We start from the raw sequence: 57671 nt of genomic DNA, 5'->3' as shown, positions 1-57671 counted from the left end.
CGACGCCTATGCACAGGTGGTTGTGATCGGGGATCGCAGGAATGTGAACAAGGGTCTGAAAACCGCCGGTCCGACCTACCTTGCCCAGAAATTGGGCAGGCCGCGAGAAGTGCTAAGCGACAAATGCGAGGCAATGACAAATCCGCGCCTGAAACCCAAGCTTAAGACTCAACGTGTCGGCCCCATCCGGGTGACGATGCTGCAACCTGCGCTGGATTCACTGGCCCGCGTGTTTGAAAACGTTCGTGTCACCGATCCCGATCTTTATGCACGGATCAACACCGCCGGCGCCCTTTGTGTGCGCCGCATTCGTGGCACGAAAAACCGCATTTCAACACATGCATTCGGGTTGGCCGTCGATCTGAACATCGACGGCAAGCTTGATACGCTGGGCGACGGCAAGACCCAGCTGGGTCTGACCATTCTGGCCGATTTTTTCCGCACCGAAGGCTGGGTTTGGGGGGCATCATGGCGTCGCGAGGACAGTATGCACTTTGAAATCAGTCGCAAACAGCTGGACCAGTGGTTGGCCGAAGGCAAGCTGTGATTCCGGTAATCCGAATTATGTAAAAATCGTTAAGGTCCCGTCAGAACCCCAGCAGCCCTGCATCCGTAATCGCCGCTTTGATAAAGGCATCCTTGCGCCCTTCGGGTGTCCAGCCAAGTTTCGCTTTGGGTTTGCTGTTGTCAAACGGCGAATAATGCGCGCGGCTTTTCCAATCCCGCAGGCTGGGTTTTGACAGACCACCACGGCGCAACACCTTAGTTTTCAGGAAGAACTTCACCGCATCCGTAGCATAGAGAAGCCCCAGAGGCCCCGAGGAAACCTTGATCCGCGCGCCCAGTGCCTGATGGATTGCATCAAAATACCCACGTGCAGACAGCATCGGTTCGCCGATCAGATTAAAGCTTTCGCCAAGCGCAGCCTCGTGCCTAGCCATCAGGATCAGGCCATCCGCAACATCATCAATCAGGACAAAAGGCAGTATATTTTCGCCGCTGCCCCAGATTTTGACGGCCCCCGCGCCATGCCAGCGCCCGATGCCCCAATGCTGCAACGGGCCGCCAGCGCCAACAACGATGCCGGGGCGCGCAATCGTCACCGGCAACCCCTTGTCACGGTGCATTGCCATCAAGCGCGCCTCGCATTCAGCCTTGGACCGGGCATAGATGTTGCGGCTTTCCATATCCTCGCCAAACCCCGAAGCTTCGGTGATGGTGACCTGTGGGTCAGACAGATCATAAGACGCAATTGTGCCGGTATAGATCAGTCGTTTCACGCCGGCATTCAGCGCCGCCTGCGCAATTCGTTCGGTCACGGCCACGTCATTTTCCAACGCTGCCGCCCATGTCTTATCTTCTGATTTGGCAAGGTGATACACATGTGTGATCCCCTGCATTGCCGCCTCAAGCCCCTGCGCATCCCGCAGGGAAACCGCAACGGTTTCGACCTTATCCGCGATATCATCAAACGGCCCAGTCTTGCCCCGCGACAATACCCGCACATGGGTTCCGCCCTGCGCCAGCCGCCGCGTCAACGCCCGACCGATAAATCCGGTGCCGCCAATTACAAGGGCGGTCGGTTGCGGTATGCCTTCCGGTTTGGTCGTCACCGGCTGTTCTGGCAGCAAGGCCAGAGTTTCATCAATCGCCCGCATCACTTTGATCGCGCTGGCGCCGCTGAACCGCGCGTCAACCGGGCGACCTTCCGCAAGCGCGGAATAAACCGCATCGCAAATGCCACGAAAGCTCAGCCCATAGGGGGATTTCTGGTTCAGTGATGTAAGCTGTCGTGCCGCATTCACCGCCCCCTCGCGCAGATGCCCGAGGCTTTGCCCCAAGGCATCACGCAACGGATTAAGCACCAGATCAGAGGTATTCACCCCCGACACAACCAAACTGTCCTTGGCATAATCCAGCCGCGCCATTGCCGAAGATCCCCGCACGACTACAGACCGATCATCAAAGGTTTCCACCAGCGCAAGGTTCAAGGTCACATCAACACCCCCTGCCCGCGCCAGAATCTGCCAGCCTTGCGGTCGGGTGCCGCCGCCCGGCAGCGCAATTTCATTGGATGTCTGAAGGTGCAGAACCTCGATGTCGCCAAACAGATCCTGCATAAACGCATAGAGATGCGGACCAAGTTCCTGCAAGAGATTCCCGGTTTTCCGCATCATCCAGATACCATACGGCCCCGAACGTAGCGGCCCCAATGGAAAGCACCAGCTGATCTCGGCAGTCGACACCCGCCCCAGTTTTCCGCTTTCTTTCAATGCTTTAAGCCGTTGATAAGACGGAAGTGCCAGAAAGTTATGCCCCGCGGCAAATTGTACGCCAGCCCCCTCTGCCGCTGAAACCATGGCGGTCACATCGGACGCAGAAAGGGCAACAGGTTTCTCTACCAACACATGAAGGCCGCCGGCCACGCATTCCTCGCACACCGCGCGGTGGTATTCTGGCGGGGTCAATACATGTACGGCATCCGCCGCGCCAGCCGCCAGCATCTCCTGCACCGAACCAAAGGCGGCAATTCCACGCCGTGCGGCAAATTCCTGCGCCGCTGCCGGATTACTATCCACCACACATGTCAGCTCCGCTCGATCCGTCGCCTTGATGGCATCCGCATGCCAATCGGAAATATACCCCGCCCCGATGATGCCAACACGTGTTTTCTTGCTCATTCCCGGCTCACTTATATTCGATAATCACCATATCTGCGCCCTTGCGTTTGCGCATGTGATAGGTCGCTGCGCCAACGATATTCGGGAACTTCGACAGAAATAAGTAGAAACCATGATGGGCGGCCCGCAATCTGGGCAGGCCCGACCGGATCAACCCCAGCACCGTCCGCATGTAGGAAACCGCAAACAGCAAAAGCACCAGCACAAGAAGCGGCCAAAAGAACAGCAGCCCGACCAACCCAAGCGCGGGAAGCACAGCGCCATAAATCCACATGCGTTTGCGTTCCCTCTGGAAATACTCGGGATGCAGATCGTTCACTTGTTCGAACCCATGCCCGGTGCGCACCGCTCTGCTCCACCATTGGCTGAAGTGCATCATATTTGCGTCGTGATGCGTCATCGCGAGGGGCAAACGGCATAACGACCATCCCGCCTTGCGCAGCCGGGTGCAAAACTCGTCGTCCTCGGCGGCAATCACCTGCGGATTGAACCCGCCAACCTGTTGAAATACTGCGGCTTTCACCATCATATCACCACCGCAAGCGGCAATGTCCCCCACCGGCCCGTGCCACTCATGATCGCACATTTGATTATAGACGCTGGCATCAGGATAAATTTCAGCCCGCCAACCGGTCACGACACCAAGGCTATCCTGCCCTTCCAGCTCTGCCACCGCTTGGGAAAGATATCCCGGCTCTAAACGGCAATCTCCATCGAGAAACTGAACCATGGCCGGTGGATCGCCGCGGTCCATGATCCGTTCGAACCCGGCATTTCGCGCGCGGGCCGCGGTGAACGGGACACTTTCATCCAACAACACGATTTCAGCGCCAAGTCGGGTAGCATTTTCAAGCGAAGCATCGGTCGATCCACTATCCACATAAACCACCAGATCAACCTCGTCTTGCAAAGACATCAGGCAGTTAACCAATCGGGTGCCCTCATTGCGACCGATGACCACCGCGCCGATTTTTACCTTGGAAGTCATGAAACGTCTCACTTGGATTGTGGCCAGGGTTTGCACAAGGCATCCGCAATCCGGTGTTTCGGGTCAAGCAAAAACCGTTGACCCGCGGTGTGTGTTTCATCGGTGTATGACTACGGTAATTTTGGATTATTGATTTTTCATCGTAGAGAGATACGTTTTGAATTGAAGTCTTTATTAGGTTTGGCGATGACCTACTCTCCCACGCCTTAAGACGCAGTACCATCGGCGCTAAGGCACTTAACGGCTGGGTTCGGGATGGAACCAGGTGTTTTGCTCTCGCTATGATCACCAAACCAAAAAAAGACTTCAACGTGTTTGTATACAAATACGTTGGGTGGGTATCAGCGCATGAAGTGCGCGTTCCCACTCCCTCGCTATTCCGGATGGAACGTTAGAGGTGTGTTTGCGATACAAACTGACATCCCCGGCTTTCCTACCGAGGACATCGAACTTGTCCAAGTCATGTACATCTAATGTACTGTGTATGCTTTTGATTTGAGTAGTGAAGTCTTGCTTCTACTGGATCAAATCAAGCCTATCGAGCAATTAGTACCAGTCAACTGAACGTATTACTACGCTTACATCTCTGGCCTATCGACGAGGTGGTCTACCTCGGCTCTCAGGGATACCTTGTTTTGAGGGGGGCTTCCCGCTTAGATGCCTTCAGCGGTTATCCTGTCCGATCATAGCTACCCAGCACTGCTATTGGCATAACAACTGGTCCACCAGTGGATCGTTCACCCCGGTCCTCTCGTACTAGGGGCAACTCCTCTCAAGTATCCTACACCCACGGAAGATAGGGACCGAACTGTCTCACGACGTTCTAAACCCAGCTCACGTACCTCTTTAAACGGCGAACAGCCGTACCCTTGGGACCTGCTCCAGCCCCAGGATGAGATGAGCCGACATCGAGGTGCCAAACACTGCCGTCGATATGGACTCTTGGGCAGTATCAGCCTGTTATCCCCGGCGTACCTTTTATCCGTTGAGCGATGGCCCTCCCACTTGGGACCACCGGATCACTATGGCCGTCTTTCGACTCTGCTCGACTTGTCAGTCTCGCAGTCAGGCTGGCTTCTGCCATTGCACTCAACGAGCGATTTCCGACCGCTCTGAGCCAACCTTCGCGCGCCTCCGTTACGATTTAGGAGGCGACCGCCCCAGTCAAACTACCCGCCACACAGGGTCCCGGATCCGGATAACGGACCGCGGTTAGACATCAAGCAGAACAAGGGTGGTATCTCAAGGGAGGCTCCACTCCGACTGGCGTCGAAGTTTCAAAGCCCACCACCTATCCTGCACATGTTCGGCCTAATGCCAGTGTGAAGCTGTAGTAAAGGTGCACGGGGTCTTTCCGTCTAACCGCGGGAAACCTGCATCTTGACAGGTAATTCAATTTCGCTGAGTCTATGTTGGAGACAGCGGGGAAGTCGTTACGCCATTCGTGCAGGTCGGAACTTACCCGACAAGGAATTTCGCTACCTTAGGACCGTTATAGTTACGGCCGCCGTTTACCTGGGCTTCAATTCAGAGCTCTCACTCCTCCTTTTAACCTTCAGGCACCGGGCAGGCGTCAGACCCTATACGTCGTCTTACGACTTCGCAGAGCCCTGTGTTTTTAATAAACAGTCGCCACCCCCTGGTTTGTGCCCCCAGCCCCTAGTTGCCTAGGAACCGGGCCTCCTTCTCGCGAACTTACGGAGGTATTTTGCCGAGTTCCTTCAACATAGTTCTCTCAAGCGCCTTGGTATTCTCTACCAGTCCACCTGTGTCGGTTTAGGGTACGATCTAGCGATGGAGCTATTTCCAGGGACCTCTAAGCAGCCCATTCAATCCGATAAGGATGAACTACCCTCGAGATCCGTCACTTCCATCTGGCCCAGGAATATTAACCTGGTTCCCATCGACTACGCCTTTCGGCCTCGCCTTAGGGGTCGGCTTACCCTGCTCAGATTAGCTTTAAGCAGGAACCCTTGGACTTTCGGCGAGAGTGTTTCTCACACTCTTTGTCGCTACTCATGTCATCATTCTCACTAGTGATCTCTCCACCGGATCGCTCACGCGCCGGCTTCACAGAAAGCTCCGCGTCTCCAATTCCACCGAAGTGGATAAGGAGACATGGAACTATGTCACACTACGCTCTGCTACCATGCAATAAATGCATCCTCAGCTTCGGCTCATGGCTTGAGCCCCGTTACATCTTCGCCGCAGGACAACTTATTTAGACCAGTGAGCTGTTACGCTATCTTTAAAGGATGGCTGCTTCTAAGCCAACCTCCTGGTTGTTTTGGTCGTCCCACCTGCTTTCCCACTTAGCCATGAATTAGGGGCCTTAGCTGGAGGTTAGGGTTGTTTCCCTCTTCACGACGGACGTTAGCATTCGCCGTGTGTCTGCCGACTAGTACTCCTCGGTATTCGGAGTTTGGTTAGGATCAGTAAGACGGTGAGTCCCCATTACCCATCCAGTGCTCTACCCCCGAGGGTATTCGGTCGACGCTCTACCTAAATAGATTTCGCAGAGAACCAGCTATCTCCGAGTTTGATTGGCCTTTCACCCCTAGGCACAGCTCATCCCGATCTTTTTCAACAGATGTGGGTTCGGTCCTCCAGTTAGTGTTACCTAACCTTCAACCTGGCCATGCCTAGATCACTCGGTTTCGGGTCTGATCCCACAAACTCAACGCCCTATTAAGACTCGCTTTCGCTACGCCTACACCTAACGGCTTAAGCTTGCTTGTGAGACCAAGTCGATGACCCATTATACAAAAGGTACGCTGTCAGGGCGTAAAGCCCCTCCAACTGATTGTAGGCGTTCGGTTTCAGGTACTGTTTCACTCCCCTCGTCGGGGTGCTTTTCACCTTTCCCTCACGGTACTGGTTCACTATCGGTCAGTAAGGAGTACTTAGCCTTCGAAGGTGGTCCTCCGATCTTCAGACAGAATTTCACGTGTTCCGCCCTACTTAATACGTCCAATCATGCTTCTTATACGGGACTATCACCCACTTTGGTTGCGCATTCCAACGCATTCTAACCACACTCATGGCTCGGCTGGTCCCCGTTCGCTCGCCGCTACTAGGGGAGTATCATATTGATTTCCTTTCCTCCGGGTACTTAGATGTTTCAGTTCCCCGGGTTTGCTTTTTTAAGCCTATATATTCAGCCTAAAAATACCTGGTTTACCAAGTTATTAGCTACACCGAAGTGTAGTAATAACAAAGTATCAGGTGGGTTGCCCCATTCAGAAATCCATGGATCAAAGCTTATTCTCAGCTCCCCATGGCTTATCGCAGAGTATCACGTCTTTCATCGCCTCTTACTGCCAAGGCATTCACCAAACGCCCTTTTCGCGCTTGATTTGATCCAGAAAAAGCAAGACTTGTTTTATGTCCTACCGCTTCGCTACTTGAGGACTATTTACATCCCTTCATAACGTCACCGCATAGAACAACAAACCTGCGCGACCGGCAGAAGCTGGTAAGAAACTGCCAATCCTTATTCTGGTCAAAAGCATACTTTTTCCCGCCTGGATTCTAAATCCAGACAACGAGGCATGCAGATAGGTGTCAGCCGTGCGGGCAAACACCGTCATACCTCTGGTTAGTGTACTTGACTTGGACAACACGTTCGTTTTCGTCGCGATATATCTAGAAGACCGAGGAAACAGTCCGCTAAATACCGGCCCCGAAGGGCAGCAACGAAGATCAACACCTTACTCGGTATGATCAAACAATGTTGTTTGTTACTTCAAGATTACTCTTAAAGTAACTGTATCTCTCTTTACGATGTCAGAGGACTTCCGAAGAAGTCCCCGTCGTCCGATTGGACGAGCAAACAGTCTGTTGACTGCTTGCTGATCTAATCAAGTTGATGGTGGGTCGAGGAGGACTTGAACCTCCGACCTCACGCTTATCAGGCGTGCGCTCTAACCACCTGAGCTACCGACCCATCTTGGTTGGACCAGTAACTGGCCGGGTTGCCCTTCTCATCGTTGCTGCGCAACGACTGCCAGGGCGACGTGCTTTACTGCGTAAAACACTTGGTGGAGCCTAGGAGGATCGAACTCCTGACCTCCTGAATGCAAATCAGGCGCTCTCCCAGCTGAGCTAAGGCCCCAAACTTTGGAACCCTACGCACAACTGCGCAGGACCTATTATTCTGAAGAGATATGAGGACGGCTCGGTTCGAAAGTCATCTTGCGATGCTTTCATATATGAACAGCTTTGTTTGCTGTTCTGCTAAGTGTTCCATGATGATTGCGAACAATCATGGCTAGGAACATCCTTAGAAAGGAGGTGATCCAGCCGCAGGTTCCCCTACGGCTACCTTGTTACGACTTCACCCCAGTCGCTGATCCTACCGTGGCCGCCTGCCCCCCGAAGGTTAGCGCAGCGTCGTCGGGTAGAACCAACTCCCATGGTGTGACGGGCGGTGTGTACAAGGCCCGGGAACGTATTCACCGCGTCATGCTGTTACGCGATTACTAGCGATTCCGACTTCATGGGGTCGAGTTGCAGACCCCAATCCGAACTGAGACAGCTTTTTGGGATTAACCCATTGTCACTGCCATTGTAGCACGTGTGTAGCCCAACCCGTAAGGGCCATGAGGACTTGACGTCATCCACACCTTCCTCCCGCTTATCACGGGCAGTTTCTTTAGAGTGCCCAGCCGAACTGCTGGCAACTAAAGATGTGGGTTGCGCTCGTTGCCGGACTTAACCGAACATCTCACGACACGAGCTGACGACAGCCATGCAGCACCTGTCACTGCGTCCCCGAAGGGAACGTACCATCTCTGGTAGTGGCACAGGATGTCAAGGGTTGGTAAGGTTCTGCGCGTTGCTTCGAATTAAACCACATGCTCCACCGCTTGTGCGGGCCCCCGTCAATTCCTTTGAGTTTTAATCTTGCGACCGTACTCCCCAGGCGGAATGCTTAATCCGTTAGGTGTGTCACCGAATAGCATGCTACCCGACGACTGGCATTCATCGTTTACGGTGTGGACTACCAGGGTATCTAATCCTGTTTGCTCCCCACACTTTCGTACCTCAGCGTCAGTATCGAGCCAGTGAGCCGCCTTCGCCACTGGTGTTCCTCCAAATATCTACGAATTTCACCTCTACACTTGGAATTCCACTCACCTCTCTCGAACTCAAGACCAGGAGTTTAGGAGGCAGTTCCGAGGTTGAGCCTCGGGATTTCACCCCCTACTTTCTGATCCGCCTACGTACGCTTTACGCCCAGTAATTCCGAACAACGCTAACCCCCTCCGTATTACCGCGGCTGCTGGCACGGAGTTAGCCGGGGTTTCTTTACCAGATACTGTCATTATCATCTCTGGCGAAAGTGCTTTACGACCCTAAGGCCTTCATCACACACGCGGCATGGCTAGATCAGGCTTGCGCCCATTGTCTAAGATTCCCCACTGCTGCCTCCCGTAGGAGTCTGGGCCGTGTCTCAGTCCCAGTGTTGCTGATCATCCTCTAAAACCAGCTAAAGATCGTAGACTTGGTAGGCCATTACCCCACCAACTATCTAATCTTACGCGGGCCAATCCTTTTCCGATAAATCTTTCCCCCGAAGGGCGTATACGGTATTACTCTCAGTTTCCCGAGGCTATTCCGTAGAAAAGGGTATGTTCCCACGCGTTACTAACCCGTCCGCCGCTCGCCCCGAAGGGTGCGCTCGACTTGCATGTGTTAGGCCTGCCGCCAGCGTTCGTTCTGAGCCAGGATCAAACTCTCAAGTTGAAATGATCTTACGATCATATCCTTGACGTCGAACCTCTGCACATCATCCAATAGGCCTTACTGAAACCTATTGAACATTTTCTCTGTTTGTGTGCTTCAAGTTACCAAAGTAACCAGAAACCCTACAAACAGTGAAGCTGACACTCCATAATCAGCCGAAGCCTAGGAGCGTGATATGTAGAGGTTGATCCATCGAATGAACCAAACCGCCCACATATCTCTTCAGATATTTAATTTTCAAACAGCGTAGAGACAAAAGTGACTGGATGCGCCCTAACTTACTGGCGCGCCCCGCCTCAAATACCTCAAAATTTCTTATCCGCCTCTTGGCCTCTGTCTGCGTCTCCGCTTCCGTCTGGCCCGTCCGGCGTCCCGTTGGAGCGTCGCTGCTCGTCCGGTAAGGGGGGTTCTAGTGTTACTGGCTCAGACCCGCAAGCGCTTTTTTCCAGAAATGCGAAGTTTTTGTAACGCAAAACGTTTTTCCCATGTTTTCAGCCCCTTGCATCCCAATTCTTGCGCAAACACCTAACAACAAGCAGCTTTATTGCCCTGACCAAAGGGCAGCACTCACACCAACAAACGCACATCTTGTGTTATCCACAGACTTACCAACAAGACAAACAAAGACGCACACCAAAATCCCCAACACAAACGCTCCGATTCACACCAAACACACTCCGATTCCGGTGAAGTGAATCGGTGAATCGGGCGATTCACCGGAAAGGTGGTCAAAATGACTCCGCAGAATGCCCAAGATTCGATCCGCAGCGCCTGATTCCGGACCGATCTTTCGCCAGAATTCCATGGAATCGCCCCAGCCTTCGCCCCAAACGCGAAAAGCCGCCCCTTGGGACGGCTTTTACAGCTTCACTATATATATTGTCCCTCTACGCGGGGGATCTGGCGCGCCGCTTGGGCCAATATCGCAGTGCCAACAATCCAAGGATCACCGCTAAATAGATCAACGGTTCGATCTGGATGCCCTTTACCAACCATATGTAATGCACCCCGCCCAGCAACACCGCGGGATAGGTCAGCTTGTGCAGTTTGCGCCATGTCGGCCCCAGCTTACGCACCGAATAGTTGTTTGATGTGATCGCCAGGGGCAGCAACAGGGCAAACCCCGCCATACCGATGGTGATATAGGGACGTTTAATCACATCCTCGATCACACGTCCCAGTGATTGGACATCCAACACCGCCCAGATCAACAGATGAAACGCAGCATAGGTAAAAGCCAGCACGCCCAAGCTCCGGCGGAACTTGATCAGGTTGATCCCAAGATGCTGGCGCAGCGGCGTGATGCATAATCCGGCAATCAACAGCTGCAAGGCCAGCTCGCCATATTTATGCTCAAGCGGTTTGACAGGATCGGGGCCAAGGCTGCCCGTCACCGCGAGATAGAAGAAGTAAGGCGCGGGCAGAAGACATAGAATATAGACGGCCCATGTCGGGACGCGCCGCGCATTTGCGTTGATCTGATCTTTGATCCTGTCCATCAGCCCTATCCGCGCCCCTGCGACCGTTCCCGCCTATACTATATATATGCGTTAAAAATTCGTCTTCAGGTCCATGCCGTCATAAAGGGCCGCAACCTCTTTCTCATAGCCGTTAAACATTAACGTCGGCTGACGGCGCGCAAACAATCCCCCGCCGACGGCCCGTTCACTTGCTTGAGACCAGCGTGGGTGGCTCACTTCGGGGTTCACATTACTATAGAACCCGTATTCGCGCGCATTCGCCTTGTTCCAGCTGGTCGGCGGCTCTTGGTCGGTCAGGGTGATCCGCACAATCGACTTGATGGATTTGAATCCGTATTTCCACGGCACCACCAACCGCATGGGTGCGCCGTTCTGGTTCGGGATCGGTTTGCCGAAAATCCCCGTTGCCATAATCGTCAGGGGGTGCATCGCCTCGTCCAGCCGCAATCCTTCGACATAGGGCCAGTCCAGCGCAGGGAAACGCACGCCGGGCATCTCGTCCGGACGGTTCGCGGTTTCGAAGGCAACGTATTTCGCATCCGACTGCACACCGGCCATCGTCAGCAGGTCGGCCAGTTCAAAACCATTCCACGGGATCACCATCGACCATGCCTCAACACAGCGGAACCGGTAAATCCGTTCCTCGATGGTCATCGCCTCCATGATGCTTTCCATGGAATAATCACCCGGCTTGTCGACCATCCCGTCAATCGTGACCTTCCAGGGCGAAGTGGTCAGCGTATGGGCATTGCGGGCCGGATCGGTCTTGCCGGTGCCGAACTCGTAAAAATTATTGTACTGGGTGATATCTTCATAGCTGTTGGGCTCAAGCGCGTCTGCGGCCTGCGCCGCTCTGCCAATGCCCGCCAATCCGACACCGGCCGCCAGTCCCGCCATCACCTGCCGCCGGTTCAGAAATGCCCGGTGCGGGGTGATATCGCTATGGGTAAGTGTATTGGTCCAACGGTGCGCCATGCGGAATGCTCCTTTTGCGTGTCCCCAAGAACCTAAGAGCTGCGCCGGCTTTGACCAAGGATTTCGCCGATCATTTCAATAACCACACCGGATTGTCAGATGTCACAGGCCAAGCAACCCTGGCAGCTGGTCCATATCGTCAAATAATGCCGTGCAATGGGGCGACAGATTTTCCGCATCCGTCTCGGCGCAAAACCCGAAACACCGCATTCCCGCAGCCGCCCCTGCCCGCGCACCTGTCGCACTGTCTTCAATGACCGCACAGTCTGCCGGATCAACCCCGGCAACATCCGCAGCCTTGAGATAAACATCAGGGGCCGGTTTTGCAGCAGCACAGTCATGCGCGCTAAAGATCCGACCTGCCAAACGGTTCTTCACCCCGCACCGGCCCAATGTCACGTCCATCTTTGCGATCGGCCCGTTTGAACATGTCGCATAGCCGATACCCGCCGCATCCAACCTGTCCAACAAGAGCACAACACCCGGAATGATCTCGCAGTCGGCAGCCAATCGCGCGAACAGTTTTTGGTTGAACTGCGCCACCCAATCCGACGGCAATTCCGCCCCCATCTGCCGCGCGGTCTGCATGACACCCGCCATGGTGCCGCCGACAAACATCCGCCCCACCTCCTGCGCGGGGATAGCCAGACCATACCGGCCCAGCTCTTGCGACAACAAGTTATGCGTCAACGTCTCGCTGTCGACCAGAACGCCATCACAATCGAATAATACATATTTTGCTTTCCACATAGGGACCTCAAACCACAACATGCCCCTTGGCACCACAAAAAAGGCCGACGTAATCCGCCGGCCTTTCTTTCCTATGTGTCGAGAGGATTAATGCACGGTGGCATCGTCAGGTTTGGGCCGGTTACTGGCCGCGATCCGGTCGCCAATGATCAACCCGTCCGCACCTGCACTGACCTCGATCCGGTCGCCATCGCGTACATCACCCGACAACAGCATCTCGGCAAGCGGGTTCTGTAGCGTCCGCTGAATGACCCGTTTCAAAGGCCGCGCACCGAATACCGGATCATAGCCTTCATCAGCCAACCACTGTCGCGCACCATCGTCCAAAGCCAGATCAATCTTGCGACCGGCAAGCCGTTTCAGCAAACGACCCAACTGGATATCGACGATCCCTGCCATGTCCTCGCGGGCCAGACGGTCAAAGATCACAGTCTCGTCCAGACGGTTCAGAAACTCGGGGCGGAAGTGCGCCCGCACCGCATCCATCACGTCGCGCTTTGCGGCCGCCATATCACCGCCATCGGGCAGTTGGCTCAGCGCTTGCGCCCCAAGGTTCGACGTCAGAATGATCAGCGTCTGCTTGAAATCAACCGTGCGGCCCTGACCATCGGTCAGCACCCCATCGTCCAAGACCTGCAACAGAACGTTGAACACATCCGGGTGGGCCTTTTCGACCTCATCAAACAGCACAACCTGATAGGGCCTGCGCCGCACCGCTTCGGTCAAAACACCGCCCTCGTCATACCCGACATAGCCGGGAGGCGCACCGATCAGCCGGGCCACCGCGTGTTTCTCCATGAACTCCGACATATCAATCCGCACCATCGCGTTGTCGTCATCAAACAGGAACTCGGCCACCGCCTTGGTCAGCTCGGTCTTACCCACGCCAGTTGGCCCAAGGAACAGGAAGCTGCCCAGCGGGCGGTTTTCATCGTTCAGACCAGCCCGCGCACGGCGCACCGCATTGGCCACCGCCGTCACCGCAGAATTCTGCCCGATCACACGACCATGCAACTGGTCTTCCATCCGCAAAAGCTTGTCCCGCTCACCTTCCAGCATCTTGCCCGCCGGAATACCTGTCCAGCGTTCAACAACACTGGCGATCTGGTCAGGGCGTACGGCCTCTTCGACCATCATTCCCTCTTCGCGGGACTCCGCCGCCTCAAGGTCTTTTTCAAGCTGCGGGATCACCCCGTAAGACAGCTCGCCCGCCTTCGCCAGATTGCTTTCACGTTTGGCAATTTCCAACTCGGCGCGGGCCTGATCCAGCTTTTCCTTGATGTCACGGGCACCGGCCAGCTTGTCGCGTTCAGCCTGCCAGCTTGCCGTCATCTCGGCGGATTTCTCCTGCAAATCGGCCAGATCCTTTTGCAAGGTCTCAAGCCGGTCTTTCGACGCCTGATCATCCTCCAGCTTCAGCGCCGCCTCTTCGATCTGCAATTGCATGATCTGGCGGTCCAGCGCGTCAAGCTCTTCGGGCTTGCTGTCCACTTCCATGCGCAACCGGCTGGCGGCCTCGTCCATCAGGTCGATCGCCTTGTCCGGCAGGAACCGGTCGGTGATGTAGCGATGCGAAAGCGTTGCCGCCGCAACCAAAGCACTGTCGGCAATGCGCACACCATGGTGCAGCTCGTATTTCTCTTTGATGCCGCGCAGGATGGAAATCGTGTCTTCCACCGTTGGCTCCTGCACAATCACTGGCTGGAAACGCCGCGCAAGGGCTGCGTCTTTTTCAACATGTTTGCGATATTCGTCCAGCGTGGTCGCACCGATACAGTGCAGCTCACCCCGCGCCAGCGCCGGCTTCAGCAGGTTGGACGCATCCATCGCGCCATCCGCTTTGCCTGCGCCCACCAGCGTATGCATCTCGTCGATGAACAAGACGATCTCGCCCGCCGCTTCGGTCACTTCGGTCAGCACCGCTTTCAGCCGTTCTTCGAACTCGCCGCGATATTTCGCCCCAGCAATCAATGCGCCCATATCGAGGCTCAGCAGCTTCTTGTTGCGCAAGGACTCTGGCACGTCACCGTTGACAATGCGCAGGGCCATACCCTCGGCAATCGCGGTCTTACCCACGCCCGGCTCCCCGATAAGCACCGGATTGTTCTTGGTACGACGGCTCAAGACCTGCATTGCGCGGCGGATTTCCTCGTCGCGCCCGATAATTGGATCAATCCGGCCCTCTTCGGCCCGCGCCGTCAAATCGGTGCTGTATTTCTTTAACGCCTCATAACCGTCTTCAGCACTTGCAGTATCTGCCGTGCGCCCTTTGCGAATGTCATTGATCGCAGTGTTCAACCCCTGCGCCGTGACCTTGCCCGCCTCAAGCGCCGCCTTGGCGCCGGATTTGATCATGCACAGCGCCATCAGGATGCGTTCGACCGGCACAAAGCTATCACCAGCCTTTTTCGCCAACGCCTCCGCCTCGGCCAGAACCTTGGTGGTTGCATTGTCCAGATAGACCTGCGCCGCATCACCCGTCACCTTGGGCAGTTTGCCCATCGACAGCTGTAGTGCCTCGCGTACCCGATTGGCATCCGCACCTGAGGCAGAAATAAGATTGCTGGCCAGCCCCTGATCATCATCCAGCAAAGCCTGTAGGATATGCTCGGGTGTCAGCCGTTGGTGGTTCTCGCGTGTTGCGATGGTTTGCGCCGCTTGGATGAACCCGCGCGACCGCTCCGTGAACTTGCTCAAGTCCATGGTATCTCTCCTTTTTACAAGCGCCCGGTTGTGTTGCGCCCGCTTGGCGGCACGCATATTTTTGGGCCTCATGATTAATTTGGGAAGCCCGCCCGCAGGTTCAAGTAGACCAACCTGTAAATCTGGTCATTTTCCGCCCGCGCCTCCCGCGCAAGCAGGGCCGAACGTCACCCCAAAGCGATAAGATCACCTTCGGGATATACCTTTATGATATGCGATGCCATATCACCCAAGTGCGAAACAACATCCGCCGTCACCACATCGTTAATCGCCGTGGTCTCGTTATCAATGAAGGTTAGGGGCATTTTCATTGGGTACAACATGCGCCCAAATTTCTGCTGGGTTAAACGAACGTAAAATCCTAACCACCCGATAAAATCAGGGCAATTTCGCGCCGGCCTCTCCAACCCTGAGTTCAGCCCTCCTTTATCCCGCGCCTCTGCTCAGGGGCACAAACCAGAGCTTTTTCCCCTTATCTCACCCCGGAGCCTTGGCGCAGAGTGACCCTAAGGCCCAACAAAAGGGTCAGGCACCGGAGGCGTAAAATGCAGATCACGAAAGTTACCCCTGAAATGATCAGGTACAATCCCGTCACCAATATGTTCGAGGCGAATGTCGAACTCAGGGCGGACAGCAGCGTATACCACTACCCCTGTGCGGTTGAGGGGGCGCTGATGATGCCCTTGGCCATGGCGGCATTCAAGCTGACACAGCAGGCCAAACACCGCCACGCGGACGGCGACAGCCTGCACACCTACAGAGAGGAACACACCGCGCAAGCCGAGCTGACAGCAGAAGGTCAACACCTGAAAACTGCCGCCTGAACCGCGTTCGCGCGCGGCCACAGCACGCATCTTCCTCACATCTACATTTGGCCGGTCATTATACGTGGCCGGCCACGGCTTTTCTGGGGCATGGCAATGGACAGTTCCGCCGCCGACACGTATGTCGGGGCCGTTTGCACATTTCCCAGCAGGAGCCTGCCCCATGTCTACCCCCGTATCCGATGACCGCCTGATCGTTGCCCTTGATGTTCCCAACGCTGTTGCCGGGCTTGATCTTGCCGCGCGGCTTGGCGATGCTGTTTCATTTTACAAAATCGGATTGGGCATGCTGACCGGTGGCGGGCTGGCGCTGGCCAATGAGTTGAAACAGGAACAGGGCAAACGTATTTTTCTGGATATGAAACTGTTCGACATCGGTGCAACTGTTGAGGCCGCAGTGCGGGGGCTTGCACAATTCGATCTGGATTTCCTGACCGTGCATGGTGACCCGCATGTGGTGCGCGCCGCCAAGGAAGGTGCCGCAGGCAGCAATCTGAAAATCCTCGGCGTAACCATCCTGACGTCGCTGGACCGCTCTGATCTGGACGCCTCTCTGATCCAGCATGGCGATCTGGCCGATCTGGTGCTGACCCGCGCCGCCCGTGCGCTGGATGCCGGTGCCGACGGTGTCATTGCCTCCCCTCAGGAAGCTGCCGCAATCCGCGCTCTGCCCGAGGCCCAGGGCAAGCTAATCGTCACACCCGGTGTGCGCCCGCAAGGGGCCGAGCTTGGCGATCAAAAGCGCGTTGCGACACCGGCACAGGCCATCGCAAACGGGGTTGATCACATCGTTGTGGGCCGCCCGATCTGGCAAGCAACCGATCCAGCCGCCGCCGCCAGCGCCATTATTGACGAGCTTTCGGCCTGAAAAAATTCAACCTCTGACTGTAGCAATAACAGCACAATGGTCGAATTGACCCCTTGGTCAGGAAATCCTGGCTATGTGATTGGCCGTGTTGGTGCTACGCTTTTAACAGGTGATACTCCCCGACGAACTCGATCTTCCTGATGTTCGTCACCTTTCCCCCGCTTAAGGCAGCGGGGGCTTTTCTTGGCAGGCAGTTCGCCCATCTGCTCAAAGTAAAGACGCAAGCGGTCTTGGAAGGCTGTTATCCCTTTGGGATGACGCAGAAACTCTGCAACCTCCATCATCCGCCATTCCTGCCCTTCATCGCCAAACACAATCCTTTCTGACGCATCAGAGCGCAGGCGGGCCACAAAGAACCACACCGGATCACCTGTGTTTTCTTGCAAAAATCGTCGCTTCCACAGGACATTTTCGGGCAACACGGTCAGGCCCAGCTCTTCGTGGCATTCACGTTGCACGCAATTAAACAGCGTTTCCTGCCCTTCGCGACCGCCCCCGGGCAGGTCCCACTGGCCTGCAAACGGCAATCCCGGCAGATCGTCACGCAGGATCACCACAAGCCGCTGCCCCAAAAACAAGGCCATTTTTGCGCCGGTAAATCCCGTTTCATCCTCTGTGTTCATTCCTCGCCGTCCCCGTTAACCTTGCGCGTGAACCTTCTTGTCTTATTCCGGTGTCCCGCCATGGCTGCCCTTTGCCGCGATTGCCTGTCCCAGATTGCCCCGGCACGACGCTGTCCCGCCTGTGGCAGCCCGCGTGTTCTGGTGCATGACGAACTCGACAGCCTGTGTATCGCGCATATGGATTGTGACGCCTTTTATGCCTCAGTTGAAAAACGTGACAACCCCGCGCTGAACGGCAAACCGGTGATCATCGGCGGCGGCCGGCGCGGCGTGGTCTCGACGGCCTGCTATGTTGCGCGAATTCGCGGGGTGCGCTCGGCCATGCCAATGTTTCAGGCGCTCAAGCTGTGCCCCGAGGCTGTAATCATCAAGCCCCGCATGGATGCCTATGTCGAGGCATCCCGTGCCATCCGCGCGATGATGGGGGAACTGACCCCCGCCATCGAACCCCTGTCACTGGACGAAGCCTTTCTGGACATGACCGGCACCGCCCGTTTGCATGGCGCGCCACCTGCGGTGATGCTGGCGCGGTTGGTGCGGCGGATGAAAGACGAACTGGGGCTGACCGGTTCGATTGGTCTGAGCCACAATAAATTCCTCGCCAAGGTCGCGTCGGACCTCGACAAGCCGCACGGGTTTTCCGTCATCGGCAAGGCAGAAACCGCCGATTTCCTGCGGGATCGTCCGGTAAAACTGATCTGGGGCGTCGGTGCCGTGTCACAGATGTCACTGGACAAGGCCGGCATCCGCACATTTTCCGATCTGCTGCGCTGGGACAAGGCTGATCTCGTCGCGCGGTTTGGCGGCATGGGCGAACGCCTTTGGCATCTGGCGCGCGGGCAGGATCACCGCCGGATATCGGCCAATGATCCGGTGAAATCTGTTTCCAAGGAAACCACCTTTAACCAAGACACCTCCGATCCCGATATCCTTGACGGGCACTTGTGGCGGCTGTCCGAACAGGTGGCTGACAGGGCCAAAGCCAAGGAGATTGCCGGGCGCATTGTCACGCTGAAACTGAAACGGGGAAACTTCACCGGTCTGACGCGGCGCGTCACCCTAAGCGACCCGACGCAGCTGGCTGACCGGATTTACCGCACCGCCCGCGCCCTGTTTGATCAATTGGACGAAACCGGCCCCTACCGGTTGATCGGAGTGGGTATCTCCGACTTATGCCCTGCCGAAGGGGCGGATATGGCTGGTGATTTGCTGGATCCGGACGCCGGCCAGCGCAGCAAAGCGGAACGAGCCACAGATGCCATCCGGTCCCGCTTCGGGGCTAAGGCCATCGTCAAGGGACGGGCTTTGCGCTAGCGCATAGGGCGGTAAACTGCGCCAAGGCGATCCGCGTGATTTCGGCGATTTCCACTTCGGTCGGAGGCGGCAAGGTGCCAATCACCCGCCGGATTTGACGATCCCCTACGAGCAAATGCATGAACACCCCGCCGATGTCCCCGTCTTGGGGCGGTTGCAGTTGCCCTTCGCGGATGGCCTGCGCCAATAGATCTTTGATGAGAGGCAAGACATCCTCGCGCCCGCCCTTTGCCAAAAGCTGCCCCAAGGCGCCTGTCGGGTCAGAAGCCGCCGCACGGTTCAACGCAATCGCCCGTGGCCCCAACAACATCCCCAGCAGCACCGGTGCAACCTGTGTCAGCCGCGTCATTGGGTCGGCGTGCCCCTCCGCCGCTTTTGTCAGCTGCTTGCGAACCAAATCGGCATTCGCTTGCACCATGCTTTCGAACAACCCGTGTTTGTCACCATACCAACGGTACAGGGTTTCATTCGATGCCTTGGCGCGTTTGGCCACCGCCAACATGGAAGTGCCATCGAATCCCAAAGTATCGAACAGCGCATAAGCCTCTTCCTCTATCTGGGCCTGCCGTGCCTGCCGTTTCTCTGTGCGCATTCCTATATCCCTGCATCGCTTGACAAACATCCGTACATAACGATACGGATATGTAAAGACGTACACATTAATACGGCTATTGGAGATGCCAGATGAAATCCCTCACGATGCCCCTTTGCCTGATCAGCCTTTTGTTAACGGCGGCGCTGTTCGGTTTCTTTTATGCTTGGGTCTGTTCAACCATGTGGGGGTTGGACGCGGCTGATCCACGTGTGGCAATCGCCGCGATGCAGGCGATGAATGGCTCGGTGCGCAACGCGGTCTTTGCGCCGGCGTTTTTCGGCACGCCGGTTGCCCTGCTGGTTACCACGGCCTTGCTGGCGGCCACCTCCCAACGTGGCGCATGGCCTTGGTTCGCGATGGCTACGGCCTTATCGGCCCTGCTTGGCGTGGCTCTTACAATGGCCATCAACGTGCCCATGAACGAAGAACTTGCGCGAATCACCATCCCTCAGGACATAGATACCGCGCGCGCACTGTGGTTGGCCTATTCGCCCGACTGGCAGTTCTGGAACCAGATGCGCACCGTTGCGACGGGCGTGGCGGTTTTGTGCATCGGTGTCGGGTTCACACGGCTGAACCGCAGCTGATCCGTTATTCAGCGGCCAGTGGCACCCGCCCGAGCCCGATTTGCGCCACCTTGGCCACGACCTCCCGCAGGGCACGCTGCACGGTTTCGAAATCCCCATTCGGGCGAATCAGCTTTTCGTTCATATAAAGCGAGCGATCAATTTCCACCTGCACCGCATGCTGGGCCTGCGCCGGACGCCCGTAGGCCTGGGTGATATAGGCCCCGGCAAAAGGCGTGTTGCGGGTGACAACAAAGCCCGCAGCACATAGAGCGGCCTCGACACGGTCGACAACCTCTCCTGCGGCTGCGGTGCCGAACCGGTCGCCCAGCACAATGTCAGGACGTTTCACCCCGGACCGTGCAACGCTGTCCATCGCCTCGTGCGGCATGGAATGGCAATCAATCAACACCGCCTGCCCATGTCGCTGATGGGCCGCATCCAACAGGGATTGCAGCTTTTGATGGTAGGGATGCCAATAAGATTCGATTCGCCGCTGCGCCTCTGCAAGGGTCAGCTTGCCGCGATAAATGGCACGCCCGTTGGCCACAACGCGGGGAATCACTCCCAACCCTGACGCAATACGCGGATTATGCCCGCGCCGGCGCACCCCTTCGATCAGGGCGGGATCCAGTTCGCCAGCCGACCGATTAAGATCGACAAAAGCCCGCGGTGCCCCTGCTTTGATAAAGGCTGCCCCGTATTCCGGGGCGCAATCGAACATCTGATCCACAAATGCGTCCTCGGAAGAGCGGATCACATGTTGATCCAGCATGGTTGAGCGCAAAAACGTCCAAGGATAGTCGCGCCCAGAGTGGGGCGAGGCGAAAACCACGCAAGAACGGTCTTTTACCGGTAAAACGACGTCATATGCTGACTTGGGCATAGTTTCCCCTCTGTGCCTTTGCTCAGGCTTGATCGGTCTTGCGCCGCCCGTTTATTGGGATTCGCCTGAAAACAGGACGCATCAATAATCGAATAATGCGGCTATTCTAAGCAGATGCAATGTAGATCATAAGGGGAATCGGATACGCTAAGGCGGTATTTTTACAAGTTACTGCAATTGCCCTGAAACCCTGCAAAACACGCGCTGATCCCTGTGGAGCTTGCCCTGGTGGCGTTGCGCAGTTTGACTGTGACGCTCACAAGATCAACCGGCCCTGTGCCGAAAGCCATCCAATTTCAGGGAATGCCAAAAGCCCTCTTGATCGTCGCGCCGCAACCTTTTATAGCGACCCAACCGGCGCGGTATTTCGCGCCCCGTTTTTTTTGGGGCCAGAGATTTGCGCAGGAAAGTGGGTGATTAGCTCAGCGGTAGAGCACTTCGTTGACATCGAAGGGGTCACTGGTTCGATCCCAGTATCGCCCACCACGAAATTCACTGGCCCCAACGCCTTCCTGGGAAGGTTGGCGGGGTCGCCCGTAACCCGGCGCTGGTCCTCGTCTTATGACGAAGGCGGGGCCAAAGATGGAAAGGTTGGAACATGAAAGTTCGCAATTCGCTCCGCTCGCTCAAGAACCGGCACCGTGATTGCCGCGTTGTGCGTCGCAAGGGCCGCGTTTACGTGATCAATAAAACGCAGCGCCGGTTCAAAGCCCGCCAGGGTTGATCCCGCGTTTATCTCGGGCTGATCCTTTCCGCCTGATAGGTTAACTTACAAAAGGCTGCTCCTGCTTGGGGCGGCCTTTTTGCTGTGGGGTTACTGACTGCGGACCGCAGTAGTACTGCCGACAGCGCCAACCTGCAATCTGGCCAAACACTGCGACTTTCCTCTGCCAATCTTGGCTTTTGTGGCTGTGATGCCGCCTATTTCTGCGGCTGGCCCGCAATCCTCTCGCGCCACTGGCCAAGCGCACGGTCGCCAGCCGTGTCATCCCCAAGCAGCTGGCGCTCCATATGCTGCGCCATGTACAATCCAAACGCGAGGCTGGCAGTGTTTTCCGGATCATGGCCAAGGGCTTGCGCCGTGTTCGCCTCCTCCACAGTCCGAATGATCACGCCGCGCCATATCGTCATCCAATGCTCAAGCCGGTCCCTCACCCGACCGTCCAAACCATCAAAATCAAAGGTGGCCGCGATAAACTGACATCCCCCGGGGCGGTCAGCATGTTGAGACCATGCAATCCAGCAGGCCATAATCGCCTCCAAACGCTTTTTACCGGCCTGATACGCCAAAGCAGGTTCCGCAACCTCAGATCGAAAGCGGCCTGCGACGGCGTCAATAACCGCGATCTGCAAGGCCTCTTTTGATCCGAAATGCGCGTTCAGCCCGCTCTTGGAAAGCCCGCAGGACTGGGCCAACCCACCAAGGGTAAGAGAATCTATACCAATCAGACTCGCCTCACGCTGGGCAATATCCAATATCCGCGCACGGGTCCGCTCGGCTTTCGTCGGCGATCCGGAACTTCCGTTTTCTTGCATCAACTGCTCCTTCCCCAGAGCTACCAGCCCCGCCTGCGCGCTGTGGCTTGCGTATTGTGACCGAACCATTAAAAAAGCACGACCGTTCTATTAATGTGAGTTTCTCTATGCAAATCGCTCTTGTTCTCTATCCCGGCTTTACCGCTCTCGACGTACTCGGCCCTTATGAGGTACTCAAGATGCTTCCCGGCGTCGATCTGCGCTTTGTCGCCCACGAGGTCGGCCCGGTGGTCACCGACCGCGGCATCCTCGTCGTTGCCGCAACCCATACTTTCGATGAAACCCCTGCACCTGATATGGTTCTGGTGCCCGGATCAGAAGCGCAAACCGCCATAGCCGCCGCTGACGGCACCCTTACCAAATGGCTGCGCCAAGCCCATGTTGGAACACGGTTTACCACCTCGGTCTGTTCCGGTGCTGTCGTCTTGGGCGCCGCCGGATTGCTGAAAGGTCTGCCCGCGACAACCCACTGGGCGGCCATGGACGTATTGAACCGTTTCGGTGCCATTCCACAGCCAGACAAGCGGGTCGTAACCTCTGGCAATATCTGGACCGCGGCAGGGGTTTCAGCGGGAATCGACCTTGCTTTCTCCTTGGTCGAGGTCATTGCAGGCCGCGAAACAGCCGAGCGCATTCAGCTCATTATCGAATACGACCCCCAACCGCCTCAAGACGCAGGCCATATGTCGAAAGCCACTGCAGATGTCGCGGAGACAGCGCGCGCCGAGATGGCAAAATTGTCACGCAATCCAATGAACGCTGTTGCCCTCAGCAAGCTGGTTTGGCGCAAGGCGATAAGCAAGGCGCGAAAGGCCCACGGGTGACACGACAAAGGCAATGGGGACGCAAGATAGGAATTCAAAACCTGTCAGGGGTAATCCTGCGGCATTACGGGCGGAACCACTCGGCCTGATACGAAAAACTTGAAACAGGCCGCTCTTTCCTGGGGTGGCCTCTGATCGCAAGGCAACGATCCAGTTGTATCGCCCATCTGTACAAGATATATCACCGCTGTCTGAAATGGAGATTTCATGTCCCGGTAAGGAAGGGAGGCAGCGCGCCTCCCGGTGTAAATCAAACGTTCAAAAATGACACCGTCACTCTGTTTTGACGGTGCCCGTTGATTTGCAATTCCCTCCTTACCAGCACGGCGCAAGCCCAACTTGTGACCGAGACATGAAAGTTGACCTACCATGACACGGGATTACTCCCATTTCCTTTTTGCGCGTCCACCGGGCGCTGAAACCAACACCGCGGCTGACCCCTTGCAATCCCTAGGCTGGCAGCCATTCTTTGCCCAACAGGTCAGCGTCGATGACCTGACCTCCACACCACCTGTCCGCGTTGTGGAAGTGCATCGCAACGCGGTGCATGTCCTTGGCGAAGATATTGACACATCCCTGCCCCCCAGATCCGATGTAACCGTCGGTGACTGGCTGATGCTGGACCCCGCGCGCCCGCGTTCCAGCAAGGTTCTTGAGCGCAAAAGCCTGATCAAACGCCGCGCACCGGGCACGGACCGTCAGGAACAGCTAATCGCGGCAAACATCGACACGGCTTTTATCGTTACGTCGTGCAATCTGGATTTCAACATTGCCCGGCTCGAACGCTATGTCGCCTTGGCGTTTGAGGCGCAAATCACACCGGTTATTGTTCTAACAAAGGCCGACCTCACCTCTGACTCGCAAGGGTATATCGAGGCGGCGCGCGGCGTGTCAGAGATGGTCGATGTGCTGGCCCTTGATGCCCGCGGGAGCGCACCGAAAAGCGATCTGGCCAATTGGTGCAGGCCGGCAAAAACCGTTGCATTTCTCGGCTCGTCCGGGGTCGGTAAATCCACGCTGGCCAATGCACTGCTTGACGGTCAATCCATCCAAACCCAAACGATCCGCGAGGACGATGCCAAAGGCCGCCATACGACAACGCGGCGCGAACTTCATGCGATGCAGAATGGCTGCCTGATCCTCGACACCCCCGGCATGAGAGAGCTACAGCTGACCGATGCGGCAGATGGCATTAATGACCTGTTCGCCGATATCCAAGAGCTGGCCGTGCAATGTCGGTTCAAGAACTGTCAGCACGAGACAGAACCGGATTGCGCGGTGTTGCAAGCCATCCAAAGCGGTGCCTTAGAAGCCGCACGGCTGACAAGATGGCGCAAACTTTTGGCGGAAGATGCGTTTAACTCGGCCAGCCTCGCCGAACGCAGGTCGCGCGACAAATCATTCGGCAAAATGGTTCGTGACATCAAAAAGCTCAAAGGCATCAGAAGGTAAAGCAATGATGCCGCCCTGCACGTTGCTAAGACGGGCTTGAGCATCAGACATCGAAAGTGGTTCGCGGTAAAACGCGGATCACCCCCAAACCAAAAGTGCGCGTCATCGGCCGCCGCCATTGGCTCAATCCACCACCTCACCAGACCGCCCCTTACCTCAACACATAATCTTGAGCAGCCCTTTCCACCAACCCCTCTGGCCCTTCGCAACCGAACCATGCAAGTTGCAGTGGAACACATAACCCAAGCGAGGCCGCGATGACCGACACCCCCGAATATACCCCGCCGAAAGTCTGGACATGGGATTCTGAATCAGGTGGCAAATTCGCCTCGATCAACCGCCCCATCGCCGGAGCCACCTCTGAAAAAGACCTGCCTGTGGGCAAACACCCGTTGCAGCTTTACTCCCTCGCCACACCAAACGGCGTCAAAGCCACGATGATGTTGGAAGAGCTGCTGGCGGCAGGCCACAACGGTGCGGAATATGACGCATGGATCATTGATATTTCCAGCGGAGACCAGTTCGGTTCCGGCTTTGTCGACGTAAACCCCAACTCCAAAATTCCTGCACTGATGGATCACAGCGGCGACACCCCGCAACGGGTGTTCGAATCCGGCTCGATCCTGCTTTATCTTGCGGAAAAATTCGGGGCCTTCCTGCCAACCGACCCGGCGCAACGCACCGAAGCGCTTAGCTGGCTGTTCTGGCAAATGGGCAGCGCGCCCTATCTGGGTGGCGGTTTTGGCCATTTTTACGCCTATGCGCCCGAAAAGTTTGAATACCCGATCAACCGTTTCGCGATGGAAACCAAACGCCAGCTTGACGTGATGGACCGCCATCTTGCCGAAAACGAATATTTCTCTGGCGGTTATTCCATTGCCGATATCGCGATCTGGGCATGGTATGGACAGCTGGTGCTGGGCCGGCTCTATTCCGCGGCTGAATTCCTTGATGTGACCTCATACAAAAACGTCATGCGGTGGGCCGAAGCGATTGATGCCCGTCCCGCCACCACACGCGGGCGCATGGTCAATCGGGCCTTTGGAGATGACCTGTCACTGCAACTGCACGAACGTCACGACGCTTCGGACTTTGACACCAAAACGCAGGACAAGATCGAAGCCGCCAAGGGCTGAACCGGCGTAATGGTACAAAAAACAATAGACGGGGCGTATGTCGCGTTTCAGTGTCAGGGGTGCGCCGCAAATGGTGTGCCCCTTTTTCATGGATGACGTGATGCACCCCGCTTTTGATCCACAACCAACCCTCACCGGCGCAACCCTGCACATGCGCCCCCTGCATGGTGATGACCTTGACCCGCTTTATGACGTGGCCAAAGATCCCGCAGTCTGGGCCGGCCACCCCGCCAAGGATCGTCATCAGCGGACGGTATTCACCCCCTATTTCGACATGCTGCTAGACAGCCAATCCACACTGGCCGCCACCCTTATCACTACAGGTCGGGTGATCGGCTGTTCCCGTTATTACACGCCCCCGCAACAGGACGGTGGCATCTCTATCGGCTTTACGTTTCTGGGCCGTGACTGGTGGGGCGGTGCCAGTAACCTTGAGATGAAATCGCTCATGCTTGGCCATGCTTTCGCCCAAGTGGATCGTGTCTGGCTGCATATTGATCCGGGCAACATCCGCTCGCAACGGGCCACCGCCAAACTGGGCGCAACACGTGTCAGTGAAGGGGCGCTGCGGTTGAACGGCAAGGATGGCACCTGGCAAAGCTGGGTGGTAGAGCGCGCGACATGGCAACAGCGTACCGCCGCACAGGCCTGATCGCCGCACCTATCGACGGCGTCCCACCTGACGGCAAATCAAGATCACCGGCAGCAACCCCATGGCCACGATCACCAGTGATGGCACGGCTGCCCCGTCCAGCCGTTCATCGCTTGCCAGCCGGTAAGCCTGCACGGCCAATGTGTCAAAGTTGAACGGCCTCATGATCAACGTCGCGGGCAGTTCCTTCATCACGTCGACAAAGACGATCAACAGCGCGGTCAGCAAAGACGGCGCAAGTATCGGCAAATGCACGCGGCGCAATGTACCTACCGGCGTCTGCCCAAGCGAACGGGCGGCGGCATCCATATTGACATGCACCATCGCCTGTCCGCCCTCATAAGCCCCCAGTGCCGCCGCCAGAAACCGCACCATATAGGCCGCAACCAGCAACCATATTGAACCGGTGACCAGCAGCCCGGTCGAGATGTCAAATGTGGCGCGCATCCAGGCATCCAGCGCATTGTCAAACATCGCAAAGGGCACCATCAACCCCACAGCGATCACCCCGCCCGGCACCGCATAGCCCAAACGCGCAACATAACCGGTACTGCGCGACACACGTCCCGGCCTCAGCCGCTGGAAAAACCCGACAGCAATCGCCGCGGCCACCGTCACAATTGCCGCGACCGCCGCCAGCGTCAACGAATTGCGAATGAATCCAAGGTAACGCGGGCTGAGCAGGTTCTGCTCTGATCCCAACCCCATGCTGAACAGCACAAATATCGGTAATACCGCCCCGAACAGCACCGGCACACCGCATAGCACCTGCGCACAAAGCGCCGGCCAGCCAGTCAATTCGATCGGTGCCATTTGTTGTGCCTGTCGCGCCGGATCGTGGTACTTGGCACGCCCCCGTTGCATCCGCTCCAGCATCGCCAACAGCAGGGCGAAACTCAGCAAACACAGGGCCAGTTGCGCCGCCCCCGTTCGGTCAAACAACGAGAACCACGCGGTATAGATGCCGGTGGCAAAGGTCTGTACACCGAAATAGGCCACCGTGCCAAAATCCGCGATTGTTTCCATCACCGCCAGCAAAACACCCGCCGCAATCGCGGGACGGGCCAGTGGCAGGCTGACTTTGAAAAACGCGGCCCACGGGCTTGACCCAAGGGCCCGCGCTGCCAGAAATGTTGTACCGCTTTGTTGCAGGAACGCAGCCCGCGCCAACAGATAAACATAAGGATACAACACCAGCGTGAGCATAAGGGCCGCGCCGCCCAGTGATCTGATGTCTGGAAACCAGTAATCTCGCGGTCCCCACCCCATCACATCGCGCAGTGTTGTCTGCACAATCCCGGGGTGGTCAAAAACATTGGTATAAGCATAGGCCAGCACGTAGGCCGGAAAGGCCAGCGGCAGTACCAATGCAATCTCCAACACGCGCACCCCGGTAAACCGTGTCATCGTAACCAGCCACGCCGCCCCGACACCGATACAAAACGTCCCCAAAGACACCAGTAAAACCAGCGCCAGCGTGGTGCGGGTGTATTCCCCCAATACCGTATCAACCAGATGGCGCACCGTTTCCGTGCCCCCGCCAAAGGCGGCCAGCCCCACAGCAACCATCGGCAAGGCACAGACCACCGCCGCAAGAATGGCAATCAGGGACAGCCCGCGCAGCCCGTCGCGGGGTTTCATCGGGCGCTGTTCTGGGTCGGTCACAGAGGTCATACCTCTATTTCGATGATTTCAGTCAGGATTACCAGAGGCGGCGCAGATCACGCAGACCACACAGGTCATTGAAGACATGTGTTTTGCGATAACGCTGGCAAGGCCCCAAGTTGAGGTCATGACACAGCGCGGCACATCACCCGCCTGAAACATCCCAGAAAGGAAAATGAGATGAAACTGATCTTCGCAACAACCGCCATCGCCCTCGCCGCCAGCACCGGCTTCGCAGCTCAAAGCGGGCACCCAACAGACACCGCCGCCCTCGCCCAGAGTGAAGCCCCGGTTGCCCTAAGTTCCCGCAACATATCAGAACGCGAACGCAAGGTGCATGACGGCACCTATGTCAGCACCGACAACGACAGCCGTTGATCAAAGAGGGCGCGGGTCTCCAACTGCGCGCGCGCCCTCCGCCCCTGGCCAATGGTCCGGAACCCAACCTCCTACCCCATCGACATTGAGGTCAGACGCGCGCTCTTACGTAACGAAAGACTACCGTTTTTTGAAGGATCGGCCCTAGGTTTGGAAAACGGGAGAAGACACATGCCACATATTGGTGCCGACGTTACTTTGAACGAACCAGCCTTGGTGCACGATACCGCTCTTCTATACGGAAAAGTCACTGTTGGTGCCGGGTCGTCAATCTGGCCCTATGTTGTGACACGTGCGGAAATGCATGAAATTGTGATCGGCGAGCGGACCAATATCCAAGACCACGTTATGATCCACGTTGGTTTTGCGACGCCAACCATTGTCGGCGATGACTGCTCCATTACCCACCGCGTTGTTCTGCATGGGTGTGAAATCGGCGACAGGGTGCTGATCGGGATTGGCGCAACCATTATGGACGGTGCCAAGATCGGCAGTAATTCCATTGTCGCGGGCCATTCGATCGTGACGGAAGGGTCGGTTTTCCCGAAGAATTCGATCATTGCCGGCAGCCCGGCCAAGCTGATCAAGACTGTCGACAATGCGGCCGCGAACCTGCGGAACGCGGCCTTTTACCATTTGAACGCCAAAAACTATGCAAATGGGATTGATCGGCTGTCACTGGACAACATCAAGCAACTGCAAAGCTAGACCCAGGACTCGATTGCGTTTCAAGGAAGACTTGCCCCCTTTTTCACGCCCCATCCTTCTGAACGAACCTGGAAAGGGACGCGTGAGGTGTCAGGTCAACCTCGAATAGCCTTAGTCATAGCTGCGCTGATCCTCGATCACCAATCCGTCTTTTGGCAAAGTGCCCGGCGCGACGACTACAACCTGCCCTTTCAGCTTGAGCAGTTGCGCCACCGACTGTCCGTAGGCCTTTGCATCATCTTGCGGGCTTTCGATGTGAACGGTCATTACGTCCTGTTCACCTGTGCGGCTGGCGACAACACGGGCCTTGGTGATCTCGTCATGATGCGCGACAAGGGCGGCCACCTGTTCAGGGCGCACAAACATGCCCTTGATCTTGGTTGTCTGATCAGCGCGGCCCATCCAGCCTTTAATGCGCCGGTTACTACGGCCACAGGGCGACGGGCCGGTCATAAAGGCCGACAAATCACCGGTCGCGAAACGGATCAACGGGTAATCAGGATTCAGGGTTGTCACCACAACCTCACCCACTTCGCCCTCTGCCACAGGGGTGCCGGTGCCCGGTGTGACGATCTCGACAATCACCCCCTCGTCCAGAATCATCCCTTCCATTGCCGCACTCTCGTAGGCGATGTTGCCGACATCCGCAGTAGCGTAACATTGCAGGCAGGAAATCCCGCGATCAATGTAATACTGGCGCAGCGACGGGAACAACGCACCACCGCCAACAGCAGCCTTGGTGATGTTCAGGGTCACCCCCATCTCGTCCGCTTTTTCCAGAATGATCTTGAGGTAATCGGGCGTGCCCGCATAGGCCGTCGTCCCCACATCCCGCGCGGCTGTGACCTGCAATTCCGTCTGCCCCACACCAGCAGGCAGCACCTTGGCACCAACCGCACGCGCGCCACTTTCAAACATGTGGCCCGCCGGGGTCAAATGATAGCCGAAACAGTTCTGCACAATATCATCCGCACCCAGACCAGCGGCATGTAAAAAACGCCCCATACGAAACCAATCCCCGCCAGAGCCACCGGGCTCATAAATCGGGCCGGGTGACTGGAACACATGGGTGATGTTCTGGACATTGATCCCGCCGAACGGCGGCTTGGCCTTCTGCGCTTCGGTTAGGTCGGATTTACGCAGCACCGGCAACTTGGCCAGATCGGCCAGACTGCTCAGTGTTTCGTTAACATTGGTGCGCACCAGCTGTTCTTGCAAGGCGGCCAATTGCGCAGCCTCGCGGGCATCCGCGCTGCGGGTTTCCAGATCGTCAAAATATGTGTCAGCCATGGCTTTTCCCCATCAGGGTGGACAAGACGCCCACCTTTCGGGCGCTGCAAAATGTAGATAGGGCGTTGGCCCCTGCGTGGCGTCAGGACAACCAGCGTTTGCGGCGGCGATAGGACCGGACATCGCGAAAGCTTTTGCGGCCCTCATCCGACATGCCCAGATAGAACTCTTTAACATCTTTGTTTTCGCGCAGGTCCGCAGCGGGACCATCCATCACAACCCGACCGGATTCCAGAATGTAACCGTAATGCGCAAAACGCAGGGCAACATTGGTATTCTGTTCGGCCAGAAGGAAGGTCACCCCTTCCTTTTCGTTGATCTCTTTCACGATGTTAAAAATCTGCTCAACCAGCTGCGGGGCCAGGCCCATGGACGGCTCGTCCAGCAGGATCGTCTCAGGCTTGGACATCAAGGCGCGGCCAACCGCACACATCTGCTGTTCACCACCCGAGGTATAGCCGGCCTGCGATTTACGCCGTTCGCGCAAACGCGGGAAATAATTATACACCATTTCCAGATCTGCGGCGATGGCACCTTTGCCGTCCGAACGGGTATAGGCCCCGGTCATCAGGTTCTCTTCAATCGTCAGGTGTTCGAAACAGTGACGGCCTTCCATCACTTGCACGACACCTTTTTTCACGGTCTCGGCAGGGTCGGCATAGGCAATGTCCAGACCGCGATATTTGATCGAGCCCTTGGTCACTTCGCCGCGTTCACTGGCCAGCAGACCGGAAATCGCCTTGAGCGTCGTGGTCTTGCCCGCGCCGTTACCGCCCAGCAAGGCGGTGATCCCGCCCTTGGGCACATTCAGGCTGACGCCCTTCAACACAAGGATCACGTGGTTGTAGATCACTTCGATATTGTTGACCTCCAACACGTTCTCTACCTGTGTGGCGGCGGCTTTTGCGTCATCCAGCATGGGGCAAACCTCTCAAAAATTCAAAAGAACCCCCGCCCCGCACGTGGCGCACGGGACAGGGGAGTGCAACTTATTTACAGCTGCTTTCGATGTTGTTTTCAGCGGCATAGGCTGCTGAGTCTTCTGCAACCAACGCCCCGATCACATCCATGTCGGATGGCGCGAAGTCAGAGATCAGCGACCATGATTTGGCGGATGCATCCCACTGGGTCACACCGACATAGCCTTCGCCACCGTGGTTGGCACAGGACACGTCAAAGGACGGACCAAAGTTCGGCAGACCAAGGGCCGCCATCTTTTCTTCGGTGATCGACAGGGCTTCCATCCCGTCACGCATTTGCGCCGCTGTGATGTCTGCAACACCGTGGATTTCCTGCGCCGTTTTCACAGCTTCCGCCGCCAGCATCGCCGCATAAAGACCACGGTTGTACAGAACTGTACCGATCTGGTCGCCAGCACCGGCCGCATTGCCCGCATCAACTACGTGTTTTTTGATGTCGTCGAATACGGGGAAATCGTCGCCCACGCCGTGGAACGTCAACGCTTTGTACCCGTTGGCCGCGTCACCCGCTGCCAGCACGTCGTTTTCAGAACCGGACCACCAGATGCCGATAAAGTTCTCCATCGGGAAACGGATGTTCGCGGCTTCCTGAACCGCAACCTGGTTCATCACGCCCCAGCCGTACATGATCACATAGTCAGGCTTGTCGCGACGGATCTGCAACCACTGCGATTTCTGCTCCTGACCGGGGTGGTCAACTGGCACTTCCTTGAACTCAAAGCCATGCTTTTTGGACAGCTCAGTCAGGGTGCGGATCGGCTCTTTGCCGTATGCAGAGTTGTGGTAAACCAGCGCAATTTTCTTGCCTTCAAGTGAACCGCCATTCTCGTTCAAGAGATAGTTAACCGCACCAGAGGCACCGTTCCAGTAGTTCGCAGGATAGTTGAACGTGTGGCTGAACACATCGCCATTTGCGGCGGATGTCCGGCCATAGCCCATTGTGTGCATCGGAATGTTGTCGGCTGTTGTCTTGGGGATCAACTGGTAGGTGATGCCGGTGGACAGCGGTTGATACACCAGCGAACCTTCGCCTTTGGTGCTTTCATAACACTCAACACCCTTTTCGGTGTTATAACCGGTTTCGCATTCCAGAACCTTGGTCATTACGCCACCGATGCCGCCGTCGCGGGCATTCAACATGGTGAAGTAATCCGCATAGCCATCCGCGAACGGGATACCACCCGCCGCATAAGGACCCGTGCGATAGCTCAGTGACGGGAACACAAGGTCAGCCATGACAGGGCTTGCCGCCATCATCGTGGCCACGGCCATTGTACCTAGTTTATATTTCATCGGTGTTTCCTCCCTTGGATATTATCCGATTGTCGTCTCGCGGGTTCATCCCGCGTTCTTCACGTGGCGCCCCTAGTGGGGGAACGGCCACAATCTCAACTTCTCTTTTGCAACACGCCACAGCTGGGCAATCCCGTGCGGTTCGGCAATCAGGAAGATTACAATCAACCCGCCCACAACAACCAACTGCAAATGCGCCACGATGTCCGTCGGCCAGCCGAACCAGTCAACGCCGACAATCTTAAGGGCAACCGGCAGGACCACAAGGAACGCCGCCCCGGCAAAAGAGCCAAAGATGCTGCCCAAGCCGCCGATGATAATCATGAACAACACCAGAAACGATTTTGTGATGCTAAAGGCTTCGCCAACTTCGACCGCGCCCAGATAGACCGCAAAGAACAAGGCACCCGAAATCCCGATAAAAAACGAGGATACCGCAAAGGCCGTCAGCTTGGCGCGCAGCGGGTTCACCCCGATGATCTCGGCAGCGATGTCCATGTCGCGGATGGCCATCCATTTACGCCCTGCCGCACCGCGGGTCATGTTGCGCGCCACAATCGCACAGACAACCGTGAAGAACAGACAGAACAGGTAGGTCGCCCATGCCGGGGTGCTGGGTCCGGTGATCAATACCCCGAACAGTTCACGCTCTGGCGCAGAAATCTGGCCCGACGCGGAATAGTTGTAAAACCAAGCCACACGGTTGAACAGCCATACAAGGAAGAACTGCGCCGCCAGTGTCGCCACGGCAAGGTAAAACCCTTTGATCCGCAAGGACGGCAAACCGAACAACACACCCACGATCGCGGTCATGACACCGCCCATGATGATGCTGAAAAAGATGTTGAACTCTGGCAAACGGAACAGCAGTTCACCGCCCCACCAGATATCCACGCCGGTCATGAACTTGTAGCAGGAATAGGCCCCCACCGCCATAAACCCGCCGGTACCAAGGCTGACCTGCCCGCAATACCCGACCAGGATGTTCAACCCCAGCGCCGCAATGGCGTAGATCAGGAAGGGCAACAACAAAGAGTTGGCCCAATAGTCATTGATCACAAACGGGATGATCACAATCGCGATGAACAACACCACGTAATAGCGATACCGGTCAAATTTGATCGGAAAGGTCTGCTGGTCCTCGGCGTAGGACGTGTTGAAATCGCCTGCTTCACGGTAGAACATTTACGCCTCCAATGTGGTGGAATGCGCCCACCCTACGGTTTTTGTTGTAAGGTGGGTGAAACCCACGCGCCGCATGGCATCAAACACGCTCAATGATCTTCTCCCCGAACAAGCCCTGCGGACGGAACACCAGGAACACGAGCGCCAGCATGTAAGCAAACCAGTTCTCCGTGGCCCCGCCAAGGAAGGGCGCGCCAATCAAGAACTCAAACAACTTCTCGCCCACACCGATGATCAAACCACCCACAATGGCCCCGGGGATCGACGTAAAGCCTCCCAGCATCAACACCGGCAGCGCCTTGAGGGCGATCAGCGACAGCGAAAACTGCACACCTGATTTGGCGCCCCACATGATGCCGGCAACCAGCGCGACAAACCCCGCCAATGACCACACCAGAACCCAGATAAAGTTCAGCGATACACCAACCGACAAGGCTGCCTGATGGTCATCCGCCACGGCCCGCATCGCGCGGCCCTGCTTTGTGTACTGGGCAAACATGATCAACCCGGCGACCAGCACAGCGGCAACAATTGTCGCAACAATATCAAGGTTGTCGATGAAGAACCCGTATCCCAGCGCCTCATAGGTCGTGCCCTCAAGCCACAGGTTCATCCCCTGCGGCAGGCAAGCTCCTTCCGCGGCACAGACGTTCAACGCCTTAAGCTCGGACCCCCACATCAGATCCGCCACCCCTTCAAGGAAATAGGCCAGACCGATGGTCGCCATAAACAGAATGATCGGCTCCTGACCCACCAGATGCTTGAACACAAACTGCTGCACCATCCAGGCCAGCGCAATCATCACAACCACTGTCAACAGGATCGCGAGAAACGAATGTACATGCCAGCCAAAATGGTGAATTTCAGTGCCAAAAATCGCGTTGATCAGATGGGCAAATGGCACCTGCCCGTTCTGAATACCAACCAGCGTCATCGCCGCAAAAAGCGCCATAACACCTTGGGCATAATTGAAAATTCCAGAGGCTTTGTAAATCAGAACGAACCCCAAAGCGACCAGCGCATAAAGCACCCCCGCCATCAGCCCGTTGGCAAAAACCTCAATCGTAAAGGCGAGTTGTTCGTTCATCGTAATGCCCCCTGCAAACCGGCAATAAGTGGATCGGGACCGTATGAATTAGTCATGGGCAACCCCCAGATAGGCATCAATCACATCCTGATTGTTACGCACGTCATCCGGTGTGCCGTCGCCGATCTTCTTGCCGTAATCCATCACAACAACCCGATCAGACAGGTCCATCACCACACCCATATCGTGCTCGATCAGTGCAATCGTGGTGCCAAATTCATCGTTCACATCCAGAATAAAGCGGCTCATGTCCTCTTTTTCCTCGACGTTCATCCCCGCCATCGGTTCATCCAAAAGCAGGATCGACGGCTCCGCGGCCAAGGCCCGCGCCAACTCAACCCGTTTCTTCAAACCGTAAGGCAGACGCGCGACAGGTGTCTTGCGGATCGCCTGAATCTCAAGAAAATCAATAATCTTCTCCGCCACTTCGCGGTTCTCGATTTCCTCGGCCTCGGCTTTACCCTTCCACAGCGACTGCGCAAACAACCCTGTTTTCATATGGGTCAGCCGTCCGGTCATCACATTGTCCAGAACGCTCATCCCTTCAAACAGGGCAATGTTCTGAAATGTCCGCGCAATCCCCTGCCGGGCAACCTCGAAAGGTTTCATCGCCGGCCGACGCGCGCCCTTGTACCAAACCTCGCCCTCCTGCGGCACATAGAACCCCGAGATGACATTCAGCATCGACGATTTACCCGCGCCGTTCGGCCCGATGATGGCGCGAATTTCCCCTTCACGGATGTTAAAGGAGATATCCTTGATCGCCTCAACGCCGCCAAATCTAAGGGTAATATTCTTCATCTCCATCACAACAGGCCCAATGGTGCGCCCGTCCGTTGTGACATAGCTTTCAGCAATATCTTTCACGCCGCCCCATCCTTCATCTTGCAAATTAAACTCAAAACTGTCCCCTCCCCGAGCGCGACAGCTGCGTTCACACCCGACATCCGGGATGACGCCGCGCGCCGCGCATTGTCTGCCGCCTGCGGCAACAGACAAAAGCGTGGCATCAGCGCGAACCTAGATCGCACGCTCATTCCGCCGCCATTCTTGTTGGTGTCACCGGTATGACCTTTGCGTCCCGCACACCCAGCGTCGCTTTGATCGACCCCTTGCGCCCGTCTTCATAGGTCACTTCCGTCTCGGTGCTGACCTCTACCGACCCGTCGTAAAGTGCCGCGATGATATCAGCATACTTATCTTCGATGATCCGGCGGCGCACCTTGCGGGTACGTGTCAATTCACCGTCATCAGCATCCAGTTCCTTGTGCAGCACAACAAAGCGATGCACCTGACACCCTGACAGCATCTCGTCCTCGGCCACCGATGCGTTTACCGCTTCGACGTGATCCTGAATCTGCGAAACCACTTGCGGATGCTGGGCCAGTTCCTGATAGGAGGCATAGCCAATGTTATTGCGTTCCGCCCAGTTACCAACCGCAGTCAGGTCGATATTGATAAAGGCTGTACATTCATCCTTGCCGTTGCCAAAAACCAAAGCCTCCAGAATATTCGGAAAGAACTTCAGCTTGTTCTCGACGTATTTTGGCGCAAACAACGATCCGCTCGCCATCTGGCCCACGTCCTTGGCCCGGTCGATGATCCGCAAATGCCCCGAGCTTTCCTCGATAAAGCCCGCGTCGCCTGTGGCGACCCAACCTTCGGCATCCTTGGTATCGGCGGTGCTTTCGGGGTTTTTGTAATACTCCACAAAAACGCCCGGCGAGCGATAAAATACTTCGCCATTCTCGGCGATTTTCAGCTCCACACCGGGGCATGTGACGCCCACCGTATCACTGCGCACTTCGCCATCCGGCTGCGCGGTGATAAACACTGTGGCTTCGGTCTGGCCGTAAAGCTGTTTCAGGTTGATCCCCAAGGACCGATAGAAATCAAAGATTTCCGGCCCGATCGCTTCACCCGCCGTATAGCCGACCCGCACACGTGAAAACCCGAGGGTGTTCTTCAGCGGCCCATAGACAAACGCTTCGCCCAGCTTGTATTTAAACCGGTCCCATTGGCTGACGCTTTTGCCATCCAGAATCGCCGGTCCAACCTTGCGGGCATGGGCCATGAAGGTATCGAACAGCCATTTTTTCATGCGGCTGGCGTCTTCCATGCGGATCATCACATTGGTCAGCTGCGTTTCGAATACCCGCGGCGGGGCAAAGTAATAGGTCGGGCCAATCTCGCGCAGATCCACATGCATGGTGTCTGCGGATTCCGGGCAGTTGGTGCAGAACCCGGTCCACAGGGATTGCCCAACGGAAAAGATAAAATCACCCACCCATGCCATCGGCAAATAGGCTAGAATATCATCACTCTGACGCAGCCCGTCGAATTCGGAAGACGACTTGGCAGTCTCGATGACGTTGCGGTTGCTCAGAACCACGCCCTTGGGCTTGCCGGTTGTGCCTGAAGTATAAAGCATCACGCCTGTGCTGTCGTAATCCAGCTTGGCTTGACGTGCTTCCAGCTCCTTAATGTGTTTGTCGCGGAACTGGCGGCCGATTTCCTGCACGTTGGAATATTGCTTCATCGCGCCGTGATCATATTTGCGCAAACCGCGCGGATCGAGGTAAATCATCTGCTCGAACTCAGACAGCTGCTCTTCGACTTCCAGAATCTTGTCGACCTGCTCCTGATCTCCCACGATGGCAAAACGCGCACCGCAGTGGCTCATCACATAGGCCATCTCTTCGGCGTTGGCGTCCTGATACAGCGGCACAGGCACAGCGCCGCACATCTCTGCGGCCATCATCGCCCAATAAAGATATGGGCGGTTGCGTCCGATGATCGCAACAAAATCGCCCTCGTTGATGCCCATTTCCATCAGGCCCAGCGCCAGCGCCTCAACCTCGTCGCGGGTCTGCGACCAGGTCCAGCTTTGCCAGATACCATATTCTTTTTCACGGTACGCCGGTGCGTCCGCGAATTTGGTGGCGTTACGATGCAGTAGCGCCGGAACGGACTGTGGTCCGTCGGCGCGCGTCAGTGGCGTTGCCAAAGTTATGTCCTCCCTAACCTGCCCTATTCGGCAGGATCGACCGCTTTATGCGATTCCCCCATCCATCAGGATGATGGCTACAGCGTGGAGGTCAACTTTTTCCTGAATTTTTCTAAAACCTTACGAAATGTAACAGCGCCACCAGACACCCTTCAGGCCCTTTGCCTCGCGCGGCTTCAGTGCTAGCGATAAGGCAGGAGGCCCTGATGCAGATCACCGACGAACAAGCCAAAGCGATGACCAGCGCCGGGTTAAACCTGATTGCACAGGCCCTGACAATCTACGATTCTAACTTGCAACTTGTGGTCTCCAACGCTCCGTTCCAACAAATGTTCAGCTTGCCCGACAGGCTGGTCACACCGGGGGCCACCTTTCGCGAAACCATCCGTCACCTTGCCGCCCGTGGCGAATACGGGCCGGTCGAAGATGTCGACAGCTTTGTGAACGAACGCATTGATCAGGCTCTGGCTTTCAAGCCGCACTACATGGAACGCACCCGCGCAAACGGCTGCACCATCAGCGTCGAGGGGTCCCCCCTGCCGCAAGGCGGCTGGGTGACTGTTTACACCGACATCACCGCGACCAAACAACAAGAGGCCCTGCTCAGCGCACGCTCGGATGCGCTGTCGGATCAGGTGCTTGCCCATGCCGAACAACTGTCCGCAACAAACCGCAAACTGGCCGCGATGATCACCACCCTTGAAGAAACCAAACGGCAACTAACAGCTTCCGAGGCCCGCACCCGTCTGACCACCCAAATGATGCCGGCCCATATCGCCCATGTTGATGCCAACGGGCACTACACGTTTTCCAACAACAAACTGTCTACAGTAATGCCGGGCCGGCCTACCGATATTGCCGGGCTGCACATCAGCGCAGCCCTGGGTGCGCAAGCTTACGAGCGTATCGAACCCGCACTGAAGGACGCTTTCAACGGCATCGCCGCAATCAAGGAATTCACCCATGATGCCTCCGCCCGCCGCATCCGCGCCGCCTTTACGCCCGATACCCTCGGCGGGGCCTATATCCTGTCGATGGACATCACCGAGGAAACCCAAACCCGCGTCGCTCTGCAACAAACCCGCAAACGCGAGCTGGCCGCACAAATGATTTCAGGGTTGGCGCATGACTTTTCCAACCTGCTGACGATCATTCTAGGGATGCAATCCCGGCTTGGCCGCCTGCCGGACCTGCCCGAACAGGCACTTGAACTGGTGAACGGCACCCTCGCGGCAGCACGGCGCGGCGGCACCCTGCTCAGCTCAATTGCCGATGTCACCGGCCCGCGCGCCCAGCGCCCCACCGCCACGGCCCCTGCAACGGTGCTGAGTGATCTTGCCACGCTGGCAAACCCGGCCCTGCCCGATGGAATGACACTTGTCATCGAAAACAACGCCCCGGATCAGGCGGTGCTGCTGGACAAGGGGCATATCACCGACAGCCTGTTAAACCTGATCCTGAACGCCCGCGATGCCTGCGGTGCGGCGGGAAATATCACCCTGAAACAACGGGTTGTAAACGACACTTGGATCGAATGGACCGTCGAGGATTCCGGCCCCGGTTTCTCGCCCATCGCCCTTGAACGCGGCATCGACCCCTTTTTCACCACCAAGGCCAGCGAAGGCAGCGGACTGGGCCTCTCGATGGTCTATGATATGGCGAAATCTGCCGGCGGCGACCTGCGCCTGCGCAACGGCGACACCGGCGCGCTGATCACCCTGCGCCTGCCCTACCGCGCCGCTCTGCCGGCCACCACCGGTCTCGTGCTGCTGGTCGAGGACGACGGCGACATCCGCGCATCTGTACGTGATATGCTGATGCATCTGGGCCATTCCGTCATCGAAGCCATCAGCGCCGACGAAGCCACGGCCCTGCTTGCCGATCTGCCCGATATCGCAATGATTCTTTCCGATATCCAGCTGGTCGGCGAAGCCACCGGCCTCGACCTTGCCCAGCGCAATGCAGACCGTGTGCCAATGCTGCTGATGACTTCGCTGCCGCCTGACAACGCTTTGTTCCGCAGTGGTCAGCGGCTGGCCCCGGTGCTGCGCAAACCCTTCACCGCGGATGATCTCGCGGCTCTTATCACTCCAACGCGCGAGGCCCCTGAATGACCCGCCCCCTCGTCACCATTCTGGACGATGAACCCGAAATTCGCACCCTTCTGGCCGATGCGCTGGAAGAGGCCGGCTTTGACACCCTCAGCTTCGCCCGCGCCCGCGCCTTTGAGGCGGCGCTGGCCAAACGCACCCCCGATGTCTGCCTTGTCGATCTCAGCTTGCCCGACACCGACGGGCTGACGCTGGTCCACCGGCTGGCCCTTGAACTGGGCGCGGTTGTGATCATCATTTCCGGCCGCGCGCAGGTGCAGGACCGCGTGACGGGGCTTGAACTGGGTGCCGATGACTACATCATCAAACCCTTCGATCCGACCGAAGTGGTGGCCCGCATCCGCGCCCGCCTGCGCAGCCCCAAATCCGCAACTGCCACCGGCAATACCGCCAGCTTCAACGGCTGGACCGCCTATTTCGACAGCTATGTTCTATGCGATACCGAAGGCGAGGAGATACCGTTTTCCCATGCAGAAAGCGAAGTCTTGCGGCTCTTTCTGGAAAGCCCCAAACGTCTGATCAGCCGCACCCAGATGCAAGAAAGCCTTGGCGGTGCCGCCTCTGAGTCCTTTGACAGGGCCATGGATGTGCGGATTTCGCGGCTGCGTACAAAACTGCGCGAAGACCCAAAAAACCCGCGCCTGATCAAAACAATCTACGGTGCCGGATACATCTTTCTCGGCGATGTCACTTGGGGCTGACCACCCTGCTGTGCGCCATCTTCAGCCAAACAGCTTTCTTCTCTTTTTGGCCTTAAATGCTGTGGGGGGTCTGGGGGGCAAAGTCCCCCTCAGCAAAATAGAATCATCTGCGCCCGTTTCGGGCGCTAATCGTGTTCACCCCGCTGTAGCCGGTTCCACAACAGCCTCAACCTTTACAGCGGAAAATTTGAACTCCGGGATTTTCCCGTAAGGGTCCACCGCCGGATTGGTCAAAATATTCGCCGCGGCCTCCACATAGGCAAAAGGCAGGAACACCATATCAGGCATGACCGCGCGATCCTCACGGGCCATAATCTCGATCGTACCGCGCTTGGTCGACAACCGCACCGCTTCTCCGGGTGTCACACCCAGTTTACGCAGGGTGCTGGGATGCAAAGAACAATTCGCTTCCGGTTCCAATCCGTCCAGCACCTTAGAACGCCGCGTCATTGAACCCGTGTGCCAATGCTCCAACTGCCGTCCGGTAGTCAGGATCATCGGGAACTCTTCATCGGGCACATCATCCGGCGCAATAATCGACGCAGGCGTAAACCGCGCGCGCCCGTCGGGCCGCGGGAAACCATCCGCAAATACAATCGCCTGACCGGGGTCCTCGGGCGACAGCGACGGATAGGTCACTGCGTTTTCACGCTCCAGCCGGTCCCAAGTGATATTATCCAGCGATTTCATGTTCAGCTTCATCTCGGCAAAAACATCCGCAGGGGATGTGTAATCCCACCCCAGCCCCAGACGTTTGGCCAACTCCACCTCGATCCACCAGTCCTCGCGCGCCTCACCCGGCGGTGGCACCGCCGGACGGCCCATCTGCACCTGACGGTTGGTATTGGTAACCGTGCCCGCTTTCTCGGCAAAGGCACTCGCCGGCAGGATCACATCCGCGAAATTTGCGGTTTCCGTGATGAAAAGATCCTGCACCACCAGATGCTCCAGCTTGGCCAGCGCATCCCGGGCATGTTCCACGTCAGGGTCAGACATCGCCGGGTTTTCCCCCAGCACATACATGCCCTTGATATCGCCATCATGCACCGCGTCCATGATCTCGGTTACGGTCAGACCTTTCTGGTTGGAGAAATCCTCCGATTTCCAGACCTCCGTGAAGGCCGAGCGCACCCCGTCGTTCATCACTGACTGATAATCCGGCAGGAACATCGGCACCAGACCAGCATCCGAAGCACCCTGCACATTGTTCTGACCACGCAGCGGGTGCAGGCCAGCACCAGGGCGCCCAACCTGGCCGGTCATCAACGCCAGTGAAATCAGACAGCGCGAATTGTCAGTTCCGTGAATGTGCTGGCTGACCCCCATGCCCCAGAAAATCATCGCCGCCTTTGCGCCAGCAAAGGTACGCGCCACATCGCGCAGGGTCTCGGCGTCGATGCCGCAAACCTCCGCCATCTTCTCGGGGGTAAAGTCTTTCAGATGCTCTTTTTCCGCTTCCCAATTCTCGGTGTAGGCATCGATATACTGCTTGTCGTACAGTTCTTCCTCGACAATCACATGCATGATCGCATTCAACATCGACACATCGGTGCCGGGCCGGAATTGCAGCATATGCGACGAGAACCGCTTAAGCGCCTGCCCCCGCGGGTCCATCACAATCAGCTTGCCACCGCGCTTGGTGAACTGCTTGAAATAGGTCGCCGCAACGGGGTGGTTTTCAATCGGGTTACACCCAATCGCAATGGCCACATCGGCGTTCTCAATCTCGTTAAACGTCGCAGTCACAGCGCCAGACCCCACGTTCTCCATCAGCGCCGCAACAGAGGACGCGTGACACAGACGTGTGCAGTGATCGACGTTGTTATGACCAAACCCCTGCCGGATCATCTTCTGGAACAGATAGGCTTCCTCGTTGGTGCATTTCGCTGAGCCGAAACCGGCAACACCGGTGCCGCCGATGTCCTTCAGCCCTTTGGCCGCGAAATCCAGCGCTTCATCCCATTCCGCCTCTCGGAAGAACTCCTGCCAGTTGCCCGGATCCACGTTCAACCCCTTGGCCGGCGCATCCTCGCGACGGATCAGCGGCTTGGTCAGCCGGTGGTCATGGTGGATATAATCAAACCCGAACCGGCCTTTCACACACAGCCGCCCTTCGTTCGCAGGGCCATTAATGCCCTCGACGTATTTCACTTTGTCATCTTTGATCTTCAATGAAATCTGACATCCGACACCACAGAACGGGCAGATGCTCTCGACTTCCTTGTCAAAATCCGCGCTGTCGCCCACCTGATCGGCATCTACCACGCTCGATGGCATCAAAGCGCCTGTTGGGCAGGCCTGCACACATTCCCCGCAGGCCACGCAGCTGGACGTGCCCATCGGGTCCGCCAGATCGAACGTGGGATAGCTGTCATGGCCCCGCCCCGACATGCCGATCACATCGTTGACCTGCACCTCTCGGCAGGCCCGCACACACAGACCACATTGAATACAGGCATCCAGATTGACAGACATCGCAACATGGCTGTCATCCAACAGCGGAATGCGGCCTTCTTCCAATTTCGGGAAACGGCTGGCGTCAACCCCGTTCAGCGCGGCCATATCGAACAAATGGCTGGACCGGTCATGGGCAACCGCCTCGTCCAGCTGGTCCGCCATCAACAACTCCATCACCATCTTGCGCGCCGATTGGGCACGCGCATTGTTGGTGGTCACGACCATCCCCTCAGCGGGTTCACGAATACAGGAGGCCGCCAGCGTGCGTTCGCCTTCGATCTCGACCATACAGGCACGACAGTTGCCATCCGGGCGGTATCCGGGGGCGGGTTTGTGACACAAGTGCGGGATCACAAGGCCACGGCCATTGGCAACTTCCCAAATCGTCAGACCGCTCTCCGCCTCGACAGTTTTTCCGTCAAGCGTGAATGTAATCTTATCCGCCATGAAGCTTCTCCTGCTTATCGTTCAGGTTTTATAGCGTTTCAAAGAGCCGGCAAGGAGTCCCATTCCCGACACCCTGCTCCAGTTTTACGCCAAGCAGGGTTTCCGATAGGCGCGACCTGCCCTTCATCTTGCCAATTAAACTCAGCGGCACTTTCAACCCGCGCCGCGCTCGCCTATCAAAGCACCCAAAGGAGCCGCCTCATGTCCCACATCACCCTCATCCGCCACGGTCAGGCCAATTCCGGTGCCAAAGACGAACTCAGCTATGACCGGCTCAGCGATCTTGGCCATGAACAAGCCGGCTGGCTGGGGGGCTATCTTCAGGACAGCGCCACCCACCACACCCGGCTTTATACCGGCACCCTGCGTCGCCATATCGAAACAGCAGACGGCATGCAGACCGGACTGGATGCTGTCCGCGACCCGCGCCTGAATGAACTTGAATATTTCACCATGGCCAAACTGCTGGAAGAACAACACAACATCGCATTCCCCACAGAGCAAGGCGCATTCACCACGCACCTCCCCACTGTCTTTACCTATTGGAAAGACGGCAAAATCGAGGACACACCGGAAACCTGGGAGCAATTCCACACCCGCGTCAATGATGCCCTGCAAGAAATTGCCGCCGGCAGCGGCCCCGCGCTGGTGGTGACGTCCGGCGGGCTGATCTCGATGGCCATGTCGCAGGCAATGCATCTGGATATACCGGCCATGGCCCGTCTGGCCCTAGCGATCATGCATACTTCGATGCACCGTCTGTTTCCGATTGGCGGACACTGGTCACCTGTTCTGTTCAACGCCGTGCCGCATCTTGAAACTCCTGAACGCCGCGTCGCACAGACTCATATCTGACCGACGCTTGGCCGACCCGCGAAAGGTCCGACCATGATGAAACTCTACTTCGCCCCCGGCACCATATCTGTCGCTGTTGCCATCGCATTAGAAGAGGCAGGGCTGAACTATGATCCCATCAAAGTGGATTTCGCCACCGCCGGGCAAACCCACCCCGACTACCTTGCGCTAAACCCAAAAGGCCGCGTGCCGGCCCTGATCACCGACAAGGGCGGCGTTCTGACCGAAACCGGAGCCTTGCTCGACTATATCGCGGCACTGGCACCGGAAGCGGGGCTGGTCCCGCAAGACCCCGAAGATACCGCCCATATGCGCAGTGTCATGTATTACCTCGCCTCAACCATGCATGTGGCCCATGCCCACAAGCTGCGCGGCAGCCGTTGGGCCGACCAACAGTCCAGCCATGAAGACATGACCGCCAAAGTGGCGCAAACCATGTCCGACTGTGCAGCATATGTGCAATCCGACTGCCTGCGCGGGGATTTTGTCGGTGGCGATCACCTGTCGCTTGCCGATCCCTATCTCTTTATTGTCTGTAGCTGGCTGGCCGGTGACGGAGTCCCCCTTGCCGAATTTCCGCAAATCGGGGCCTATCTGGCCCGCATGGAAGCCCGTGACAGCGTTAAAACCATCCGTAAAAAGGGCATGTTATGACACATATCTGGGTCCGCGCCGAACAGCGCGAAAACGAAACACGCGTCGGGGTCACCCCCGAAGGGGTTACCGCCCTGATGGCACAGGGCTTTGACGTTACTGTCGAGGCCTGCGGCACCCGTGCCATTGAAACCGCAGAATACGTCGCCACAGGATGCGCCATCGCGGCGATGCATTCATGGCCGGACGCGCCGTCGGATGCGATCATCTTTGGCCTCAAGGAACTGCCCGATGACGGCACCCCCCTGCCCCATACACACATCATGTTCGGCCATGCCTTCAAGGGGCAGCTTTCCGGCCAGACCTTGCTGCGCCGGTTTCAGGCCGGTGGCGGCACCCTGCTTGATCTGGAATACCTCACCAATGAGGCGGGCCGACGCGTTGCCGCCTTTGGCTATTGGGCTGGCTTTGCCGGTGCCGCGGTCTCGCTCAAGGCATGGGCGGCGCAGCAGCGCGACGCGCAATGCGGACCGGTTACCCCCTATGCCAATGCTGAGGCGCTGAAAACCGATCTGGCCGGCGACATGCAGGCCGCATGCAGCCCCCCAACCGCGCTGATCATCGGGGCCTTGGGCCGTGTGGGCACCGGTGCTGCGGATCTGTGCAAGGCGATGGGCGCACCCGTCACTGGCTGGGACATGAAGGAAACCTCCCACGGCGGCCCTTTCCCCGAAATCCTGTCCCATGACATCTTTCTGAACTGCATTCTGGCCGGCCCGCAAACCCCCGTGTTTGTGCCGAAAACTGCGCTGACCGCGCCGCGCAGTCTTAGCGTCATTGGTGATATCGCTTGCGACCCTGACAGCGATTACAACCCTGTGCCGGTCTATGACCGCGCCACCACTTGGGCCGCGCCTGCCCTCCGGGTTCACACGGATCCGGTGATGGATGTCATGGCCATCGACAACCTGCCGTCGATGTTACCCTTGGAAAGCTCGCAAGACTTTGCCGGTCAACTCCTGCCAACGCTGATGCAACTGGAAACCGACCAAGACGGTGTCTGGTCACGGGCGCGGGCAACCTTTGCCAGCCACATGGATGCCCTTAACTGAAGATCCGGAAATACAGCCAGTCGGGCAACACCTGGCTGGCCCGGAACAGCCATGAAAACAGCCACGGAAAGCTTTTCTTGAAGCTTTCCGTGTTCATATGTTCGAACATTTCCTGCGCCGCATCTTCGGCTTCCATTAGGAAGGGCATTTTGAAATCGTTCTTCGCCGTCAGTTGTGTTTTGATGAATCCGGGGTTCACCACCTGCACCTGCACACCGGTTTTACGCAGATCGGCGTACATGCATTCCGCCAGCGACATGGTGCCCGCCTTGGATGCGGTATAGCCGATCGAACCGGGCAAGCCGCGAAAACCCGTCAAGCTGGAGGTGATCACGATATGCCCCGCGTCACGCGCCACCATCGCCGGCACCACCTGCCCCATCACCCGCACCAAGCCGGTAAAGTTGACGTCTGCCATGGCCGTGGCCTGATCCGCGTCCCATTCCTTGGCACCGAAGGGCCAATAGACACCGGCCAAAAACACCACGCCATCCACCGCACCCACCGCCGCGGCGGCCGCTTTTACGCTCTCGGTGTCCGCCACGTCTATCGCCTGATAACTGGCCTTGCCCGGCAGGGATGCCGCCAGTGCCGCCAGCTTGTCCTCCGAACGTGCCGACAGGATAACTTCGGCACCGGCGCGGCTTAGCTTTTGCGCCAATGCCGCCCCCAAACCGTCACTGGCCCCAACCAACCAATAGCGTTTTCCTTGCCAGTCTTTCATCTTTCCTCCTTTGGCCGGTTCATCACGGCCCTTCATCCCCGTCACCCCTGCGCACGGTTGCCAGCACCGCAATCGCCGCCAGCTTCAGAACACAGGGCACAGCGGCATAAAACAGCACCAACAGGCGCAACGCCTCGGGCGGGTTATCCTGCGCGCCGGTCTGCAACCCCGCACCCTCCAAGGCAGGAAGTAGGGCCACCGCAGCAAATGCCAATGTAAACTTTGAAACAAAGGCCCAAAGCCCGAAACCTTCTGCGGCGGAGGGCGATATTTTGGCCAGCCGTGCCGCGAACATCGCCGGCAGCAAGGTCAGGTCAGCCCCCAGCACCGCCCCCGAGCCCACACAGACCAACGCAAACAGCAGCACATCCCCCGGCCCCAACAGGATAGCACCGCCAAAGGCGACAATGCCCAATCCCATCGCAGACAGTAGCACGGGTTTGGGATCAAATCGTTCGGCCAACCGGCCCCAGACCGGGGCCGCGCCAGCAGCGGACAGGAAAAACAACAGCAAAAGCGCGCCCTCCCATCCCGGGGCCGCCAGCGCAATTTCCACATAGAATAGGAACAGTGTCGAACTGACCGCCACAGGGGCCGCGTTCAACAGCGCAATCACCAAGAGTTTGCGGGCAATCGGGTCTGCCAGAACAGGCCCGAAACCGCTGGCAGGTGGCGTGCCGCCGCTGTGCCATTCGCCGCGCATCGCCAGCACCGACATTAGGGCCAAACCGCAAAACCCAACCGCAAAACCCGCAAAAGGCGCGCCCATCACAGCGCCAAGCGCCACAGGCGCAACCGCCGCAACACAGACCCCCAAAAGCGCGCCGGTTTCACGCCAACGGGCCAGCGTCAAATGACCCACGCGGCCCATGCGATCCGCCTTGGCCACCCCCTGCGCATAAAAGCTGATGGTCAGGAAGCTGAAGCCTGAAAACACCAGCGTCAGCATGGCACCAAACCACAGGATCGGCTGCACTGGCGGGGCCACAGCGAACAGCCCGATCATCGCAAGGGCCATCACGGCAGCCCCGATGGCAACCGCCACCCCGCGCTTGTGGCGCAGCTTTTCCGACAGCTTTCCCAACAACGGATCCTGCACAACGTCGATCAGGCGCAATCCGAACAGAACCGCCCCAAGCGCCGCAAGAGAGACACCATATTCATCCACATAAAACTTGGGGGCATGGATATAGATCGGCAGCCCCGCCGCCGACAGAAGTGCCGCGAACAATGCATAAGCAGACAGGTTGCGCGGCGCGGCTGGCATCACCGGCTCACGCCCGAGGACGGCGGCTCAGGCCGGTTGCGAAACCCCGCACCCTTCCACCACAGTTTTGCCGCTTGCCAATGGATCAACGCCAGCACGCGGCGGGACCCAAAGGGTCGGCGCAGCATCGCCCGAAGAATACCAAGGTTGCTAAGCCGCTGGCGCTTGCCTGTCAGGGTGGCGATCAACCCGCCATCGCCTGCCGTGTAATCAATCCAGATACCCAATTTTTCGTCGGTGATGTCAAAACGAAACGTATAACTGCCCTCAACCGGCTGAAAAGGCGAAACATGGAAAATCTTGGTGGCGCTGATCCGGTCGGTAGCGTCGATCACCCGCTTGTCCGGATGGGCGCATAGGTAACAATGCCGGTCACCATAGGTGTTTGATACCTCGGCAATCACAATGATCAACCCACCGTCGCTGTTGCGGCACAGCCAGAAACTGACCGGGTTGAACACATGCCCCAGAATGCGCGGTTGGGCTAATATCTCGATCTGCGCAACACCAGTGATCTGATGCTCCTGCAACACCTGCCGGACCCATTTCGCCCCTATGCCTTGCTTGGCCGCACCGCCGTGATCCGCATCTTGCAACGACGCCACGCCGGCCTTGTTGCGCCCAAACAGCGCGGGCGTCTTCACCTCGGCCTCTGCATCACACAGCACATAGTCGATCGAATACCGAAAAGCGTTCTTCACGGCCCCTTTGCGCCCGTGAAACGTCTGCCCTGCGATATGATCGACTGTCTTGGTCATTCGGCGGCAATCGGTCTGGCGGCCCGCCTTTCGATAGCTTCAACCACCCGCATCGCCGAGGCCAGCCCATCCTCGTGAAATCCATGGCCCAGCCATGCGCCGCAGAACCAGGTGCCGCGGGTGCCGTTCAACGCCGCCACCTCCTTTTGCGCTGCCAAGGCCGCCAGATCATAGACCGGATGGCGCAGGGTGACCTGATCATAAATCAACTCTTCGCGGATCGTGCGTTTGGTGTTCAGCGTCACAAAATGCGGATCGTCCTCGGGGATCGGTTGCAGGGAATTCATCCAATAGGTCAGGTCAATACGATCCGACTGCGCATTCTTATCCTCGGTATAGACCCAAGACGCCCATGTCTTGCGCCGCTTTGGCATAATGCTGGCATCGGCGTGCAGCACCACATCATTTGGCTGATACTTGACCGCGCCAAGCGCCTTTTGCTCGGCCGTATCGGCGTCCGTCAACATGGCAAGGCTGTCATCGGAATGAGTGGCAAAAACCACCTCGTCAAAGGTCTCCCATTCTGCACCACGAGTCTTTACCTCGACGCCCTGCGCGGTCCGGCGCACCCCCTGCACCGCTGCGTTCAGCCGGATTTCAACACCTTTTGCGGCCATCGCCGTCGCAAGCCGCTGCACATATTGCGTCGAACCGCCCTGCACCGTGTACCACTGATGCTGGCCGGAATAGTCCAGCAACGCGTGGTTATCGAGAAAACTCACCATGGCATGGGCCGGAAAATCCATGATCTTTTCCGTCGGCGTCGACCAGATCGCACCCGACAAAGGAGCCAGATAATAATCGCGGAAATACTGTCCCAGCCCCAGCACATTGATGAATTCCGCAATGGTCAGTGATTTATCCTGCGCAACCTGTACCGCGTGTTTATTGAACTTCACAATGTCGCGCACCATCCGCAGGAACGCAGGGTTCAGCGCATTGCGCCGTTGCGCAAAAATCGCATCGACAGAATGCAAGGCATATTCCAGCCTCCCGCCATCAATTGACGCGCCAAAACTCATGTTGGACTTGATGACCGGCACGTCCAACTCTTTGAACAGGGCCGCCAAATACGGGTAATTCGCATAGTTAAACACGATAAATCCGGTATCCACCGGCTGATCCCCGTTCTTACCCGCCAGCACAGTGCGCGCATGTCCACCCAGCTGCGCGCCGCTTTCCAGCAGCGTAACAGTGTGGGTGTCCGCCAGACGGTGCGCCGCCCCCATGCCGGAAATGCCGGCCCCGATCACGGCGATCGAACGACGGGGGTGCGCAGGGGGAATACCGCCCTGCTTTTCTTCAAATGGCATATCGTAAGGAATCCTGTCTTGGCATGTTTTTGGTTTGTCGTTGCAGTGCATCTAGTGCGCAGAAACCACGTTGCCAGAAGGAAAAAAGTTGCAAAGAAAATTTGGCCCGCCGCTGGTCGGTGCCGTTAGGGTCAGGACCCATTATTCCGGTGTCGTCAGCGGGAATGGATCCTGACCCTAGCTATCGGGTTTGATCAAAGGCACAACGCTGCTTGCAGGTTTCTCCTCGTTCAACTCTTCGAAATCAAAGTTATGCAGCCGCCCCGAGCGTTTCGCCGCTTTCTCCGAACTGATCAGGATTTCATCAACATCTTTGCGCGCCTGCCCGAAATGCCGGTCCAGATTGCCAACCCGTGTGACCAAACGCTCCACATCGCTGTTCAACAACCCCAGTTCCTTGCGGATCGCGCCAGCTTGCTCACGCATCCTTGCATCTTTCAGGATCGCCCGCATGGTGTTCAACGTTGCCATGCAGGTTGTCGGCGACACGATCCAGACACGTTTTTCAAAACCGTAACGCGTCAATTCACCAAAGTTCGCGTGCAACTCGGCATAGACCGCCTCGGAGGGCAGAAACATCAACGCCCCGTCCGCGGTTTCCCCTTCGATGATGTATTTGGTCGCAATCGCATCAATATGGGCTTTCACCGCCACCCGCATCGCCCGCGCGGCTTCTTTCACCTCGTGATCCGTGGTCGAACGCCGCAGGGCCTCGTAAGCCTCCAGCGGGAATTTACTGTCGATCACAATCGGCCCCGGTGGATTGGGCAAATGGATCAGACAGTCGGGCCGCTTGCCATTGGAAAGCGTTGATTGCATCGAATAGGCATCCGAAGGCAGCGCCTTGGACACGATATCATGCAGCTGGATTTCCCCGAAACTGCCGCGCGTCTGCTTGTTGCTCAGGATGTCCTGCAAGGACAGCACATCACCGGACAGCTTGGTGATATTGTCTTGCGCCTTGTCGATCGAGGCCAGCCGTTCCTGCAATTGGGTCAGGCTGGTGGTTGTCTGTTTCGAATTACCGTGCAGGGTCGCGTTCACCCGCTCCTGCATCTCGGCCAGTGCCCGCGCCGATTTCGCGGCATTATCCGCCAGCCGGTCCTGCATGTTCTGTTGCACATGAGCCAACCGCGCCTCCATGCTCTGGATCAGTTGGGCCTGTGCATTTGCCTGCGTATCCGACACGGTCTGCAATCCCCCCTGAAGCCGCTCCTGCGCCGCCCCTAGTTGCTGTACATACCCGCCAAGCCCCTGAATTTGCTGCCCCAACGGTGCAGCCATCCGCGCCGATCGGCCCGCCGCTCGCACCGCGACAATCAACAGGACAAGGATCAACAGCACCAACGCGCCCGCAATAAGGGCCGCAATGACAAGGGGATCACCCCATTGGTAAATCTGTCCGTTAATCTCGATCATGTCCGCCCGAAAAGCCGCTCAATATCGGCCAGTTTGAGTTCTACATACGTGGGGCGGCCATGGTTGCACTGCCCCGAATGCGGTGTTGCTTCCATCTCGCGCAACAGCGCGTTCATCTCTTCGCCCCGCATCCGCCGGCCCGACCGGATCGAACCGTGACAGGCAATCCGGCTTAGGATCGCTTCGATCTTGGCCTGCAACAGGTTGCTGTCGTTCTGATCCGCCAGTTCGTCCAGAATATCCAGCAGCAAGGCGCGCGCGTTTACCTCGCCCAAGATCGCTGGCGTTTCACGCACGGCAATGGCGCTGCCGCCAAAGGCTTCGATGCCCAGACCAAAACGGTACATTTCAACCGACATATCCAACAGGCGTTCACAATCACCCGCAGAGAGTTCCACAATTTCGGGAATCAAGAGCGCCTGTGCGGCCACGCCGTTCTCTGCCATCTGGCGTTTCAGTTTTTCATAGACCAGACGTTCATGCGCGGCGTGTTGATCGACGATCACCATGCCATTGGCGGTTTGCGCGATGATATAGTTTTCATGCACCTGCCCGCGCGCCGTGCCCAGTGGGAAATCTTCGTCCGCCGTTTGCACAACCTCTTCTGCCGGCGTTTCCACCCGCCCCCAGACACCTGCGGTTTCCGCAAACCCCGGTGCCTGTGCCGCGTAGGCGGCAGTGCGTGCGCCCGGTGATGGGCGGTCCATCTGATAGACCCGCGCCTGTGTCGGTTCCGGTGTCATCGCGCCCAAGGTCGCCCCCGCCACCGTGGTTGAGGCCCGATGCCCCGCATTGGCCAAAGCATGGCGCAGCGCCGATACAATCAGTCCGCGTGCCAGACCCGGATCGCGAAACCGCACCTCGGATTTAGCCGGATGCACGTTCACATCCACCAGCGTCGGATCACAATCGATAAACAGCGCCGCCGCCGGATGACGGTCACGCGACAGGAAATCGAAATAGGCCCCGCGCAGCGCCCCGACCAACAACTTGTCGCGCACAGGCCGCCCGTTGACGAACAGATATTGCGCAACGGCTGATCCACGTGAATAGGTCGGCAGTGCCGCAAAACCCGTCAGGTGCAGCCCCTCACGTTCCGCATCAATCGGCAAAGCATTCTCGGCAAATTCGCGCCCCAGCACCTGCGCCAACCGGCCATGCAGAGCGTCAAACAAATCACCCTGCTCGGCCCCGACACGAAACACATTGCGCCCCTCGCCACCACCCGAGACATCGCGCAGGGTAAAGCTGACAAACGGGTCCGCCATGGCCAGCCGTTTGATCACATCGCCAATCGCCTGCGCCTCTGCCCGGTCGGTGCGCAAGAATTTCAAGCGCGCTGGTGTGGCATAAAACAGATCGCGCAGGCTCACGACAGTACCGCCATTCAGTGCCGCGGGTTTGACCGCACCGGTCTGTCCGCCGTTCACCGTGATCTCCGCGCCCTCATGGCCCGCCGCGCGGCTGGTGATGGTCAAGCGGCCAACAGCGCCAAGTGACGGCAAGGCCTCGCCGCGAAATCCGAAGGTATGAATGTTCAGCAGGTCAGACCCGTCAATTTTCGAGGTCGCGTGACGCGACAGGGCCAGCGGCAGATCATCCGGCGCAATGCCGCAGCCGTCATCGGTCACCCGGATCAGGGTCTTGCCGCCATCCGCATATTCAACGGTAATCCGCTTGGCACCGGCATCAACCGCGTTTTCCACCAGCTCTTTCACCGCCGAGGCGGGGCGTTCGACAACTTCGCCTGCCGCAATCCGGTTGATCGCGGAATCGTCCAATTGACGGATGACCGGCTGTGTGTCGCTTATGTTGGGGTTTGTCTGGTACATGCCGCAAAACCTAGCATGAGCGCGGCGCAGACTGAACCCGATTCGGACCGCTTGATCGACAAGAAACCTACCTAACCACGCGGTAAGAGGATGCCCGCCTAGTCCGAGGTCGCCGCCTTGTACCAAGCCACAATCTGCGCCCTCTCGCTCTCCTGCATGTAGCTCAGGTTCGCCGGCGGCATGGCATGGGTCAGCCCGGCTTGCAGGTAAATCTGCTTGGCTGCCATAGCGATCTGATGCTCCGTTTCCAACCGCACGCCCTTGGGTGGCCAGTGCATCCCGTCCCAGACAGGCTCTGCCGCATGGCACATGGAACAGCGGCCAGTCACAATATTCTGCACCATCTCAAACCCTTCGGCCTGTGCAAATCGCACAGCAGCGCCCTGCGCCTCTTCCGGCTCATCCGCGCGAAACATCGGCGCGGTCGACAGCCACATGATCACGATAAACAGAAGCGCCGTCACCAGCCAGGTCCAGATCGGATCCCCTTTGCGCATGTGGATCGTATTAAAATAATGCCGGATCGTGACCCCCATCAGAAACACCAGCGACGCGATGATCCAATTCGCCTCGGAGGCGAAAGCCAGCGGATAGTGGTTCGACAACATCATGAAAATCACAGGCAGCGTCAGATAGTTGTTATGGGTGCTGCGTTGCTTGGCGATCTTGCCATATTTCGCATCCGGCGTGCGGCCCGCTTGCAGGTCTGCCACCACAATGCGCTGGTTCGGCATGATGGTGAAAAACACGTTGCCCGACATGATCGTCGCGGTGAACGCCCCAAGGTGCAACAGCGCCGCACGGCCCGAAAAGACGCTGGTGTAGAAATAGGCCATGGCAACAAGGATCACGTAAAGCCCGATCATGAGGCGGGTGTTGTCATCGCCGAATTTGCTTTTGCAGATAAAGTCATAGGCCAGCCAGCCAAAGGCCAGTGAGGACAGCGAAATCAGGATGGCCGTGGGGATGCCGATGTCGGCCACGGCGGGATCGACAAGGTAAAATTCCGCGCCGAAGTAATAGACCAGGATCAGCAGTGCAAAGCCGGAAAGCCATGTGGAATAGCTTTCCCATTTGAACCAGACCAGATCGTCGGGCATCTGTGCAGGGGCAACGAGGTATTTCTGAACGTGGTAAAACCCGCCACCGTGGACCTGCCATTCCTCGCCATCTGCGCCGCTTTTGAGATTGCGGTCACGGTGTAGCCCAAGGTCCAGCGCGATGAAATAGAAGGATGATCCGATCCACGCAATGCCGACAATGACATGCACCCAGCGCACGGCGAATTCGATCCAGGAGGAGATGGCAGCAAGGTCGTACATGGGCGTGCTTTCTTGGGTGGTGTGTCTGGGTTTGCTGTGGTGCAGCAGTATTTAAGGCCAAAAAGAGATAGGACCGCGCGGGCAGATACCGGCGCGGTCCCGATTGGATCAGGTTTCCTGCGGCAGGACAAGGTTCAGAAAAATGGCCACGATTGCGGTTGGTGCCACAGCCGAGGTTGCCAGAATCTTGACCACACCGGGCAGGTATTGCACCGCCGTTGGCACAAGGTTCAGGCCAAGCCCCGCCGCCAAAGATACCGCGATGATCACCATGTTACGGCGGTTCATCTCGACTTCGGACAGCATGTTCATGCCAGCGGCCGCCACCATGCCGAACATCACTATCACGCCGCCGCCCAAGACAGGCAGGGGCATCGAGGCGATGACCGCGCCGATTTTCGGCACCAACCCGCAGAGGATCAGAACAATCGCGCCGATGGTGACCACATGGCGTGACATGATGCCGGTCATGCCAACAATGCCGACATTCTGGCTGAACGAGGTGTTGGGCAATCCACCAAAGACACCGGCAACTGCCGTGCCCAGACCGTCAGCGTATGTTGCACCGGCGATTTCTTCACTGGTGGCCTCGCGGCCTGCGCCAGCTTTGGTGGTGGCCGAAGTATCGCCAACTGTTTCGATTGCGGAAACAATCGAAACCAATGTGACGGCGAACACCGCCCCGAAAGAAAACTCGAAACCATAGGGGAAAGGCGTAATGCCGGTGATCCAGCTGGCCTTGGCCACCGGGGCGAAACTAACCATGCCAAAGGCCAGCGCCACAAAGTAGCCGACAATCAACCCGATCAGGATGGCGGCGCTGCTGGTGGTGCCCTTGGTGAAGAACTTGAGAACCAATGCGACGATCACCACGCTGAGGGCAACGGTCCAATGCATCAGGGAACCAAAGCTTTCCGCCTCCATCTGGAACGGCGCGGCACCGCCGGCGGCGTATTTAATGGCAACCGGGATCAGGTAGAGGCCAATCGCCAGGATCACCAGCCCAGTGATCAGCGGCGGGAACAGCCAGCGCAGTTTACCGATCACCGCCCCGAGGCAAAAGTGGATCACCCCGCCGATGATACAAGCCGTGAGCGCCACGCTCAGCCCTTGCACCGCCGCAATGCCCGCCAGCACCCCGACAAAGGCAAAGCTGGTGCCTTGCATGATCGGCAACCGCGCCCCGATGGGGCCAATGCCCACAGTTTGGAACAGCGTCGCGATACCGGCAAACAGCATCGCCATCTGGATCAGATACACCTGTTCCGCCCCGCCAAAGGCAAGGCCTGCAGCCCCTGCGACGATAATCGAAGGTGTCACGTTAGAGGCGAACATCGCCAAAACATGCTGGATGCCCAGCGGGATTGCCTGCGCCAGCGGTGGCGTCTGGTTCGGGTCGCTATAGGCACCCGTTGTTAGATTTGTCATATGCTGTGTCCCTGTCGTTTTTATAGGTGCCTATTTTTTAGGCTAGCAAAGTTATGGGACGACAACATAGGAGGGAGCAAGAGAAACCTCTTCGAGGTTGGCCGTGTTGCCGATCCGGTCAACCACTGCGAACAGTCCGGGGGCCGCCAAAGGTGTCAGAACCCCATGCCAGACCCCACGATGAAAATTGATGCCCTGATGCGGTGCGGTCACAAAAGCGCGCGGCGCGCCGGGGCTGCCCCCCTCATCTGGTGCGACGATCACCAGAAAAGGGTGTTCCGTCATCGGCAGAAAGGCTTGCGAGCCTTCCGGATGGCGTTCCAACAGGGTCAATTCATAGGGCAAGCTGCGCGCCTCGGCATTAAAGATGCTGATACCTGCGCGGCCCTCGGGGCCGAAATCCAGTGTTGCGCGGTCGTGGTGGCGCCCGCACAGCCCTGCGTTAATGATCTTGTCCGGCGCACCGGAGGCATCCAGCACGTCCCCGAACGGGGCAAACGCCGCTGCGCTCAGCGGCTCAACCTTGATTTCGCGGCTCATAAGGGCATGTGACGGTTCACGTCCTTATACAGCAGATAGCGGAACGGTTCGTCCCCCGTGGCGATACAGGCCTGCGGACAAAAGGCGCGCAGCCACATGAAATCCCCCGGCACCACCGGTACCCAATCCTTGTTCAACAGATAATCCGCCGTGCCCTGCAACACATATAGCCCGTGTTCCATCACATGGGTTTCGGCAAATGGAATGCGCCCGCCCGGTTGGAAGGTCACGATATTGACGTGCATGTCGTGGCGCAAATCTGTGGGATCAACAAAACGTGTCGTCGCCCAAACGCCATCGCAATCGGGCATCACGATGGGTGCGGTTTCCTGGTCCGAGGTCACAAAAGCCTCCGGCAGGTCCACCCCTTCTGCGCCGACATAGCGTTTGCGTACCCAGTGGAACTCCGCAATCACATCACCATCATTCCAGATGGTCCAAACAGCATCCGGCGGGATATAGGCATAGCCACCCGCCTCCATCACATGTTTTGCCCCGTCAATGTTCAGCGTCAGCGTGCCATTGGCCACCAAGATCACCGATTGCGATTCCGGATCGGCCTCGGGGGTGTCGGAACCGCCATTCGGGGCAAGCTC

Annotated in this window: 47 protein-coding genes, 3 tRNA genes and 3 rRNA genes (2 of these 53 cut by a window edge); 18 read left to right on the top strand and 35 right to left on the bottom strand. The window is 57.4% G+C overall.

Features of this window, described 5'->3' with window-relative positions; translation table 11 throughout:
* Nucleotides 1–547 carry the 3' portion of a M15 family metallopeptidase gene (locus tag HKX44_RS13400; RefSeq protein ID WP_276151822.1) on the top strand. The gene continues 332 nt to the left of window position 1, outside the view, so only the last 547 of its 879 coding nucleotides appear in the window; the start codon falls outside the window, past its left edge; the stop codon is at nt 545–547.
* Between the two features lie 40 nt (nt 548–587).
* Here HKX44_RS13400 and HKX44_RS13395 read toward each other — a convergent pair whose 3' ends face one another.
* The 12 genes from HKX44_RS13395 to HKX44_RS13340 form a co-directional block, all read right to left on the bottom strand.
* Nucleotides 588–2681: an NAD-dependent epimerase/dehydratase family protein gene (locus HKX44_RS13395; RefSeq protein ID WP_276151821.1), complete on the bottom strand. Its 2094-nt coding sequence runs from the start codon at nt 2679–2681 to the stop codon at nt 588–590.
* A 7-nt stretch (nt 2682–2688) separates the two neighbouring features.
* Entirely contained in the window at nt 2689–3669 is a 981-nt protein-coding gene (locus tag HKX44_RS13390; protein WP_276151820.1) for a glycosyltransferase family 2 protein, read from the bottom strand.
* A gap of 178 nt (nt 3670–3847) precedes the next feature.
* Nucleotides 3848–3962: ribosomal RNA gene (rrf, locus tag HKX44_RS13385) — 5S ribosomal RNA — on the bottom strand.
* A 232-nt stretch (nt 3963–4194) separates the two neighbouring features.
* Nucleotides 4195–7026 (bottom strand): 23S ribosomal RNA (locus HKX44_RS13380).
* A gap of 512 nt (nt 7027–7538) precedes the next feature.
* Nucleotides 7539–7615: transfer RNA gene (locus tag HKX44_RS13375), tRNA-Ile, on the bottom strand.
* Nucleotides 7616–7707: 92 nt separating this feature from the next.
* Nucleotides 7708–7783 (bottom strand) — tRNA-Ala (locus tag HKX44_RS13370).
* Between the two features lie 172 nt (nt 7784–7955).
* Nucleotides 7956–9417: ribosomal RNA gene (locus HKX44_RS13365) — 16S ribosomal RNA — on the bottom strand.
* The 16S, 23S and 5S rRNA genes sit together here with 2 tRNA genes alongside, the layout of an rRNA operon.
* A gap of 887 nt (nt 9418–10304) precedes the next feature.
* Nucleotides 10305–10916, bottom strand: coding sequence for a protein-methionine-sulfoxide reductase heme-binding subunit MsrQ (msrQ, locus tag HKX44_RS13360; RefSeq protein ID WP_276151819.1), 612 nt, complete (start codon nt 10914–10916; stop codon nt 10305–10307).
* Between the two features lie 51 nt (nt 10917–10967).
* A complete protein-coding gene (gene msrP / locus HKX44_RS13355; protein ID WP_276151818.1) occupies nt 10968–11873 on the bottom strand; it encodes a protein-methionine-sulfoxide reductase catalytic subunit MsrP in 906 nt (301 codons plus the stop codon).
* A gap of 102 nt (nt 11874–11975) precedes the next feature.
* Nucleotides 11976–12623, bottom strand: coding sequence for an HAD family phosphatase (locus tag HKX44_RS13350; protein WP_276151817.1), 648 nt, complete (start codon nt 12621–12623; stop codon nt 11976–11978).
* A gap of 87 nt (nt 12624–12710) precedes the next feature.
* Complete coding sequence (gene clpB / locus HKX44_RS13345) at nt 12711–15326, bottom strand: ATP-dependent chaperone ClpB (RefSeq protein ID WP_276151816.1); 2616 nt, start codon at nt 15324–15326, stop codon at nt 12711–12713.
* Nucleotides 15327–15493: 167 nt separating this feature from the next.
* A complete protein-coding gene (locus tag HKX44_RS13340; RefSeq protein ID WP_276153137.1) occupies nt 15494–15637 on the bottom strand; it encodes a hypothetical protein in 144 nt (47 codons plus the stop codon).
* Nucleotides 15638–15871: 234 nt separating this feature from the next.
* On the opposite strand from HKX44_RS13340, the gene HKX44_RS13335 reads away from it, so the two are divergent.
* On the top strand, nt 15872–16150 hold the full coding sequence (locus HKX44_RS13335; RefSeq protein ID WP_276151814.1) for a hypothetical protein: 279 nt from the start codon (nt 15872–15874) through the stop codon (nt 16148–16150).
* A 163-nt stretch (nt 16151–16313) separates the two neighbouring features.
* Nucleotides 16314–17018 (top strand): orotidine-5'-phosphate decarboxylase, encoded by a 705-nt coding sequence (gene pyrF, locus HKX44_RS13330; protein ID WP_276151813.1) that lies wholly within the window; start codon nt 16314–16316, stop codon nt 17016–17018.
* A gap of 71 nt (nt 17019–17089) precedes the next feature.
* Here the strand turns inward: pyrF and HKX44_RS13325 are convergent, their stop codons facing one another.
* Nucleotides 17090–17641: an NUDIX hydrolase gene (locus HKX44_RS13325; protein ID WP_276151812.1), complete on the bottom strand. Its 552-nt coding sequence runs from the start codon at nt 17639–17641 to the stop codon at nt 17090–17092.
* 60 nt (nt 17642–17701) lie between these two features.
* On the opposite strand from HKX44_RS13325, the gene HKX44_RS13320 reads away from it, so the two are divergent.
* The gene (locus tag HKX44_RS13320) at nt 17702–18955 is read left to right on the top strand and encodes a DNA polymerase IV (RefSeq protein WP_276151811.1); all 1254 of its coding nucleotides are present in this window, start codon (nt 17702–17704) and stop codon (nt 18953–18955) included.
* On the opposite strand, the gene HKX44_RS13315 is transcribed toward HKX44_RS13320, so the two are convergent.
* A complete protein-coding gene (locus HKX44_RS13315; protein ID WP_276151810.1) occupies nt 18933–19547 on the bottom strand; it encodes a TetR/AcrR family transcriptional regulator in 615 nt (204 codons plus the stop codon). The genes HKX44_RS13320 and HKX44_RS13315 overlap by 23 nt on opposite strands.
* 92 nt (nt 19548–19639) lie before the next feature.
* Here HKX44_RS13315 and HKX44_RS13310 point away from each other — a divergent pair, with 92 nt between their 5' ends.
* Nucleotides 19640–20137: an anthrone oxygenase family protein gene (locus HKX44_RS13310; protein ID WP_276151809.1), complete on the top strand. Its 498-nt coding sequence runs from the start codon at nt 19640–19642 to the stop codon at nt 20135–20137.
* Between the two features lie 4 nt (nt 20138–20141).
* On the opposite strand, the gene HKX44_RS13305 is transcribed toward HKX44_RS13310, so the two are convergent.
* Nucleotides 20142–21002, bottom strand: coding sequence for an N-formylglutamate amidohydrolase (locus HKX44_RS13305; RefSeq protein ID WP_276151808.1), 861 nt, complete (start codon nt 21000–21002; stop codon nt 20142–20144).
* A gap of 411 nt (nt 21003–21413) precedes the next feature.
* On the opposite strand from HKX44_RS13305, the gene HKX44_RS13300 reads away from it, so the two are divergent.
* Together HKX44_RS13300 and ykgO are read left to right on the top strand one after the other, a co-directional pair.
* A tRNA-Val gene (locus HKX44_RS13300) sits at nt 21414–21488 on the top strand.
* Nucleotides 21489–21600: 112 nt separating this feature from the next.
* Entirely contained in the window at nt 21601–21726 is a 126-nt protein-coding gene (gene ykgO / locus HKX44_RS13295) for a type B 50S ribosomal protein L36 (RefSeq protein WP_005850168.1), read from the top strand.
* A gap of 197 nt (nt 21727–21923) precedes the next feature.
* Here the strand turns inward: ykgO and HKX44_RS13290 are convergent, their stop codons facing one another.
* Nucleotides 21924–22538: a TetR/AcrR family transcriptional regulator gene (locus HKX44_RS13290; RefSeq protein WP_276151807.1), complete on the bottom strand. Its 615-nt coding sequence runs from the start codon at nt 22536–22538 to the stop codon at nt 21924–21926.
* A gap of 107 nt (nt 22539–22645) precedes the next feature.
* Here HKX44_RS13290 and HKX44_RS13285 point away from each other — a divergent pair, with 107 nt between their 5' ends.
* The 4 genes from HKX44_RS13285 (at nt 22646) to HKX44_RS13270 (ending at nt 26602) form a co-directional block, all read left to right on the top strand.
* Complete coding sequence (locus tag HKX44_RS13285) at nt 22646–23362, top strand: DJ-1/PfpI family protein (RefSeq protein WP_276151806.1); 717 nt, start codon at nt 22646–22648, stop codon at nt 23360–23362.
* Nucleotides 23363–23731: 369 nt separating this feature from the next.
* A complete protein-coding gene (rsgA, locus tag HKX44_RS13280; protein ID WP_276151805.1) occupies nt 23732–24814 on the top strand; it encodes a ribosome small subunit-dependent GTPase A in 1083 nt (360 codons plus the stop codon).
* 257 nt (nt 24815–25071) lie between these two features.
* The gene (yghU, locus tag HKX44_RS13275) at nt 25072–25950 is read left to right on the top strand and encodes a glutathione-dependent disulfide-bond oxidoreductase (protein WP_276151804.1); all 879 of its coding nucleotides are present in this window, start codon (nt 25072–25074) and stop codon (nt 25948–25950) included.
* A gap of 37 nt (nt 25951–25987) precedes the next feature.
* Nucleotides 25988–26602 carry a GNAT family N-acetyltransferase gene (locus tag HKX44_RS13270; RefSeq protein WP_276151803.1) on the top strand — a complete coding sequence of 205 codons (615 nt, stop codon included), beginning with the start codon at nt 25988–25990 and terminating at the stop codon, nt 26600–26602.
* A 9-nt stretch (nt 26603–26611) separates the two neighbouring features.
* On the opposite strand, the gene HKX44_RS13265 is transcribed toward HKX44_RS13270, so the two are convergent.
* Nucleotides 26612–28243 carry an iron ABC transporter permease gene (locus HKX44_RS13265; RefSeq protein WP_276151917.1) on the bottom strand — a complete coding sequence of 544 codons (1632 nt, stop codon included), beginning with the start codon at nt 28241–28243 and terminating at the stop codon, nt 26612–26614.
* A gap of 204 nt (nt 28244–28447) precedes the next feature.
* Here HKX44_RS13265 and HKX44_RS13260 point away from each other — a divergent pair, with 204 nt between their 5' ends.
* Both HKX44_RS13260 and HKX44_RS13255 read left to right on the top strand, forming a co-directional pair.
* Nucleotides 28448–28645, top strand: coding sequence for a hypothetical protein (locus tag HKX44_RS13260; RefSeq protein WP_276151802.1), 198 nt, complete (start codon nt 28448–28450; stop codon nt 28643–28645).
* Between the two features lie 171 nt (nt 28646–28816).
* A complete protein-coding gene (locus HKX44_RS13255; protein WP_276151801.1) occupies nt 28817–29353 on the top strand; it encodes a gamma carbonic anhydrase family protein in 537 nt (178 codons plus the stop codon).
* A 111-nt stretch (nt 29354–29464) separates the two neighbouring features.
* Here the strand turns inward: HKX44_RS13255 and HKX44_RS13250 are convergent, their stop codons facing one another.
* From HKX44_RS13250 to HKX44_RS13220, 7 genes are all read right to left on the bottom strand, one after another.
* Nucleotides 29465–30643: a phenylacetate--CoA ligase family protein gene (locus tag HKX44_RS13250; protein WP_276151800.1), complete on the bottom strand. Its 1179-nt coding sequence runs from the start codon at nt 30641–30643 to the stop codon at nt 29465–29467.
* Nucleotides 30644–30725: 82 nt separating this feature from the next.
* On the bottom strand, nt 30726–31562 hold the full coding sequence (locus tag HKX44_RS13245) for an ABC transporter ATP-binding protein (protein WP_276151799.1): 837 nt from the start codon (nt 31560–31562) through the stop codon (nt 30726–30728).
* Nucleotides 31563–31632: 70 nt separating this feature from the next.
* Entirely contained in the window at nt 31633–32916 is a 1284-nt protein-coding gene (locus HKX44_RS13240; protein ID WP_276151798.1) for an ABC transporter substrate-binding protein, read from the bottom strand.
* Between the two features lie 72 nt (nt 32917–32988).
* A complete protein-coding gene (locus HKX44_RS13235; RefSeq protein ID WP_276151797.1) occupies nt 32989–34101 on the bottom strand; it encodes a branched-chain amino acid ABC transporter permease in 1113 nt (370 codons plus the stop codon).
* Between the two features lie 79 nt (nt 34102–34180).
* Complete coding sequence (locus tag HKX44_RS13230; RefSeq protein WP_276151796.1) at nt 34181–35188, bottom strand: branched-chain amino acid ABC transporter permease; 1008 nt, start codon at nt 35186–35188, stop codon at nt 34181–34183.
* A 48-nt stretch (nt 35189–35236) separates the two neighbouring features.
* The gene (locus HKX44_RS13225) at nt 35237–36055 is read right to left on the bottom strand and encodes an ABC transporter ATP-binding protein (protein ID WP_276151795.1); all 819 of its coding nucleotides are present in this window, start codon (nt 36053–36055) and stop codon (nt 35237–35239) included.
* Nucleotides 36056–36221: 166 nt separating this feature from the next.
* Nucleotides 36222–38195: an AMP-binding protein gene (locus HKX44_RS13220; protein WP_276151794.1), complete on the bottom strand. Its 1974-nt coding sequence runs from the start codon at nt 38193–38195 to the stop codon at nt 36222–36224.
* A gap of 206 nt (nt 38196–38401) precedes the next feature.
* On the opposite strand from HKX44_RS13220, the gene HKX44_RS13215 reads away from it, so the two are divergent.
* Nucleotides 38402–40309 (top strand): PAS-domain containing protein, encoded by a 1908-nt coding sequence (locus HKX44_RS13215; RefSeq protein ID WP_276151793.1) that lies wholly within the window; start codon nt 38402–38404, stop codon nt 40307–40309.
* Nucleotides 40306–41007 (top strand): response regulator transcription factor, encoded by a 702-nt coding sequence (locus HKX44_RS13210; protein WP_276151792.1) that lies wholly within the window; start codon nt 40306–40308, stop codon nt 41005–41007. The genes HKX44_RS13215 and HKX44_RS13210 overlap by 4 nt, the downstream gene beginning before the upstream one ends.
* A gap of 135 nt (nt 41008–41142) precedes the next feature.
* Here HKX44_RS13210 and fdhF read toward each other — a convergent pair whose 3' ends face one another.
* Nucleotides 41143–43911 carry a formate dehydrogenase subunit alpha gene (gene fdhF, locus HKX44_RS13205; protein ID WP_276151791.1) on the bottom strand — a complete coding sequence of 923 codons (2769 nt, stop codon included), beginning with the start codon at nt 43909–43911 and terminating at the stop codon, nt 41143–41145.
* Between the two features lie 201 nt (nt 43912–44112).
* On the opposite strand from fdhF, the gene HKX44_RS13200 reads away from it, so the two are divergent.
* Genes HKX44_RS13200 through HKX44_RS13190 form a run of 3 tightly spaced genes read left to right on the top strand, consistent with a single transcriptional unit; the run spans nt 44113 to nt 46472 of the window.
* Nucleotides 44113–44766, top strand: coding sequence for a histidine phosphatase family protein (locus HKX44_RS13200; protein ID WP_276151790.1), 654 nt, complete (start codon nt 44113–44115; stop codon nt 44764–44766).
* A gap of 36 nt (nt 44767–44802) precedes the next feature.
* Entirely contained in the window at nt 44803–45420 is a 618-nt protein-coding gene (locus HKX44_RS13195) for a glutathione S-transferase family protein (protein ID WP_276151916.1), read from the top strand.
* A complete protein-coding gene (locus tag HKX44_RS13190; RefSeq protein WP_276151789.1) occupies nt 45417–46472 on the top strand; it encodes a saccharopine dehydrogenase in 1056 nt (351 codons plus the stop codon). The genes HKX44_RS13195 and HKX44_RS13190 overlap by 4 nt, the downstream gene beginning before the upstream one ends.
* Here the strand turns inward: HKX44_RS13190 and HKX44_RS13185 are convergent.
* From HKX44_RS13185 to HKX44_RS13140, 10 genes are all read right to left on the bottom strand, one after another.
* Nucleotides 46465–47196: an SDR family NAD(P)-dependent oxidoreductase gene (locus tag HKX44_RS13185; RefSeq protein ID WP_276151788.1), complete on the bottom strand. Its 732-nt coding sequence runs from the start codon at nt 47194–47196 to the stop codon at nt 46465–46467. The genes HKX44_RS13190 and HKX44_RS13185 overlap by 8 nt on opposite strands.
* A 22-nt stretch (nt 47197–47218) precedes the next feature.
* Nucleotides 47219–48463 (bottom strand): MFS transporter, encoded by a 1245-nt coding sequence (locus HKX44_RS13180; RefSeq protein WP_276151787.1) that lies wholly within the window; start codon nt 48461–48463, stop codon nt 47219–47221.
* Entirely contained in the window at nt 48463–49221 is a 759-nt protein-coding gene (locus HKX44_RS13175) for a DUF1365 domain-containing protein (RefSeq protein ID WP_276151786.1), read from the bottom strand. Before HKX44_RS13175 ends, HKX44_RS13180 begins: the two co-directional genes overlap by 1 nt.
* The gene (locus HKX44_RS13170; RefSeq protein ID WP_276151785.1) at nt 49218–50534 is read right to left on the bottom strand and encodes an FAD-dependent oxidoreductase; all 1317 of its coding nucleotides are present in this window, start codon (nt 50532–50534) and stop codon (nt 49218–49220) included. The genes HKX44_RS13175 and HKX44_RS13170 overlap by 4 nt, the downstream gene beginning before the upstream one ends.
* A gap of 177 nt (nt 50535–50711) precedes the next feature.
* Nucleotides 50712–51953 carry a DNA recombination protein RmuC gene (rmuC, locus tag HKX44_RS13165; protein ID WP_276151784.1) on the bottom strand — a complete coding sequence of 414 codons (1242 nt, stop codon included), beginning with the start codon at nt 51951–51953 and terminating at the stop codon, nt 50712–50714.
* On the bottom strand, nt 51950–53785 hold the full coding sequence (gene mutL, locus HKX44_RS13160; protein WP_276151783.1) for a DNA mismatch repair endonuclease MutL: 1836 nt from the start codon (nt 53783–53785) through the stop codon (nt 51950–51952). Before mutL ends, rmuC begins: the two co-directional genes overlap by 4 nt.
* Before the next feature lie 98 nt (nt 53786–53883).
* Nucleotides 53884–55107 carry a urate hydroxylase PuuD gene (locus HKX44_RS13155; protein ID WP_276151782.1) on the bottom strand — a complete coding sequence of 408 codons (1224 nt, stop codon included), beginning with the start codon at nt 55105–55107 and terminating at the stop codon, nt 53884–53886.
* A gap of 108 nt (nt 55108–55215) precedes the next feature.
* The gene (locus HKX44_RS13150) at nt 55216–56535 is read right to left on the bottom strand and encodes a nucleobase:cation symporter-2 family protein (RefSeq protein ID WP_276151781.1); all 1320 of its coding nucleotides are present in this window, start codon (nt 56533–56535) and stop codon (nt 55216–55218) included.
* Between the two features lie 51 nt (nt 56536–56586).
* Nucleotides 56587–57075: an ureidoglycolate lyase gene (locus HKX44_RS13145; protein WP_276151780.1), complete on the bottom strand. Its 489-nt coding sequence runs from the start codon at nt 57073–57075 to the stop codon at nt 56587–56589.
* Nucleotides 57072–57671: the 3' portion of a bifunctional allantoicase/(S)-ureidoglycine aminohydrolase gene (locus HKX44_RS13140; protein WP_276151779.1), read on the bottom strand. Its footprint extends 210 nt past the window's final position; only the last 600 of its 810 coding nucleotides appear in the window; its start codon lies beyond the right edge, outside the window — the gene reads right to left on this strand; the stop codon is at nt 57072–57074. Before HKX44_RS13140 ends, HKX44_RS13145 begins: the two co-directional genes overlap by 4 nt.

The sequence above is a fragment of the Sulfitobacter sp. M05 genome (assembly GCF_029285175.1).
Classification (GTDB): Bacteria; Pseudomonadota; Alphaproteobacteria; order Rhodobacterales; family Rhodobacteraceae; genus Sulfitobacter.
This window is presented reverse-complemented; position numbering and strand designations above follow the sequence as displayed.

Coding starts and splice junctions, on each gene's coding strand:
- HKX44_RS13395 (WP_276151821.1), bottom strand. CDS start 2,681: ATGAGCAAGAAAACACGTGTTGGCATCATCGGGGCGGGGTATATTTCC.
- HKX44_RS13390 (WP_276151820.1), bottom strand. CDS start 3,669: ATGACTTCCAAGGTAAAAATCGGCGCGGTGGTCATCGGTCGCAATGAG.
- msrQ (WP_276151819.1), bottom strand. CDS start 10,916: ATGGACAGGATCAAAGATCAGATCAACGCAAATGCGCGGCGCGTCCCG.
- msrP (WP_276151818.1), bottom strand. CDS start 11,873: ATGGCGCACCGTTGGACCAATACACTTACCCATAGCGATATCACCCCG.
- HKX44_RS13350 (WP_276151817.1), bottom strand. CDS start 12,623: ATGTGGAAAGCAAAATATGTATTATTCGATTGTGATGGCGTTCTGGTC.
- clpB (WP_276151816.1), bottom strand. CDS start 15,326: ATGGACTTGAGCAAGTTCACGGAGCGGTCGCGCGGGTTCATCCAAGCG.
- HKX44_RS13340 (WP_276153137.1), bottom strand. CDS start 15,637: ATGAAAATGCCCCTAACCTTCATTGATAACGAGACCACGGCGATTAAC.
- HKX44_RS13335 (WP_276151814.1), top strand. CDS start 15,872: ATGCAGATCACGAAAGTTACCCCTGAAATGATCAGGTACAATCCCGTC.
- pyrF (WP_276151813.1), top strand. CDS start 16,314: ATGTCTACCCCCGTATCCGATGACCGCCTGATCGTTGCCCTTGATGTT.
- HKX44_RS13325 (WP_276151812.1), bottom strand. CDS start 17,641: ATGAACACAGAGGATGAAACGGGATTTACCGGCGCAAAAATGGCCTTG.
- HKX44_RS13320 (WP_276151811.1), top strand. CDS start 17,702: ATGGCTGCCCTTTGCCGCGATTGCCTGTCCCAGATTGCCCCGGCACGA.
- HKX44_RS13315 (WP_276151810.1), bottom strand. CDS start 19,547: ATGCGCACAGAGAAACGGCAGGCACGGCAGGCCCAGATAGAGGAAGAG.
- HKX44_RS13310 (WP_276151809.1), top strand. CDS start 19,640: ATGAAATCCCTCACGATGCCCCTTTGCCTGATCAGCCTTTTGTTAACG.
- HKX44_RS13305 (WP_276151808.1), bottom strand. CDS start 21,002: ATGCCCAAGTCAGCATATGACGTCGTTTTACCGGTAAAAGACCGTTCT.
- ykgO (WP_005850168.1), top strand. CDS start 21,601: ATGAAAGTTCGCAATTCGCTCCGCTCGCTCAAGAACCGGCACCGTGAT.
- HKX44_RS13290 (WP_276151807.1), bottom strand. CDS start 22,538: ATGCAAGAAAACGGAAGTTCCGGATCGCCGACGAAAGCCGAGCGGACC.
- HKX44_RS13285 (WP_276151806.1), top strand. CDS start 22,646: ATGCAAATCGCTCTTGTTCTCTATCCCGGCTTTACCGCTCTCGACGTA.
- rsgA (WP_276151805.1), top strand. CDS start 23,732: ATGACACGGGATTACTCCCATTTCCTTTTTGCGCGTCCACCGGGCGCT.
- yghU (WP_276151804.1), top strand. CDS start 25,072: ATGACCGACACCCCCGAATATACCCCGCCGAAAGTCTGGACATGGGAT.
- HKX44_RS13270 (WP_276151803.1), top strand. CDS start 25,988: ATGTCGCGTTTCAGTGTCAGGGGTGCGCCGCAAATGGTGTGCCCCTTT.
- HKX44_RS13265 (WP_276151917.1), bottom strand. CDS start 28,243: ATGAAACCCCGCGACGGGCTGCGCGGGCTGTCCCTGATTGCCATTCTT.
- HKX44_RS13260 (WP_276151802.1), top strand. CDS start 28,448: ATGAAACTGATCTTCGCAACAACCGCCATCGCCCTCGCCGCCAGCACC.
- HKX44_RS13255 (WP_276151801.1), top strand. CDS start 28,817: ATGCCACATATTGGTGCCGACGTTACTTTGAACGAACCAGCCTTGGTG.
- HKX44_RS13250 (WP_276151800.1), bottom strand. CDS start 30,643: ATGGCTGACACATATTTTGACGATCTGGAAACCCGCAGCGCGGATGCC.
- HKX44_RS13245 (WP_276151799.1), bottom strand. CDS start 31,562: ATGCTGGATGACGCAAAAGCCGCCGCCACACAGGTAGAGAACGTGTTG.
- HKX44_RS13240 (WP_276151798.1), bottom strand. CDS start 32,916: ATGAAATATAAACTAGGTACAATGGCCGTGGCCACGATGATGGCGGCA.
- HKX44_RS13235 (WP_276151797.1), bottom strand. CDS start 34,101: ATGTTCTACCGTGAAGCAGGCGATTTCAACACGTCCTACGCCGAGGAC.
- HKX44_RS13230 (WP_276151796.1), bottom strand. CDS start 35,188: ATGAACGAACAACTCGCCTTTACGATTGAGGTTTTTGCCAACGGGCTG.
- HKX44_RS13215 (WP_276151793.1), top strand. CDS start 38,402: ATGCAGATCACCGACGAACAAGCCAAAGCGATGACCAGCGCCGGGTTA.
- HKX44_RS13210 (WP_276151792.1), top strand. CDS start 40,306: ATGACCCGCCCCCTCGTCACCATTCTGGACGATGAACCCGAAATTCGC.
- fdhF (WP_276151791.1), bottom strand. CDS start 43,911: ATGGCGGATAAGATTACATTCACGCTTGACGGAAAAACTGTCGAGGCG.
- HKX44_RS13200 (WP_276151790.1), top strand. CDS start 44,113: ATGTCCCACATCACCCTCATCCGCCACGGTCAGGCCAATTCCGGTGCC.
- HKX44_RS13195 (WP_276151916.1), top strand. CDS start 44,803: ATGAAACTCTACTTCGCCCCCGGCACCATATCTGTCGCTGTTGCCATC.
- HKX44_RS13190 (WP_276151789.1), top strand. CDS start 45,417: ATGACACATATCTGGGTCCGCGCCGAACAGCGCGAAAACGAAACACGC.
- HKX44_RS13185 (WP_276151788.1), bottom strand. CDS start 47,196: ATGAAAGACTGGCAAGGAAAACGCTATTGGTTGGTTGGGGCCAGTGAC.
- HKX44_RS13180 (WP_276151787.1), bottom strand. CDS start 48,463: ATGCCAGCCGCGCCGCGCAACCTGTCTGCTTATGCATTGTTCGCGGCA.
- HKX44_RS13175 (WP_276151786.1), bottom strand. CDS start 49,221: ATGACCAAGACAGTCGATCATATCGCAGGGCAGACGTTTCACGGGCGC.
- HKX44_RS13170 (WP_276151785.1), bottom strand. CDS start 50,534: ATGCCATTTGAAGAAAAGCAGGGCGGTATTCCCCCTGCGCACCCCCGT.
- rmuC (WP_276151784.1), bottom strand. CDS start 51,953: ATGATCGAGATTAACGGACAGATTTACCAATGGGGTGATCCCCTTGTC.
- mutL (WP_276151783.1), bottom strand. CDS start 53,785: ATGTACCAGACAAACCCCAACATAAGCGACACACAGCCGGTCATCCGT.
- HKX44_RS13155 (WP_276151782.1), bottom strand. CDS start 55,107: ATGTACGACCTTGCTGCCATCTCCTCCTGGATCGAATTCGCCGTGCGC.
- HKX44_RS13150 (WP_276151781.1), bottom strand. CDS start 56,535: ATGACAAATCTAACAACGGGTGCCTATAGCGACCCGAACCAGACGCCA.
- HKX44_RS13145 (WP_276151780.1), bottom strand. CDS start 57,075: ATGAGCCGCGAAATCAAGGTTGAGCCGCTGAGCGCAGCGGCGTTTGCC.